This window comes from Priestia sp. JV24 (assembly GCF_025910025.1).
In the GTDB taxonomy this organism is placed as follows: domain Bacteria; phylum Bacillota; class Bacilli; order Bacillales; family Bacillaceae_H; genus Priestia; species Priestia megaterium.
The window spans coordinates 287217-344887 of sequence record NZ_JAPCIN010000015.1 but is presented as its reverse complement, the minus strand read 5'-3'; the positions used below and the strand labels follow the sequence as shown (position 1 = coordinate 344887).

The following is a 57671-nucleotide window of genomic DNA, read 5'->3' as shown; positions in this document are numbered from 1 at the left end:
AGCGCAGAAAGTCCTAATTTGTATACCCTTGTACTCAGCTTAAAGAATGCTGCTGGTTCTATTATTGAAACAGAAAGCTGTAAAGTTGGCTTCCGTACGTTTGAACTAAAAAATGGCCTCATGACAATCAACGGCAAGCGTATTGTACTTCGAGGAGTGAATCGCCACGAATTTGATTCAGTAAAGGGCCGGGCAGGCATCACGCGCGAAGACATGATTCACGATATTTTGCTGATGAAGCAGCATAATATTAACGCGGTGCGTACATCCCATTATCCTAACGATTCAGTATGGTATGAACTATGTAATGAATACGGACTCTACGTTATTGATGAAACCAATTTAGAAACGCACGGAACGTGGACTTATTTACAAGAAGGTGAGCAAAAAGCCGTTCCAGGAAGCAAGCCAGAATGGAAAGAAAACGTATTAGATCGCTGTCGTTCCATGTACGAACGTGACAAAAACCACCCTTCTATCATTATTTGGTCGCTTGGAAACGAATCATTTGGCGGAGAAAACTTTCAGCATATGTATACCTTTTTTAAAGAAAAAGATTCCACGAGACTTGTTCATTATGAAGGAATCTTCCATCATCGCGACTATGATGCTTCAGATATAGAAAGCACGATGTACGTTAAGCCAGCAGATGTAGAGCGCTATGCATTAATGAATCCGAAAAAACCTTACATCTTATGTGAATACAGTCATGCAATGGGTAATTCATGCGGAAATCTGTACAAATACTGGGAGCTGTTCGATCAATATCCGATCTTGCAAGGCGGTTTTATATGGGACTGGAAAGATCAAGCTCTTCAAGCAACAGCAGAAGACGGTACTTCTTACTTAGCTTACGGGGGAGATTTTGGTGATACTCCTAACGATGGTAACTTCTGCGGAAACGGTTTAATCTTTGCTGATGGGACCGCTAGCCCCAAAATTGCAGAAGTAAAAAAATGCTATCAGCCCGTAAAGTGGACAGCAGTCGACGCTGCAAAAGGAAAGTTTGCCGTTCAAAACAAACACTTGTTTACAAACTTGAACGCCTATGATTTTGTTTGGACTGTTGAAAAAAATGGTGAACTAGTTGAAAAGCATGCGTCACTTTTAAATGTAGCTCCTGATGGTACAGACGAACTGACGCTTTCTTATCCTCTTTATGAGCAAGAAAATGAAGCTGACGAATTTGTTTTAACTCTTTCTCTCAGATTGTCCAAAGATACAGCCTGGGCTTCAGCTGGATATGAAGTGGCGTACGAACAGTTTGTGCTGCCTGCCAAAGCCGCTATGCCTTCAGTAAAAGCTGCTCATCCTGCTTTAACCGTTAACCAAAATGAACAAACGCTTACGGTTACAGGAACTAACTTCACGGCTATTTTTGATAAGCGAAAAGGCCAGTTTATTTCTTACAACTATGAGCGCACCGAGCTGCTTGCGTCGGGTTTCCGTCCGAATTTCTGGCGTGCAGTAACCGATAATGACCTCGGAAATAAACTGCATGAAAGATGTCAAACGTGGCGTCAAGCAAGTTTAGAACAGCACGTAAAAAAAGTAATCGTTCAGCCGCAAGTTGACTTTGTTATCATTTCGGTTGAACTAGCTTTAGATAACTCTCTTGCTTCTTGCTATGTAACGTATACGCTATATAACGATGGTAAAATGAAGATTGAACAATCTTTAGCACCTTCTGAGACAATGCCTGAAATTCCTGAAATCGGCATGCTGTTTACGATGAATGCGGCTTTTGATTCTTTAACGTGGTACGGAAGAGGACCTCATGAAAATTATTGGGACCGTAAAACTGGCGCTAAGCTGGCCCTTCATAAAGGCAGTGTAAAAGAGCAAGTTACACCGTATTTACGCCCTCAAGAATGCGGAAATAAAACGGACGTTCGATGGGCCACTATTACAAACGATCAAGGGCGCGGCTTTTTGATAAAAGGTTTGCCAACAGTCGAGCTGAACGCTTTACCTTACTCACCTTTTGAACTGGAGGCTTACGATCATTTTTACAAATTGCCGGCAAGCGATTCAGTAACCGTGCGGGTTAACTACAAGCAAATGGGCGTTGGCGGAGACGATAGCTGGCAAGCTAAAACACATCCTGATTACACACTATATGCTAACCGCTCGTATACAAACACGTTTACGCTAAAACCTCTATAAAAACAAGAAGGACTTTCATTTGAAAGTCCTTTTTACTTATGATGTCACCTCTGGCTTTCGCTGAGAAAGTAAAAATACCGTAGCGATAATAAGAATCGTACCTAACCACTCCGTCCATCCAAAGGTCACATGAAGCCATAGAACAGAGAGCGCCGCTGCTGATAAAGGTTCCGCTGACGCAAGAACAATGGCTTCAGAAGCGCTAATATGCTTCAAGCTTTCCAAATAGCAATAAAATGCAATGAGCGTTCCGAAGATGATTACAAATAACACCGCACACAGCGACAATAGCGACCACTCACCTGCTATATGCCACGGCGGGTGAATAAATGAAAAACTTGCGCCGCCTATCACCATTCCCCAGCCTACTACTTCAATTGAGCTCCATTTCGCAAGAAGACGCTTAGGCTGAAGCGTATAAAAAGCAGACGTCACAGCTGCCCCAATTCCCCAAAACAACGCCCACCCTGTAATAGACAGCTCGTTAAAATTCCCGCTTGTTGCAAGAAAAAAGGTCCCTGTTATGACGAGCACAACAGAAATCATTTCTACTTTCACCGGCCACTTTCTTGCTTGCAGGGCTAAATAGCCAATAATAAATATTGGCGACGTATATTGAAGCACTGTAGCTGTAGCAGCGTTTCCTGCTTCAATAGCTGCAAAATACGTATACTGCACGCCGAGCATACCGATTACACCAAACAAAAGCAGCGAAGTCCTCTCTTCTTTTGTTTTCCAAATTGCAAAAATATTGCGCTGCTTAGAGGCTATTGCCAAAAGCAGCAATCCGGATACTAACATACGAACGACGACCAGCCACTCTGCGTTAAAACTTTTATGCTGAAATAAATATTGAGCCACCGTGCCAGATACTCCCCACATTGTGGCACCAATGATTACAAGCAGCAGCCCCCATGCTCTTCTAGATGACGTTTGAACTCCTTCCACTTGCCATTCCTTCTCTCTTTTTCATATATATTTAACTTACCTCGCTCTTCTTTAACGGTCAATAGCAAAAAAAGTCGAAGCAATATGCTTCGACTTTTTTAAATGCTTTTATGAAGTAATTTCTTGAGTAAAGGAAATAGCACATCGGGAAGTTCTTCGATGTTTGGTACTAGAATACTATATTTCCCGTACATATTTTGAATGGTTTTCTTTTGTCCTTCATCAATTTCCCCGTTGGATAAAAAGACGTTGATGACTTCAATTCCGTGCTTGCGTGCTTCTAATACCGCTTCGTGCGTATCTACAATACCATTTTGTTCATATCCCATAGCGGCTGGTTCACCGTCTGAAAACACAAGTAAAAACTTCTGCTGTTCAGAACGCTGAAGCAAGCGGCGTGTCATATGGCGAATGGCAAATCCATCACGGTTGTCTTCTTCAGGCTCAAGCTGCATAATTTCAGGACCGCTTTTACGCTTTAACGATGCTTGAAAGTCCATAACTGTCTGCAGGTAGTTAGGCTGGCTCGTTTCGGTGGCATCATTTGTATCTTCCCAAAATCCTACAATTTGATGAGGCACCATAACAGACTTTAACGCTTCATGAAATAGCGTAATCCCAAGCTTCGTTTCATCCATTTTGTCGTACATTGATGCGGAACAATCAACTAAAAGAGAAAAGACAGCATCAATTTGCGCAGAATCTTCATCTTTTTTATAAAACAAACGAGGATTGTCGTCTGTCCATAGTTTTAGAAGCTTTTTATTTAATCGGCCAAAGTGCAGCTCGCTTCTAGGAAGCGTTTTTTTATGTTCAAGCGTTTTTTCAATCATTTGCTTTAATTTTTTTTGATACGATGCAATAATTTTTTTATTCTCATCATACTGAACAACGTGATCGTCGTTCGGAAGTTTAGAATCTATAAAAACAGCATAGGCATGCTTATTTTCTTTCCCATACTCATAATCCGCTTCCCCATCTTTTTCCGGATGCGTTTGCTCCATGGCTTCGATTTGAGAATAATCGTTCCGCGATGTTTTTTGAGAAGACCCTTGCACCATGCCCATTGCTTGATCTCCATCGTCGCCTTCACGAACACCATCGCCTAGCATGTCTGTTTTTGAGCCTTGATCCATATCAAACTGTAGAAAACTTTGCGTCGCTTCGCTTGTCTCTCGATGCCACATTTCCATTTTCTCTTCGTGAATGTCTTCATCTCCGTCTTTTTCATGTTCTAAAATATCATCGTTCACTAATGAATCTTTGCGCTTTAAATCTTCAAATGTTAACCCTTCTTCTAACTGATCATACTGGAGTTCAGCCAAGAAGAAATAAGTATTAAGCATATCTTTTTCAATAATATCATCAAAAACATCTAAAAGTTCAAGACAGATGCGCGATACATCTTTTGTTGTTTTAGCTTCATATACATTTGTTAGCTGTCTGCGAATAAAAGGCATCGCTAAATTAATCGATTCACTCATTGAAGGAATTTCTTCAAATGGATTTTCGGCCGTCAATAGCAAGTAGATGCCGTTAAAAAGTGCATCCGTATACACGCTTTTTGTTAAATTTGCGCTCATTTGTGTAGCAAAATATTTTCTGTAGAGCTGTCTTCTGACGGCGAAGGCTTTTTTCGTTCCAGGACGTTCGCGTTTGCATACTTCTTCTAAACGAATATCTTCAAACAGCATAAACAGCTGCTTAGCTAAGCCAGGTACCGAGGTTTTATTTATTTTCTTTAAATATGCATTAATTTCTTTGAAGTTTGAATGCTTATAGCTTCCAATACTTCTTAAAAATACATCACTTTTTAAGCCGTACACTTTGTCTTCTTCTGGACGGTTATCCCAAAAGTGACTGAGATAAATAATGCCGTGTACAGGATCATAATAAGAAGAAACGCGATACTCTACTTCAATTTCATCATTTTTTGTTAATGTTTTCGTTAAATCTGCCAGCTCCATATAGAGAAAGGAATCTACATTTTTGTCGTTAAATTTAATAAATCGCATAGCGCCACTCCTTACTCAAATAATGTTTCAGCAATATTTTGAATGGCGGCTTTTTCCCTTTCATCTTCTAGCTTTTCAATAATACCGCGTCTAATCGCGCGAAGAGGCGGCATATAAAGAGCTAAATCACACGTATCGATAAGCGCACGAATAGACGCAGCTTCTTCTGATACATGGCCGCTTTGAACTTGAGTAATTAAATCCGCAGAGAGCGTGACAAATTTATCAATTAATTTTTCGTCTTTTAACTGAGACTGAGACATCAGAACTTGCTTTAAGCTGCCTCCTTGAATATACGGCACTTCAATAACAACAAAACGATTTTTTAACGCTTCGTTTAATGGAACAGTACCAACATACCCCTCATTAATAGCCGCTACTACGCCGAACGTTTGCTGACCGCGTACTACATCTCCAGTGAATGGGTTCGTAATCATTTTTCGGTAATCAAGAACCCCGTTTAAAATAGGAAGTGTTTCAGGTTTAGCCATGTTAATTTCATCAATATATAGTAAATGGCCTTTTTTCATTGCCTGAATAACAGGTCCTTCCACAAACTCAATACCTGTTTTCCCTTCTTGTTCCGCAATTGTTTTAAAACCAAGCAGCGCTTCTGCATCTAAGTCAACCGAGCAGTTAACGCTATGCATCGGCTGAGAAAATAAATGCGACAGCGTTTCAGCAAGCTTTGTTTTACCTGAACCTGTTGGTCCTTTTAAAAGTACGTTTTTCCCTAGTGACAAGGCAATAATGGCATCTTCTAAAATATCTGCTTCTTCTGCTGTATAGCCGCCTTTTCCAATTAATAGCTGATCAGCATCGGACAAGTTTCCATATTTACGATTCGCTAAAAGCGAAAGAACCTCTTGTGGTAATGATAATTGTGATAGTTGAATTGACATAACAAAAATCCTTTCTTTCTGCATACTTTCTATAGTTTACTAAAAAACATTCTTCTTCTCAAAGAATTGCCTTACCTACGCTTTTCTCTAAGGTTTCCGATAGAAAAACCGCAGTCTTTAAACATATATTCAGTAAAAAAAAGTAGGTTATTCACCTACTTTTTTACGATTTTATAGTTTTTATGATTAACGACTGTTTTCATGGATTCGCCCGTTTCAGCATCTTTTCCAAAATCTACGATAACCGAATTGTCTCGCACTACCATAACAATTCCTTTAAATCCTTTATAGTCGCCTTTTTTTGGCTGAATTGTATCGCCAACTTTAGCTGCTTTGACTTTAGGTGCTTGTTCTTCTGTACCTTGTGTATTTTCTACGTCCATCATGACCCCACCTTTTCCAATTTACCGTGTTTTTTATAAGTGAAAACACAATTTAATTTACTTTTTGTTGAAAATACTTAGTTTATTTTCCCACAAACATCCATGGTTAAACACCATGTGTTTGTCCATTTTTATTTTGCAAACAAACGCTGTATTTTTTATTATGTATGTAGCTGTTTTTTGTAAGAGCACATCCTTGTTCTATCATAACATTTTCTGTTTCCTTCGAACACCAATTACCCTTTAGTTTTTTAAAAAAATGACAAATCACACGGAATTATGTCGAATTTCATATGGTTTTCTTTTTAATATGATAAGCTATATATCGTATTTTAAGCATCTTTTATCTATTACATACGATTTTTGATAAAAAAACCGAAACTTTTATCCACAAATTGCGTTGATTAAATGAAAGGGGGAGAAAATGGCACAACAGCATAACTTTGAACACATTTATAAACAGCACATGCATGATTTGCTGCGCTATCTTCTCTCTCTTACTCGCAGAAAAGAATCAGCGGAAGATTTAATGCAGGAGACCTTTTACCGGGCACTTTTACACTTAGAAACATATAAAGGCGAGGAAGTGAAGCCTTGGCTGTTCAAAATTGCTTATCACGCCTTTATTGACTGGTATCGAAAAGAAAAAAAACGCCCTACTGTCGAAATAGAAGAATGGCACTTTACTCCTCAGCCAAGTGCTGAAGAACAAGTGATGATTCAAAGTGAAATCGACGGCTGGCTTTCTGATGTATCTGCTTTGCCTCCAGCTAAGCAGAATATTGTACTGTTACGAGATTATCACGGCTTCACATATGAAGAGATTGCAGAAATGACTGGCTATACTCTGTCAAAAGTGAAAATGGACTTGTATCGTGGTCGTCAACAATTGAAAAAAAGAAAGGAAGAGGACGGATGAGCTGTCAAGATATGAAGCATCAATGGGAAAAATATAAAAACGGCACTTTGACAGACAAAGAAGCAGAAGCACTTGAAGAACATACGGAAAATTGCGAAGCATGCTCAGCTCATTTGGAGCACTTGCTAACCGAAGATGAACCGTTACCGCCAACTTCATCAGCTACTTCACTAAGTGACGATACGATGTTGGATAATAAAAAAGTTAAAAAGTCCATTTATATCGCCAAATGGAAGCAGCGCCTTTCAAATGTGACAACTGTCATTGGCTCTGTCGTTCTGCTATGGATAATCGGCAGCTTTTTATCTATTGTATATTATCATCAATCAAAAACCGAATACATAAACAGCGTGAATCAAGCGGCTATCGAATCTGCTTTTCCGAACGTTCATATACGTGAAACCACTTCTGATACACAGTCCTTTTTCCGCATGCAGTCGCAAATGGAAGCTTATAAGCAAATTGGACGTGAAGAGCAGGCCATTGGGACGTTTACATTTCATCAGCTGTTTGATAAAACAAGCGGTGTAGAAAAAGAATTCTCCGGCGGCAAATACGACCTTAACCTTTCTTTTGTCTATCCTGATCCCAAAAAACTAAAGCTACATGCAAAAGAGTATAAGCAATGGACAAACGAAACATGGAAAGCGTTAGAAAATCTACCAAAAGGAACGGTGAGCGAAGTGGCTATTTCTTTTGATGATACGTATTCGCTAAAAGAAGTTCAGCAAAAAATGAACGTCATCGACAGCCGTGATTTTTCTACCTCTTGGTACGCGCTTAATACAGGGCACGAACAAAAAACAAGCACAAAAGATGAGCCATTAATTGACTTAACATCAACCTTTGGCTTTCCAGAGTTTTTAGACTTACCTTACGATCACAAAGGAAATCAAACCCACTCTACTAGCAAGTCGAACGTTTTAAATATGATGAAACTATTAGCCGATAATGAAGAAACGGTCCAAAAAGTTCGTCAGCTAGACCATTCTGATCTGTTGCTAAAGCAGCGATATTCTTATGTAAAAAAACATGGCGTCGGCGTGTACGGCGTTGTGATTACAGGGCCTACAAAAAAGCTTCTGAAATTAAAAAATGATCCGTCGATCACATATGCGTCACTTGGAGATGTAGAACTATGGAATTGGTTCAGTCGTCCCTCATCAGGTACCTTAATGAATCAGTAGAAGCTGAGACAAAAGTATAGCAGTGGAAGAAAAATCCGAACGATGAATCAAGACTCTTGATAGAGAATCAAATTCGTTCGGATTTTTTTTATGGATAGAGTGAACGTAGGTTTCATATATGCAGTGATGTCGTTACGTCTCGGCCTCTTTTTTATTCATTCGTTAATTGTTCAAACCTTTTCACCGCTTCGCTTTTATCAAATGAACTAAACCATCGATAGTCTTGGTCATCTAAAATGCGATAGTGCTGACTAATCATATTTTGCTGCAGACGAAAAGAGCCTTCTTTTTGAATTTCTTTCCACCATACTCTTCCTCCGAGCGTTTTATCTTTTGGAGAAGATACGCCGTTATGAGCAATGATTTCTACTACTTCTAAAGGAACGTCTCCCAAAACCGATTGAAGGATTTCACTGTCACCAAACAAACCGCATACTGCAACAGTGGTCGTCCACCCTGCTTCCGTGCGCCCTTTTTCAATTTGAACCAATGTTTTTTTGGAAATACCAATGACTTCAGCCATTCTGTCTTGTGAATAGTTTCTTTCTAAACGAATTAATCGTATTTTATCCGATACTGATTTAATTACTTCTTGTTTATTCATTTTCACAGCCCTTTCTTTCTATACACGTACATTTCTTTAGTGTAATATTACACCTAATTAAAGAAGAGTTTCAAGCGTTTCCCTTCGTCACAAGACGGGGAAATATACTGAAATGGTTTTTGTACACTAAAACAATTAAAAGGAGTTGAGAATATGTATATCATTGTATGGGCTATGCTTGTACTATACGCCTGGCTGCTAGCTCCGGGAGCAAGCGCCGGTAATGATTTGCTGTTTAAAAATCTTATCACCGAAAATTTTCAACTGGTAGATCCGCTCGTGGTTATGGTATTCTCTTTTTTAGGACTTTTCCCAGTATTGTTTATGGTAATAATCTGTAAAAAAGATACATACAACTGCCTGGATGGCCATTTTCTCTTCTATCATTTGCGCTTGGAGCTTTTTCTCTTTTGTTCTATTATCATTGGAAAGGACAAAAAGTTCGAACACGTTCGCGTATTCCTTCACGTTTCATTGCTATCATTTCTTCTCATCTATGGATTGGACTATGCTTAGTGCTCACGATTGCAGGTTACGTATACGGACTATCCGTAGGTTCAATAAAAGCTTATGGAGATGCTTTTATGCAGTCACAGCTTGTTAGCGTGATGACCGCTGATTTTTTTGTTTTAACGTGGCTTTCTTACTCCGTTATGACAAAAGAAAGGATAGCATCCCGGCCTTACCTTCTTTTATGTTTCATTCCAGTTGCGGGCCCTTTTCTTATTTTGTTACTGCTTCCCCGCCAAGATGTTAGAGAAGAAAAACTTTAAATAAAAGTCTTGCGTTCCATTCATTATTCCGTTATAATCATTTCTTGTACGATGAAAGTTGATTAATTAGAAAACATTTATATATCGGCATCTTATTTACATTTGTTATACATACCTGCGCTGTGCGTATACTCATGTTGTCTTAAACCTTTGAGTGTTAAAAGGGAGCTCAAAATTTAGCTGCAGATAGCACGCCCTTCTTGGGACGCTAAACCCGGCTATGAGGGCACCCACCTAGTAGATCTGGGTATTTAAGACACTTAGGGTTACGGCAGTGCGGGCTTATTTTTTAGTTAGCTGTAGCTAGCTTTTTTTATTTTTCATTTTACTAGTTTACATAATTATTTTATTGTTAACTTATATTTTTTTAGACATGTATGTTTTATTTATCTTCGTTTGAGGAACATAAAAAGTAATAAAGGAGATGGATAAAATGAATGAACAAAAAATTGCTAAAAAAGTAAACGAAGTATTAGAAGGAAATCGTGTAGGAACATTAGCCACAGTTGTAAACAACAAACCCCACTCTCGCTATATGACATTCTTTAGCGATGAAGATGGTATCGCTCTTTACACACCAACAAATATCAATACACATAAGGCAGAAGAAATCGAAGCCAATCCGAACGTGCACGTACTATTGGGCTACAGCGGCGAAGGATATGGCGATCAATACTTAGAATTATCTGGTACAGCTGTTCTTCGTACTGGTGATCAATTAAAAGGGCGTATATGGAACGATCACATGAAAGAATGGTTTGACGGTCCAAATGACCCTGAGTATGTTGTTCTTGAAATTACGCCGAACGAAATTCGCTTTATGAATGAAGGCGAAGAAACTCCCCAAACTGTTCAGCTATAATAAAAAAGCGCACACTGTGCGCTTTTTTATTTTCCTACCGCTTCTTTCAATTGAGCTGCTTTTTCTTTTGGAGACGCTGCTAAGCTAATCGCGGTAATAATAGAAACGCCATCTGCACCTGCCTCTACTACTTGTTTGGCATTTTCAGGCGTGATGCCACCGATTCCTACAATTGGAAAGTCAATATTCTGGTTTCGCACTTCTTCAATTAACTTTGTACCTTGCACTGCTTTTGCGTCTTTTTTTGTAGAAGTAGGAAAAACAGGTCCCATTCCTACATAATCTGCCCCGTCTTTTATCGCTTGCTGCAGCTCTTGTACATTATGAACAGAGACGCCTACAATTCCTTTTCCTATTTTCTCTCGAACAATATGAGCTTTTTCATCTTCCTGTCCAATATGAACGCCATCTGCTTGTAAGCGGATGGCTAAGTCAAGATCATCATTCACAACAAAAGGAACGCTGTGCTGCTGACAAATTTGCTGAAGTTCCTTCGCAAGCTGATACTTCGCTTCTCCTGTTAGGGCACCCTCGCCTTTTTCACGAAATTGAAACACGGTAACTCCGCCTTCAATTGCTTCTTTCAACACTTCTTTCGGATCTTTTGTACAGTTATTGCTGCCCATTATAAAATAAACTTGCAGCAGCTTTTTGATTTCTTCGTTTGTCATTTTCCGGCTCCTTTTAACGTTGATGTACTCTTGCATATGATTCAATATCCTGCCCAGATAAAAGATGAAGCTGATTTAACAGCTCAATTTGAAAGCTTCCCGGTCCTTCTTCACCTTTTTTCGCTGCGGCGATTTGACCTGCCACTCCGTAAAAACTTAAAGCAGCAACGCTTGCCTCGACATATTCTTTTTCTACAGCAGCGAAAGCTCCTATAATTGATGTCAGCAGACACCCAGTCCCCGTCACTTTCGTAAATAACGGGTGACCGTTGTCTACTGTATACGTTGTGTTTCCATCTGTGATTACATCTTGTTTACCCGTGATAACAATCACTGTATCTAATTTGTTCGCTGCTTTCTCAGCAAGTTCAATGACGTCTCCTTGCCCTTCTAATGAATCAACGCCTTTAATGAGCCATGACTCGCCTACTACATTCGCAACTTCAGCAGCGTTACCACGAATAACTGCAATATTTAATTCTTCTACAAGCTGACGTGCTACTTCTGTACGAAACGGTGTCGCTCCGGCTCCTACAGGATCGAAAATAACCGGCACGCCATTTTCATTTGCAGATTTTCCTGCTATTCTCATCGCTTCTACTTCTTGAGCCGTCAGTGTACCCATATTTAAGACAAGCGCTCCGGCGATTCGTGCCATGTCAGCCACTTCTTCCTTCGCATAAGCCATAACAGGTGAAGCTCCTAGTGCAAGCAGGCCATTTGCTGTAAAATTGGTTACCACAACATTCGTAATATTATGAACAAGCGGACTTGTATCTCTTACTTTTTCTAATTGAGCTGAAATTTTACTAATATCCATATTCTCTCACTCTTTTCATTTAGTTTTAACACTGCAAAAAAAGACAAAAAAGCACCTTGCATGCGCAAAGTGCTTTGGTATGTACTCACATTCCCTGCGCTGGCATTATCCAACAGGTTCAAATGGTCAACAGGCGTCCCTGTACTCTCAGCCTGCCCCGCACAAGCTCCCATACTATTCTTGTTACGTATAAAGTTTACTATTAACCTTTTTTATTTGCAACCATTTCACTATTTTGCCGATAAAATAAAGCTTCTCTATAGGCTGAGTACCATTGTAAACCTTACACCTTTACTAAAAGAATAATCAAAAGACCTCCAGTAAGCTACTCGAGGTCTTCAATTCCCTAGGAATTCTATCATTTTTTCCTTATGGTTATTTCTCTTGAACCGCTTGATTTCTCACAGCTGTTTTTCTGTCCTTCCCTGTTCTTAAAGATAAAAGAAAACAAAGCAGCAGTACAAGTGCAGCTGATACGTACGGATAATTAATGTTTATATCAAAGAGAAAGCCTGCTACAACTGGTCCAATAATATTCCCGAGACTTGTATAAGCAGAATTTAGTCCGGCTACATACCCTTGGTCGTCTTGTGCCATCATCGACATTTGCGTGCTGATTGCCGGACGTAAAATATCTGTTGCTAAAAAGACGATGAATGTCACAACAATAATAAGCCAGTACGTGTGCACAAACAGCGTAAGTAAAATAAAAAGTCCCGTCATCATCAAGCAAAACGAAATCACTCTTTTTTCACCAAACTTATTTAAAATCCAGCCAAAAATCGTAACCTGCACTACAGCCCCCGCAATAGAGCCAAACGTAATAACAAACGCAATATCTTTTGGGGTAAAGCTAAATTTATGATCAACAAATAGTGAAAAAATCGTTTCATAATTGGATAATCCAAACGATGTCACAAAAACAATAATTAAACTTAGAAAATAAGGTTCTTTATAGGAATTCATAAGCTGCAGTAGCAGCCGATCTTCTTTTGGATTCTCATTGTTTGAAACAGCATGATTTTGTACAGGACGAGACTCTGGCAAAACAAAAAGCGTAATCACTGCAGCCAAGCCTCCTGCTACTGCGGCCATATAAAATGGTACACGCATGCCGTATTCAGCTAAAAAGCCTCCAATACCGGGCCCAATAATAAATCCTGTTGTAATCGCCGCCGTCACATAGCCCATTCCTTTAGCGCGTTCTTTAGCAGACGTGACGTCCGCTGTATAGGCCATAACAGCAGGCATAATAAGCGCGGCCCCGACCCCGCCTAACATTCTCGATACAAATAATAAAAGAGGTGTACTCACTGAACCAAAGAACCATTCAGACAAAGCAAAAACAATCATTCCCGCTACAATAATTTTCTTTCTCCCTAACGAATCTGATAACCGGCCCGCTAAAGGTGAAAACAGAAATTGAGTTAGTGAAAACACCGCTACTAAAAGCCCCATCACGCTGCCGTTGATATGAAGCTCCGTCATATATGTTGGCATAATTGGAATAACGAGACCGATTCCTGTAAAAATAATAAAAATGTTTAGCATGAGCAGCAAAATCGCCGCTCGATTTCTTAACAATAATGACATATAAACCTCCTGATTACAAAAATACTGAACGTTCGGTCTATAAAAATACAAAATAATGAGGGATTGCTCATTACCGCAATAAGCATCCCCGATTATTTAAGAAGACCTTGCTATAATTCCGTTTAAAAATACATCGATTGCTGAATGATAAAGCTGCAGGGCATTTTCCGTGTTCATTTTTCGAGACATGCGGCTCATTCCAACAAACAGCCCTTCTAAAATCACTGCAAGCTGTTCTGCATTTTTAGGAGAAAACTCTCCTTCATCAATGCCTTTTTGCAAAAGTTCCCGGTTAAATTCCACGTGTCGTTTCACCATCTCATCAATTCGCTCTTCGATGTCGCTGCCCTTTTCCTCGTTGTTAAAAAACTCATCGGCGGCTTTCGTAAGAGGATGATTCAAATCATCTAAAATGATTTGCTCCGCAATTCCAAAAAGCTTATCTCTTGTTGTTTTGTAAAGAGACTCTCTTTCTTTCCAGTTTCGTTCCCACTCGAGATCCCATTCGTCTATTAAATAGAGAAAAAGCCCTTCTTTACTTTTAAAGTGATAATAAATATTCCCTTTACTGCTTCCCGTAGCTTCTACAATTTCCTCAATAGATGTAGCTTTATAACCTTTTTGAGAAAACAATGCTTTAGCGGCATCTGCCACTTTTCTTTTGGTTTGTTCACTTTGAAGCTTTTTTTTATTCAAGCTATTTCCACCGCCCCGCACATTTATTATTTATACTGAACATTCGTTTTGTATTATCTGACACCTATACTACATAGGAAAAACCTTTTTGTCTAGTGAAAAAACCTAGTTTATACCTTTTTATATGAATTATGACAAAACAAAAAATAAATAGGTGGAGACATAACTAAATCAACCGCTTGAAGCAACTACATATACGAAACCTACGTTCACCATCACCATGACAAATCCGAACGAGTTGGATTCTTCATCAAGAATCTTGATTCCTCGTTCGGATGTTCCTTCAACTAAAATACTTTTGTCCCATCCTCTTTTAATCATTCAATTTCTTTGTCATAAATACACTGTATGGATCTTCTTTGTAAGTAGAAAACGGTTCGCACTCGTAAAATCCAAAACTGGCGTACAGCTTTCTAGCCGGTTCAAAAGCAGACGCGGATCCTGTTTCTAAGCTTAAGCGTCGGTACCCTCGTTTTTGTGCTTCATTTATTATGTATTGCAGCAGCTTCCTAGCAATTCCTTTTCGCAAATGAGCCGCGGCTGTTCGCATCGATTTAATTTCTCCGTGGTGCTCATCTAACTCTTTTATAGCCCCGCATCCTGCTAGCTGGCTGTCTTCCCACACGCTCCAAAACGTAATATCACGGTGTTTTAAGCTTTCAATATTTAGAGCATGAATACTTTCAGGGGGTGAATGTAAGTTCATTCCTTGAAGGTGAGAACTTACTAGTTCAATAACTTCATTGTTCGTTAAGTGGTCTCTTTTTATTTTAATCATTTTCTCTTCCTTCCTGCTACTAAGGGGTGGTCAACTACAAACCGACTTATGAATAAATTCACTGCCGACCTTTAAAAATCCTTTTATACACTCCCTTCTTTTTCTCCAGTTATTAAAACCGACTTTGCCAAGCAGATATTTCATACATTGTTAAACGGAGGTGAAATTCGTTGAAGAAGGTTTTATTTTGTCTTGTCCCTCTTTTGTTTTTATTATCCGCCTGCTTTAGTGATCCTGTTCAAGATGATTTAATCGACTATAACAACCAAGATTTAAAAAAAGCCGCTCAGCTTGAAAAAGAAGCGATTGACGCATACGATTCTGTTACAGGCGCTAACTACACAAGTGACGCGGTGATGTATGATACGATGACGAGTGAAGTCATTCCTACCTATCGTAAATTTGTTGACGAACTAGAAAACATCGATGTAGAAACCGACGATCTTCGAAAGGTTCATGAAGGCTATATAAAGGCTGCCAATACCCAGTATAATGCTTTCATTAAAATTGTCAGCGCTTTAGAAAAGCAGGACCGCAATCTTATTGCTGAGGCAAACGCTATGCTTGATGAGGCACGAAAAGGCATACGCGATTACAATGCAGCTATTAAAAAGCTGGCTAAAGAACATGATGTAAAAATTGAAGAACCAAAAACACAGCGAGAAAACAGCCTATAGTTTTGATGCAAAAAGAAGGTCTCTAAAAATAGTAAGAGACCTTTTTTCGTATGCTGTTTCAATTTCTCCACGTTCGTTCGATAAATGAAGAAGAGTATTAGGAAATATTGCTTAACGATGCATAATAAGAGGCAATAATTTCTTCATCTGAATGCGGAATTTCGTTGCCTTTTACAAGCTGAGCGCCGTTAATACAGCCGCTTGTGAGTAAAATAATATCATTCGGCTTTCCTAAAGAAAGCGACTTTAATACTCCTTCTGTTCGAGTAGGGGCACGGTGAATATTACTTGCGCTTGGATTTGAAAAACCCGTCATTACTTGATCTACAATTACGTTCGGATCATGATGACCTGGATGATCAACAGTTACGACAATTTCATCAGCATTTCCTTCAATGACACGCGCCATTTTAGGCATTTTATTAAAATCTCGAATGCCAATCCCTGCAATCATGACAATTAGCTGGTTATACTCCATCTTTTTTACTTCTTCTACTAAACGCGTAAGGGCAACAGGCGTATGAGCATAGTCTAAAATCACTTTTTGGTTATTAGGACCTTCCATCACTTGAAAGCGCCCTTCTGGACTTTCCAATTGAGGAAGCACGCTAATAATATCCTCAATGTGGTATTCAAAGTGAAGAGCTGTACCAATGGCCGCTAGCACGTTAGCAATGTTGTAATCGCCATATACAGGCACTGCTACTTTGTATGACTGTCCTTTATACAGTAAATCAAAGAAAGAGCCCCCTTCTTTGACAGTAATATTTTTTGCTTGCAGAGTGGCCTCCGCATTATTTAATAAGCTATACGTAACTTTAGGTCCTTCAAATAGCCTGCTTAAGTCTTTACCCATGTCCTGATCATCTATATTAATAACGGCATGTTTTGCCTGCTGAAATAATTTCATCTTGCACTTTTTATAGTGTTCAAACGTTTTATGATACTCTAGATGCTCTTCTGAAAGATTTGTGTGAATGGCTACATCAAAATAAATATTTTCTACTCGCTGCTGATCAATCGCAATTGAAGATACTTCCATCACTGCCGCTTCGTCGCCTCTTGTATACAAATCATAAAAAATTTTATGCAAGTCTACCGATTCAGGTGTTGTAGGCGTACTTTTTTTATAAACTAACTTCTTCTTTGATGACCAAATGCCGGTCGTGCCAATCGATCCTGTCGGCAATTTTAAAAGGGTTAAAAGCGACCTTACGTAAGCTGCTACGGTTGTTTTACCATTTGTACCTGTAACGCCAATTGTCTCAATTTTTTCATCCGTATAATCAAAATACATTTTAGAAAAAGATGCCATTACTTTGCGAACGTCGTCAACTGCTAAAAACGTACAGTGAGAATACTGAGTGCCCAAAAGACGCAGCTCCTCAATGCTTGTCCCAAAGACTGCTACGGCTCCTCTGGCTATAGCTTCTTTAATATATTGATGTCCATCTTCATTTTCACCTTTTATACTAAAAAATACTGATCCGTCGTGAACCTGCTTTGAGTGATATGTCAGATAGTTGATCGTTTGAGAGGCAGGCCCAAAAATATGTTTAATTGATAAGTTCATTAATGTATCAAAGTGGATGTTCATAGCTATTCCTCACAGTGTATAAATTTTATTTTTAATATGTTCTAAAATCCCTTAAATACTCTTTGAAGGATATTTTTTCTTTATTTCCATTTATAAAGAACTTTCTACAATTCAATCTTTTTATTTTGCTTTCATGTGTAGAACGAAAATAAAGAAAAGACGGATCACTATTTTTTAAAACTAAAAGTATGTAAAATATGGATGAACTGTGTATATCATACCCGCAGCAAAAGCGAAGTATTGTAGTAAAATATTCCCCCTATACGTGCAAAACGAAACCACTCTTTCAAATAAAATAATTTCATAGAGTAAGTTGAATCATGATAAATACTTGAACGTGGGGTAAGAAAGATTACTGTATTAATCAGTGCCTTCCTTTGCAAAATAACAAAGAAAACATCATAATAAAAGATGCGCATAACAGCGTGAATGACTCTGTTTTGAAAGGATGGACTACAGCAAATGACGCGTTCTCTTTTAGCGATTGAACCACTTCCTCTTTTATTTTATCAACAGCCTACACTTGAATTAGCTCAGTCGCTGTTAGGATGTCTTCTTGTTCACGAAACGGCGGAAGGAACTGCATCTGGTTTCATTGTAGAAACTGAGGCTTATAAAGGGCCTTTCGACCGAGCAGCTCATAGCTTTAATAACCGGCGCACAAAAAGAACGGAGGTAATGTTCGGTCCTTCTGGTCATGCCTATACGCATACAATGCATACACATTGTTTACTCAATGTTGTAAGCAGCGACATCGATTGTCCAGAAGGCGTCCTCATTCGAGCTATTGAGCCATTTAGCGGAAAAAATTTGATGAAACATAGACGTCGAGGGATGGAAAATGAAATAAATTGGACAAACGGCCCTGGGAAACTAACAAAAGCACTAGGGGTTTCAATGGATTTGTACGGTCATGATTTAACCAGTCCTCCTCTTTATATTGCTCGTGGCTTCACTCCTTCAGAGATTTCCGCCGGACCTCGCGTTGGCATTGATAATTCTGGTGAAGCGAAGGATTACCCTTGGCGTTTTTGGGTTACCAATCACCCGTTTGTATCGAAATTCAGGTGAACAAAAGGCGAATTGATTTATTAACGAAAATAAAAGAAGCACCTCTTTTTAGAGATGCTTCTTTTTGCTTACGCCCACCACATTTGTGAGGGAGTTTCTTCAATTAATACACTTTGTAAGTTTGTAACCGCGCGTTTAAATCCTTCTTCAATCGACATGATTGGATCTTCGTGCTCAATGCTGACTACATAATCGTATCCGTATGTGCGAAGTGCACTCATCATATCAGACCACTCTTTTACATCATGTCCGCATCCTACGGATCTAAACGTCCATGCACGCGTTTGGACTTCTCCGTATGGCTGCATATCTGTTAGGCCATACATGTTAATATTATCTTGGTCCAAGTACGTATCCTTTGCGTGGAAATGATGAATTGCATTTTCTTTTGCTAAAATTTTAATAGCTCCTACCGGATCAATTCCTTGCCACCATAAATGACTTGGATCAAGGTTAGCGCCAATCGCTGGACTTGTTTTTTCGCGAAGCTTTAGGAGCGTATACGGAGTATGAACTAAAAATCCGCCGTGAAGTTCTAAACCAATTTTTACATTTTGCTCCTCCGCTAGTTCTCCAATTTCTTTCCAATAAGGAACAAGCTTATTTTCCCACTGCCAATTCAATACGTCTCCATACTCGTTAGGCCAGGGAGTAACAGGCCAGTTTGGGTACTTCGCTTCTTCGTGATCTCCAGCTGTTCCAGAGAAGCAGTTAACCACTGGAACATTTACTAATGATGCTAGTTGAATGGTCTTGCGAAGCGTTTCGTCAGATTCTTTTGCAAAACTTGCCTCAGGTGAAATAGGATTGCCGTGGCAGCTAAATGCGCTGATTGTAAGTCCGCGGTCTTTTATCTGCTTCATATATGCTTCTCTTTTTTCTTCATCTTCAAGCAGCTCATCTAGCGGACAATGGCTGTTTCCCGGATAGCCGCCCGTTCCGATTTCAACAGCATGAAGACCTGCTGCTTTTACTTTATCTAACATCTCTTCAAAAGAAAGATCCGCAAATAAGACCGTAAATACTCCAAGTTTCATTTTAATTTCCTCCTGTGCGATATATTTCGTCAATAATAGCTGAGACTTGAAGCGCTTCTTGTGGCTTTACCACTAATTCAGCATTTCCTTTACACGCTTCAACGAAATTTTTAGCCTGACTCAGGCTGTAATCATCTTCTCCATCTATCCACGGTGACGTACTGTTCATGAGCATACCGTTTTTAGACGTGTATAGTTCAAATGGAAACACGCTTAAACCGCCCTCTACCCCTGATATGCTTACGTGCTCTTCATCATCTTGGATATTAGCAGCCCAAGAAGTTTCTAAAAGAAGCGACGCTCCATTTTCAAATTTAATATAGGCCGTTACATGATCATCTACGCTGAATGTTTCATGATCAAATGCTCCCCATTGATTTAATTGGTTAGGCGTTTTACTCAGGTCATTATATGTACTTCCCAGCACTTCAGTATGCTTTGGGTTTCCCATCAGCCAAAGCGTTAAATCAAGCAAATGGCAGCCGTAATCAATTAAGCTGCCTCCTCCTTGAAGATCTTTGTTCGTAAATACTCCCCAACCGGGAACCTTTCGGCGACGCATTGCTCTGACACGTGCAACTAATGGGCGCCCTACCTCTGTCATCATTTTTTTCGCAGCCTGCGCTTCTTTCATGAATCGGTAATGATACGCAATCGCTAACTGCTTACCCGATTCTCTAGCAGCAGCAAGCATTTTTTCACCTTGCTCTTTAGACATCGCCATTGGCTTTTCACATAGGACGTGAACGCCTGCTTTTAGCGCTTCTACTGCAAACTCGGCGTGAAATTTATTCGGTGTACAAATACATACAGCATCCACTTCTTTAAACATATCTTTGTAATCAACAAATACGTGAGGGATATTATGCTCATTGGCTACCTCTGTGGCTCTTTCACTATTAATATCGCTAAGCCCCCAAATCACACATTCATCACCCAGTTGCTTGAATGCCGGGATATGCCTGCTTACAGCAATCCCTCCTGCTCCGATTATGCCAATTCTCACGTTTTTCACCTCTTACACGCGCGTAATTTGTTTCGTTTGACTTGATTTTAAAGCTGCTAAAATAACAGCAAGTGATTTTAATCCTTCTTCACCAGGAACAGGAGATTCTTTATCTTCCGCCACTGCATCTACAAATTGTTCAATGACGTGAGAATTACTTTGTCCGCCTTCATCATTCGACTGGATTTTTCCTAATTCATAGTTCACCACTTCACCCGTTGCATATTGTGCAACTAATGAATACGTCGGATCGTCCTCCAAACGAAGAATCCCTTTCTCTCCGTAAACGATCGTGGAGTTATCTTCTTTTCCATTGTAAGCCCAGCTTGCCGCAAGCGTCCCGATAATCCCGCTTTCCGTTTTTAATACGCACACAGCATTGTCATCTACATTTGCAAAGTCTTTTGCATTGCTTTCTACAAATGCACCGACTTCTACAATTTCTTCATTCAATATGTAGCGGAGCATATCAGTTTTGTGAACGCCTAAATCCCCCATAGCTCCAATAAACGCTTCGTCTTTTTTGAAGAACCAGCTGTCTTTTCCGTCCACGCTCCAACCTTCCGGACCACCGTGGCCAAAAGCCGTACGGAAACTGTAAATTTTACCGATTTCCCCTTTTTCAATAAGTTCACGAGCTTTTTGATGAGAAGCTACAAAGCGCTGATTATGTCCGATCATTAGTTTTTTACCGTTTGTTTTTGCTGCTTCAATCATTGCTTTCGCTTCTTCTTCTGATGTTGCCATCGGCTTTTCACACAGGACATGAACTCCGCTGTTTAACGCTGCAACCGAAATAGGCGCATGAAGATAATTGGGCGTACATACGCTCACTGCTTCCACTGTACCGCTTGCTAAAAGTTCTTCGTAGTTTGTGTAAGCTTTTACACCGTACTGCTGTGCTACGCTGTTTGCACGTTCTGTGTTTATATCGCAAACGGCTACTAATTCTACTTGTTCATTCATCTTATATTCTGGTAAGTGACGGTGTTGCGCAATGCTTCCGCACCCAATAACGCCAATTTTTACTTTTGCCATCTTTCCTATCCCCTTTGCTTAAGCATTATTAATTAGTTTTTAACAGCGATTGATTCAAGCGGTTGCGCATTGCCGTAAACAGGACGTTTTCTCTCCGCTGGCTTCGCCCATTTAATAGCATTCATAATGACACGCTGAATGTCTTTGTTATGGTATGTTGGATATGTTTCATGTCCAGGTCTGAAATAAAATACTTTTCCGTTTCCGCGTTTGTACGTGCAGCCGCTTCTGAAAATTTCTCCGCCTTCAAACCAGCTCGTGAAAATCAGTTCATCAGGTGCTGGAATATCAAAGTGCTCTCCATACATTTCTTCGCGCTCAAGCTCGATAAATTCACCAATACCTTCCACAATCGGATGGCTCGGTTCTACTACCCACAAGCGCTCTTTTTCATCTGCTTCACGCCATTTTAAGTCGCAGCTTGTGCCCATTAACGTTTTAAAAATTTTAGAAAAGTGACCTGAGTGTAAGACAATAAGCCCCATACCGTCTAGCACGCGCTGCTTTACTTTCTCAACGATGTCATCTTTCACTTCGTCATGTGCTAAATGACCCCACCATACTAAAACATCCGTTTGATTTAATACTTCTTCAGTCAACCCGTGTTCTACTTCGTCTAATGTTGCGGTGTGTGTACGAAACCCTCCTTCTTCTAAAAAAGAAGCGATGGCACCGTGAATGCCTTCAGGGTAAATTTCTCTTACAACCGGATTTTTCTGTTCATGACGATTTTCATTCCATACTGTAACATTAATCATTTTCATATCCCCTTTTTTTGTGAATGCTAACTTATATCCCCTTTTTTTATAAAGGCTAAACTTTGGTTAACCGGTTAACTTACTGCGGTTCACCCGCGCTTAGCAGTTGAATCTCGAATAATAAGTTCAACCGATAATTTCACATGCTGCAGCGTGCTGAAACGGTGTTCAATTGCTTGAATAACCGACGTCGCGGCGACGACTCCTTTATTAAATACATCTTGACGAATGGTTGTTAGACTGGGAGATGCATAGCTACTAAACGTTATGTCATCAAACCCTACGATTGAGTAGTCCTGCGGAATTTTTTTCCCCTTTTCTTGCAGTGCTTTCATAATTCCAAGCGCCAGCGTATCAGAGGATGCAAAAACCGCCCGAATATCCTTGTGATCTTTCAGCAGCTTGTTCCCTAAATTGTAACCGTTATCAAACGAACTTTCGTTCACTTCAAAAACAAACGTCTTTGATGGTGTAATGCCCGCTTCTTTTAATGCTTTCTCGTAGCCTATATACCTCTTTTTATCCACTGGACTATTGACGAGGTGATGAGCAACAAAGGCAATTTCTTTGTGCCCCAAATTCACTAAATGGGTTGTAGCTAGATATCCTCCATACTCATCGTCTACAGAAATATGATGATAATCACGTTCGTACCTTTCATATGTATCTACTAGCACAATCGGATTCGATAACGCTTTCATTTTCTCATACAATCGATGCGGGAAGGCTCCTAAAAACAGAAGACCATCAATATTTCTCGTTCGAATCCATTTTAGGCAATCAGCCGGGCTACTCGCTCCAGATATGACTAGATCATAACCATGCTTACGGATTACATATTCAATTCCACTAATCATTTCACTGTAATAATGGTTATCTTTAAATATAGTAGAAAGTGAATCATCTGTAAGCGGGAACATAACGCCAATCATATTTGACTTTTGTTTCGAAAGACTAACGGCGGTTAAATTTGGTTCGTAGTTTAATTCTTTTACCGCTGTTAAAATTCGCTCTTTTGTTTCATCGGATACTTTGTTAATTCCGTTTAAGACGTAAGATACTGAAGCTGCAGACACTCCTGCATGCTTCGCTACATCACGAATCGTTATCTTTTCTCCCATAAAATCTCTCCAGTTAAACGGTTAACTATTTACTCGTTCATTATAATTCACTCCTTTATTATCAGTCAACGTATTTTTCAAATTATCTGTTAACTATTATAATTTCTTCCTAGATTGGTATGTTTTAAGCAGTGACAAGATGTATTGACACCTGTTAACCTTTGAAACGTACATATAAAGTTCGGTGCACAGCACGCACCGATCCGTGATAAAAGGGGCGTTCAAAAGGATTTCAGGAGGTACTTACTTTATGTTTAAGAAACTAGCAATTATTGGAGCACTAGCAGTTCCTATGTTCGGCATGAGTCACGTGGCAAATGCCGCTGAAACAACCCATCGCGTAAAAGCTGGAGAGACTCTTTACAAGATTGGCGCTGAATACGGAGTTACGGTTGAACAGTTAAAAGAAGCGAATCACAAATCTACCGACTCTATTAATGCAAATGAAACACTAACAATCCCTAACTCTATTAGCGAAAGTGATAAAGAATTGTTAGCTCGCCTTGTACAAGCTGAAGCAAAAGGCGAACCTTACGCTGGCAAAGTGGCTGTAGCAACAGTTGTCTTAAACCGCGTGGATAGCGATTCTTTCCCAAATTCTATTCATGATGTGATTTATCAAGGTAGACAGTTTACACCCGTACAAAACGGTGAAATCAATAAAGCAGCGGATGCTGAAGCAAAAAAAGCTGTGAATGAAGCACTAGCTTTTAGAGGCCAAGGAAAAGGTTCGTTATTCTTCTTTAATCCAGATAAAACAAGTGACCAATGGCTTCGTCAAAAACAGGTTACGATTACAATCGGAAATCACGTTTTTGCAAAATAAACAAAAAAAGCACTCAGATGAGTGCTTTTTTTAATATGCAACAAGTAAGCTTAATAGAACAGCTATAATAATAATAGGCAATACGTATTTAACTAGAAAGAACCATGCGTTGAATAATTTAGCGCCTTTTGTACTTCCTGAAATAAACTCTTCATACACGGCTTCTTTTTTCATTTTAAATGTCACAAAAATCGCAATGGCTAAACTTCCCAGAGGCAGCATTAAGTTGCTCACAAAAAAGTCAGCTACGTCAAATATACTTCTGCCAAAAAGTGAGACATGTTTTAGTACACCAAACGAAAGCGCTGATGGGATACCTACCACAAACACAATAATCCCTGATAAAGAAGCGTAGCGAGTTCGTTTTGTCTGATCGTCTTTGGTTAAAGCAGCTACGATAATTTCCAGCAGTGAAAAAGCAGACGTAAGCGTAGCAAATAGAAATAAAATTAAAAACAGTGCTAAAAAGACGGTACCAAACGGCATTTTCTCAAATACTGTTGGCAAGACCACAAACAAAAGTCCAGGTCCTTCAGTTGGCTTTAATCCAAATGAAAAAACGGCTGGAAAAATAGCCAAGCCCGCCAGCAGCGAAACAAACAAGTTCAAAAGAGCAATAGTACCAGCTGAACGTGTCAAGCTTACTTTTTTCCCTAAATAAGAGCTATATGTCACCATGCAGGATAATCCCACGCAAAGCGAGAAAAACGACTGACCGAGCGCATAGAGAACAGATGCCCCTGTAATGGCTGAAAAATCCGGTTTCAAAAAGAACTTTACTCCGTCCATTGCTCCGTCTAATGTTAAAGAACGCACCACGATAATGATAAAACAGATAAATAACAGCGGCATCATGTATTTATTAGCACGCTCTATTCCTTTTTGTACGCCTTTTGAAATAACAAACACTGTAATTAATAAAAACAGCGCCTGTGCACCTAATACTACATAAGGTTGGCTAATGACGGCATTGAACAACGGGCCGTACTCTTTTCCGCTTAGCATACCGGTTACGCTCATAATCGTATATAAAATCACCCAGCCGCCAACGACGCTGTAAAAGGAAAGCAAAATGACACAGCTTAGTACTCCCAGCCTGCCAATCCATACCCAAGCGGATTTTGGAGCAATTGCCTTATAAGCACTAATCGCTTCTTTCCCCGTATGTCTTCCAATGATAAATTCTGCCAACAGAAGCGGCAATCCAATAAAAATCGTAAATAAAATAAACAACGCAAAAAACGCTCCACCGCCACTGGTTCCCGTTACGTATGGAAACTTCCATATCGCTCCTAGACCAATTGCTGCCCCAGCAGATGCTAAAATAAAACCGAGGCGTGAAGACCACTGATTTCCTTTACTCATATAATGTTACTCTCTCCTCTTCTAAACTCAAAACTCACCTGATTAGTACTGTACCATAAATGCAGAAGAAAATCATTCCCGTTTTACTTTTTTCTATAAAACGATATCTATATAGAATAGAAAAAATGAAGAAGCAGCTGCTTCTTCATTTTAAGTTTGATGTTTCTATTCAAAAATCATTCTCTGTACGATGATTCGTCTCCGCGATAGGCTTCTTGATTTGATATTTCTTCAATATGCATATGCCCTTCTCTCTCTAAACGAAGAACCGTACGCTCTGCATCTTCATAGCTCTCGCATGTCACTTGTTTATATTCCATATCATCTTTATCTGTGTAAGCAACTAAATATGTTTCCATTTTAACTCCTCCTATATAACCTATATGTAACGTATTTTGCCTTTTTCGTTTATTTCTAAACATATAGGCTCCAAACATAAAGCCTAGCATACTATAGTAGCGGAACTTCAATTTAAAAAAGTTGAATTTTTCATTATGCACCGATGCAATATGGAGGTTACACTTATGACATTTATTTTATCATTCGTACCAATTGTTGTTCCTTTTGGTATTTTAATTAGCTTAATTGCTTTTACAGCTGCTTTTTTACAATCAAAAGAGCATCATAAAAAGCTCTAGCTTACAAAAGCTAGAGCTTCTTTTTAAAAACGTCTATAGCGTTTAATCAATCCCACAATAATGGCAATTGCTAATAAAACAACTAAAATGATGACAGTAATGACAATTGGCTGATTTCCACTTTGCTTCACTGCAATGGCAATATAAGCCCAAATAAAAACAAGCGGATAAACAGCGTCTCGGTTTTTTAATGTAAACATAATGCCCAGCACAGCTCCTACCAGCAGCATAATAATCGTCCATGTTAACTCGTTTAAGCCAATCAAGTGCTGTATTCCATTTGCTTGAAATACGACAAACACATTGACAATAGTCGCAACAGAAATCCATCCAAGATAAAGCGAAATCGGCAGACGCATAAACCATGTCGTCATTCGAGAATGCTGAATAGTGGAATACACAATCATTAATGTGCCTAGAATAAAGAGCATAACTAAAAGAGATAACTTATAGTAATCGTTTTGGAAAATAAAGATCCACGCACTATTTAACAAACAGTTTAGAAAAAACCAAATGCCGATACGTGCATATATTTCCTTTTGATCTTCTCTTGCAAAAAATTGGCGTATAACCCAAATGGTTAATAATAAATAAATAACGCCCCAGATAGCAAAGGCATAACCCGCTGGTGTAAACAACGTAGGAACTTGCGCAGAAGCTTCTCCCGTTGTTTTGCCTCCTATTGGAATGGCATTTGCTAAATAATTCACAAGTAGTGTAATAGCCAAGCCTACTGTATTTAATACAGCATACAAACGAAATTTCGCCATTTTGTTCTCTCCTTTCTTCTATTTATATGGGAGTGTTTCGGAGACGAAAACGGCTCTTCCCTTCATTAATACCTCTTCTTCCCTAAAAATATGCATTTTTAACCAAAAATGATTAAAAACAGCTTTAAGAAATTTCCTCTTTAAGAAAGAAAAGTTGTTAGCACACAATTCCCCATAACGCTTTCTATTTTTCAGAATATATGGTAAGTTAAACGTAGATTAATAGGAAGTCCACTAGGGGTGCCACCGGCTGAGACAAGTTTTCTTGATCCCTTTGAACCTGATCTGGCTCATACCAGCGTAGGAAAGTGGCAATGTTCAGTTTTTTACTGTCCTTTGCCACTCCGTTTATAAACGGAGTGTTTTTTATTTCCTTTATGTGCTTGTTTGTGACTTCCTCATATTAAAGGAGGATTTTGATGTCATTTTCATCTCAATTAAGACAAGAAGCAAACTATATTTACGAAGCCATTTTTAACCATCCTTTTATTAAAGGAATTGCTGAAGGAAACGTGCCAAAAGAAGCGCTTATTCACTACGTTTCTCAAGATTACGAATACTTAACAGCATTTGTTCGCATTTACGGCGCTGCTTTAACAAAATGCCGCACGCGTACCGAAATGGAAGCCTTTAATGCCGGCATTTCTACGGTATTACATAGTGAAGTACACCCTCACAATAATTTTTGTGAAGTAGCAGGCGTACGTTATGAAGACCTTCACACTGAGACGCTTTCACCGACGGCCAGCCACTACATTAACCATATGACAAGTGTTGCGCATACAGGCAGCTTAGCAGAAATCATTGCAGTGCTTCTTCCATGTCCATGGACGTACGTTGAAATTGGCCAGCGCATTACAGAACAAGTAAATCCATCTCCTTCTCATCCTTTTTATGAATGGATTCAGTTTTATAATAATGAAGAAATGAATGGCACAACACAATGGTTTTGTAACAAGCTTGATGAACTCGCCGAACAAGCGACTGAAGAAGAACGTAACCGTATGAAAGATCACTTCATCAAAAGCTGTGAACTGGAGTATTTATTTTGGGAAATGGCATATACCCAAGAAAAATGGCCGCTTTCTCAGCTTTTACTTTCAAAATAACGAAAAAGCCTCCTATCAGGAGGCTCTTTTATTTCAATAGTTTTTTGATCATTTTCAAGCTTTGTTTTTCCGAAGGATAGCGGAATGACAAATCAAACTTGGTTGTTTGAGACAGCATGCTTTTAAAATGAGTGAATGTCTGAAAGCTGTCTTTTCCATGATATTGACCCGTGCCGCTTTCTCCCACTCCGCCAAACGGCAAATATGGCGTAGCGATATGCATAAGCGTATCGTTTATACAGCCTCCTCCAAATGAAAGGCGCTCCGTTATCACGTTTTGCACATCTTCACTTTCTGTAAATAAGTAAAGAGCTAACGGCTTAGCTTTTTCTTGAACTTTATGAATGACTTCGTCTAGTGTTTCATATTCAATCATAGGAAGAATAGGCCCAAAGATTTCTTCTTGCATAACATCTGATGTCCAGCTTACTTCACTTAACACCGTAGGTTCTATTGTTAGCGTGTTTTTATTGTACCTGCCTCCAACTATAGCATTTCCGTCTTTTAAAAACTCAACTAGCCGAGTAAAATGACGCTCACTGACAATACGGCCGTAGCGGTTGCTTTCAAGTGGATTACTACCGTAAAATTGAGAAATTGCTTCGCGAAGTTTCTCTACAAGCTGCGCTTTCACTTTTTTATGCACGAGCAAATAATCAGGAGCAACGCACGTTTGGCCTGCATTCATCCCTTTACCAAACATAATTCGCTTCGCTGCAAGATCTAGGTTTGCGTCTTCATGTACAATGCACGGACTTTTTCCGCCTAGCTCAAGCGTGACTGGAATAAGCTGCTTCCCTGCTTCTTGCATAATAATTTTCCCTACATTTACACTTCCCGTAAAGAAAATATAATCAAGCGCCTGTTTTAAAAGCAGGCTTGTCGTTTCTACAGCGCCTTCAATCACCGTCACAAATGCTGGGTCAAAAGCTTCAGCCAGTAATTCTTGTATAACGCGAGATACGCTAGGCGTTAATTCAGAAGGTTTTATAATCGCCGTGTTTCCAGCAGCAATCGCTCCTACTAAAGGAGACAGTGCTAATTGAAACGGATAGTTCCACGGAGCAATAATTAACGCGACTCCATACGGTTCAGGAACAATTTTCCCTTTAGAGCCCACATGTGTTAAAGCAGTTTTTACTTTTTTAGGCTTCATCCATTTTGCTAAATGCTTAAGCGTAAATCGAATCTCCTCTAGTAAAATCCCAATTTCCGACGTGTAAGCCTCTACTTCAGATTTATTTAAATCTTGTTTTAAAGCATCCATAATTCTCTGCTCGTTTTGTTTGACTGCGTCTCTTAGCTTATTCAGCGCTTGAATGCGGCTGCTGATACTCTTTGTCTTTTGCGCATAGAAATACTGCTTTTGTGTAGAAACAATATGTTCAATGACTGTTTCATCTGTGATATAGAATCGCTCGTGGTTCATTCCTTTCATCTCCCTATAAACATTCGGCTTCAACTGTAGCAAGCAAGTTTTTTAATAGCTCAACTGCCTCATTCAAAGCTAATGAATAATATCTCTGCGTTCCTTTTTGCTCAATTTGCACAAGCTTTTGATCGCGTAGAATTTTTAAATGATGAGAAATCGCCGGTCGTGATAGAGTAGACTCGTTTGCAATTTCATTAACGGTTAAAGGCTCTTTTTCGGCGAGCAGCAAAATAATATCTTGTCTTGCTGAATCACTTAGAGCCTGAAAAATGGGAATGCTGGCACGAAATAACTCGACTGCTTTTTCACTCATATAGATTCTCCTTTATTTAATTTCTTGTGTTCTGCGGACAACGGATGTAAGCCACTTTCTTGGCACGAAGCGCGGGATGAACGTAGCAAGACGAAACTGTACTCCTGGTACGATAACCGTCTGCCCTTTCATAAATTTTTTATAGCCAACTTTCGTTACTGTTTCTACATCCATTGCACCGCTTTGAAAAAGTTTGGAGTTGCTTAGCTGGGCTCGGTCGCTAAAACCCGTTTTAGTTGGACCCGGGCATAGAGCACTTACCGTTACATTGGTACCTCTTAATTCATTTTCAAGGGCCTCTGTGAAAGATAATACGTACGCTTTCGTTGCGTAATATACCGTCATAAGTGGACCTGGCATAAATGCAGCAACAGATGCAATATTTAAAATTTTCCCACGATTTCTTTTGATCATATCCGGTAAAAATAATTTTGTTAAATGAGTTAATGCTCGAATATTTAAATCAATCATGTTTAACTCTTCATCTAAAGCTGTTTCAATAAATTTGCCGTATAGTCCAAAACCAGCATTGTTCACTAAATAATCAACGTGCATTTTTTTATTTTTAAGTTCTTCATATAATGACTGTATCTCTTCTTCTCTTGATAAATCCTTAACAACCGTTATGACTTCAATATTATAAGTAGATTTTAAATTCTCTCCAATAGCCGCTAGTTTATCAGCGCTTCTGGCAACTAAAATTACAGGATGCCCATCCTTTGCGAATTGATAAGCTAACTCTTTACCTATTCCTCCCGACGCACCGGTGATGAGCGCATAATGCTGTGACATAGTGTTCACTCCTTATGTTTAAATGTTCAAGAACTTAAACATTTAAACTTATCTTATAGGATTCATTTTTTCCCGTCAACTGTTTTCTATACTCTTCTTTTCTTTTGTATTTTCCATTTTTGCCATTTACGCATTTATGTACATTTTTTTACAAAATATGCGTTTTCTTTACATAGAAGGCTAATGTCGTCTAGTTTTGACAACCTTTGTCACCTAGCAGGAAAACAAGTGAAGATATGGTGAATACAACATACAACAAATAATCCATTACATAGTTGGATGAAAATAGATAAGGGAGGAAATGAAAAATGATGGAGACATATACAATTAAAAAAGTAAGTGATCAATTAGAGGTAGAAAAGAAAACGCTAAAACAATGGGAAAAATTATTGGGCAGCTATTTAACAATTGAACGAGTAGATGGTGCCCGTGTCTATACAGAGGAACAAATTGAATTATTTAATGATATTAAACAGCTGTTTGATGAACAATGTACGTTAGATGAAGTCAAAGAATACGTTCAGCTGCTGATAAAAGAACAAGAAGAACAGGAGCATTTAGTGATGGAATCTGAGGCAGCGGTTTCAAAAGAAGAAGAACCGGCACAGTTGAAAACTGCTAAAAAAGAAAACGTCATTGATTTTCAAGAACATTCCAATAAACAAATGAAGCAAGAAAAGAAAAAAGCTGCTGAAAAGCAGGAAAGCATTTCAGAAAATAAGCAAGAGAAGACCCCTCCTATACCTGAAGCACGATTGGCTACTGAAGAAGAAAAGCAGGCTATTTCTGCTTCTATTGAAGAGCCAAAACCAAACGACCTTGTTGTGAATGAAAAAGAACTGCTTCAAGGGGAATTAGTAGAAGCTGTTCGCCGCTATGAAGATGTGTTTGAAGTGCTTGATACATTTAAAGCTGATTTGTTAAAAGAAATGCGAGAAGGTATGCGAAATGAAGTTCGCGAAGAAATTGTCGGAGAAGTAAAAAGAGAGCTTGAAAAAAGCGCTACCCAAACTGTAGAAATGGTGGAGTCGGTTGGGGCATATATCTCTGAGTCTTCAGAACGCAGCGCAAGAGATGTAGAAAATATGTCTAAAAAAATTATCCGTTCTAACGAAAAATCGTTTGATGAAGTCACTTCTTTGATTGAAGATTATTCAACAATCGCTGAAGAGAAAACCGAGGATATGCGCCTTTTCATGAAAGATGTCATGGAGAATGCGGATGAATCCTCTAAAGAAATGCAGTATTTATTAGATCGATTCTCCAGTAATTCCACCGTTGCGATGAATCAAGTAAAATTTATGGTTGAAAAATTAAACAATTCTTCAACCAATACGACAGAAGAGCTTCGTGATTTAATTGATTCAATGAACGAGGAACGAGTCTATTATTTAAAAGAAATGGAGAAAGAGCGTAAGCTCCATCGTCAAAGCGTAGCTGAACGCGAAGAGATGTTTAGTGATTTTGTCCAAACCTTTAGACAAACCGCCGCTGCTGATATGAAGCGAAAACGGAAGTGGTGGAAGCTGTTCCTCTCCTGAAAACACCGGCCCTATGGTAATAGGGCCGGTGTTTTTTTAATAGTATGAACAATAGTAGTTTGTATGTAAGAAATGTTAAGGTAACGTATGGCGATGAGACGTTATACTTTGAAACACATGATAGCCGCTTACCGATACGCCTATAGTTCCCGCTCCCGGAAACACTGTATCTCCGCATAACCACAGTCCTTGTAAGCCAGATCGATGCGAAATGCTGTTGAACAAGGCATGATCTAACGTTTGCGGAAAGCCTCCCACTCCCCCGTTTGGGCGAGAGGTGAACCTTTCCCATGCTTTAGGAGCTCCCGAAATTTGATGCTCTGCTTTTTCAATGCCAGGAATAATGGTTTTAATGCCTGCTACCATTTTTTTCTCAAGAACTTGTTTTTGAAGGTCATAGGCTTCTTTGTTACTCCACTTGCTAAGATCAATGTGAGTAGACGCTGTAATTGTACGCTTGCCTTCAGGCGCTCGAAAACGATCATCAGGATGAGAGACTGAGAGAAATAAATGATTTCCTTCCGTCATTTCCCCTTGTTCGGATTGAAGTACTTGATGAAACAACTCTACCTTTTGCGGCAGATCTCTTTCATCAATCGCAAAATACATCGAAAACGTTCCCCACTGCGAAAGCTCGCTTTTTTCTTTTGCTCGCTTATGAATATGTTGGTAATCTTCATCATGCAGCAAAGACTTTAAGCTTTGAACCGGCGCGTTGCATACAATGTCTGATGCCCAGTAACGATTACCTCTATGATCATGCACGATCCACCCGTCATTATCACGCTCTATCTTTACTACTTTCCTTCCTAGAATCGTTTTTCCTCCGTTGACTTTAATCGATTTTTGCAGCGCTTCTGCGACTTTGTATAAGCCACCTTTTACATAAAAAGCACCTTCGTGATAAATATCTAACGCTAAACATCCAATAAGCATTGAACAGTTCTCACTCGTTGTCTGCATGCTGTCTATTAATTGACCATCAGCAAAATGAAGAAAGTCCGCTTCGTCTAACAAGCTGTGTTTTTTTAGTAAATAACTAAACGATTGATGAAAATAAGGCAACAGCTTCACAGAACCAACATTCAACGAACTTACCAGCCTGCTCCACTCACCGACTGTTAGAGGAGGAAGAACCGGCAGAGACTGCATAAGCTTGCGAATTTCTTTTGCAATTCTAAAAACATTTTCATAAAAACTCCTAATATTTTTTGCTTTATGAGGAAATTGTTTTTGGAGATAGGAAATATGCTGATACCGGTCTTGATAATAAATCAGTGTACGATGAGGAAGATGAACTTTCATGATTTTCTCAAGAGAAACCTTTTCAATTTCTAGGCCAAGGTACGTGCCGATTCGCTCATGTATCCCTCCGTGCTCAAATCCCATTCCAAGCGTCGCCCCAACAGGAAACGTATACAAATGACGCTGAAATTTCCCTGCACAGCCTCCCCATTCTCGAGAAGCTTCTAAAACCGTCACTTCATAGTCATGTTTAGCTAAAAGCGCTCCCGCTGTTAACCCACCTATTCCTCCGCCTATTACGACAACTTGCTTATGCATGTTTTCACCTTCTTTAGCTCTTTCTTCTATTGTGCAAAAAAAAGAAGCTCACCGCAATTTAGAAGCGGCTCGTTACTGAAATAAAAAAGCCGTGAATGATCTCACAGCTTTTTGGCTTATTTTATAATCACTCCACAAACAATCCGATCTCCTGAGTTTCCTGAAGGATCCGTTGTGTAGTCGTCGACTTTATCATGTATCACTAATGCCGATCCATCCATATCCAAAAGAGAATTCGGCTTTCCTTCTTGCAGCGTGACAAGAGAAGCAAAAATTTCTGTATCTACTTTGCCATTTGGAGCAACTTCTAGATTGGGCAAATCACCTGCATGCGGGCCTTTTGTATTTTTAAGGCCGTGTTCACGTTTAAAAGGATTAAAATGGGCACCCGCTGTTTTAAAATCCGGCACCTCACATTTTCCTATTTCATGAATATGAAATCCATGTCTCCCCGGTGAAAGACCTTGAGCAGTTAATTTAATGTGCACGCCGTTCTTTGCTTCTGACAGGGTAGCCTCTCCTACTTTTTTGCCCGATGTATTTGTTAAATCCACTTTAACAGGTTCTACTGATACTTCGCTTGTTTCTTTCGCTTCCTCTATTTTCAGGTGGTTTTCATGAGCGTTATTTTGCTCTTTTACCATGCTGCATGCTCCTAACAATAACAGCACAAAGACTACGCATCCGTTCATTATCAACTTTTGCATCCGTGATTCCTCCTTTTTCTTATTTATCACCATCCTTTCACTATTTTCCTTTTTTTAGACATCAAAAATAAGATTGAGACATACGTTCACCTTGCCAATGAAAAAATCCGAACGAGTTGGATTCTTAATGAAGAACCTCGATTCATCGTTCGGATTTTCCTTCAACTAAAATACTTTGCTTTAACGTCTTACTTCTGTTTAAAGTTGTATTCTTTTTCCGTTCCGTTTGAAAAACGAACTTCTAATTCAAACGACTGAAAATCTTTTTTTAGACCAAACGCATCGATTACTTCCTTTTTTACATCTTCATCGGGCGTGCGCTGATCAAAATTTAACTTTTTAAATTTTGAAGATAATTTATTAAAAGCTTTATCTCCGTTCAAGTGCTCATCGTTAATATTATCATCCACTTTGGCTTCTATCTCATCATTTTCATTTTCGTAGTCGGCTTCATAATCATTGTTGAGCCCCTTATAGTCTACTTCTAAATCAAATTTTGAAAAGTTAAAAGATGTGTTTTCGCTTTGATTATCATAGCTCATCGGCGTTCCGCCATTCGTCACGCCTTGTTTATTTTGAGCTTCTTTTGCTGGTGCTGCATCATCATTGTGGCATGCTGAAAGTACGCTAATACTTATAAGGGAAAAGAATATGAAAAAGGGTCGTTTCTTCACTGTATTTCCTCCTTTGACTTCACTCTTCCTTCCCTTTATGTCCACAAATTTGATTTTTATACGCCTTCACTAGAAAACCCCGCTCTCTAAAAAGAAAGGGGGGTTTTTCGTCTTGTTTATTTTACATTCGAATAAGAAATACTGTACATGCTGTTAAAATACGTATTGTAAAGAGCTTGAACGGCACGGTCTAAAGCATCTGCTTTCACACCAAACATCATGCTCACCTCAGAAGAACCTTGGTTGATCATTTCAAGATTCACTTCAGCACGAGCAAAAGCTTCTGTAGCTTTTGCAGCAATTCCTACTGTGCTATTCATTCCTTCTCCTACTACCATAACCATAGCAAGATCACGTTCAATAAAGATTTCATCTACCTCAAGTTCTTTTTCAATTCGAGCAAATACGCGTTTTTCAACATCTGGCGTAAGCTGATGCTCGCGCATGATGACAGAGATATTATCAATTCCTGAAGGGGTATGTTCGTATGAAATACCTTCATCCTCTAAAATTTCAAGCAATCTTCTGCCAAAACCAATTTCACGGTTTAATAAGTATTTGCTCACGTGGATATTGCAAAAACCTTTGTCCCCAGCGATTCCGACCACCGGCGTATCTCCGTGAGGACGCTCAGCTACAATGAATGTCCCCTTTGCTTCAGGATTATTTGTATTCTTTACACATACAGGAATGCCTAGTTTATAAACCGGCTCCAGCGCTTCATCATGGAAGACAGAAAAACCTGCATAGGATAGTTCACGCATTTCTCTGTATGTTACTTCTTTCATTTCATGAGGCTTTTCCACAAGTCTTGGATCTACGCTATAAATAGCATCTACGTCGGTAAAGTTTTCATACAAATCAGCTTTTACTCCCGCTGCTACAATTGAGCCTGTGATATCTGATCCACCGCGCGAGAACGTAACCATGTTCCCTTCTTCAGAATAGCCAAAGAATCCTGGAATCACCAAAATGCCCGAACGCTCTCTTAGCTGCGGTAATTTTTCATAAGACAGTGGAAGCACTCTTGCTCTTCCGGGTTCATCAGAAACAAAAATACCTGCTTCTTTTGGATTTACATAATGAGCTTCGAAACCTAAATGGTTTAAATAAGAAGCCATTACCTTTGCGTTATTATCTTCTCCACTTGCTTTTAGGCAGTCTAATAAGCGAAATGGATCGTTTTTATGTAAATCAATAAGTGATTGTAAATTCGTAATAATGTCAGTAATAATCGTTTCTGGCATAGACAAGTCCACAACGATTTCACGATAGCGATCAATTACTTGCCCAAACTCGTCTACGTAATCTTCTCCAAGCTGTATTTTGGCAGAAAGTGCGATTAGCAAATCTGTCATTTTTGTATCTTCTCCGTATCGCTTACCCGGAGCTGATACGACTACCAGCTTTCTCTCTTTATCAGACGTTACAATATGCGCAACCTGTTTAAATTTCTCTGCGCTTGCAACTGAACTCCCGCCAAACTTCGCAACCTTCATGTGTGAGACACTTCCTTACTTTGTTTTTAATATTCGATTATTGTACCATATTTTATCAAGTAGAAAAGCTCATCTATCTAACTTTTCTAAAAATTAAAGGAATACTACCGTAATTGTACTCTCATAGAGAACAAATGTCTACCAGAAAAACACAAAAAGACTGATTTTACATCATGTAAAATCAGTCTTTATTTGTTATTCTGCTTTTGGCTTTTTTAATACCCCTACAAGAACCGCCGTTACAATTGCACCAATTAAGATTGCTAGTGCATATAAAAGAGGATTTCCTTGTACAATTCCGATAACGAATACACCGCCGTGTGGTGCTGGTAAACCGATGTGGAACATCATTGTTAAAGCACCTGCTACTGCAGCACCGATAACCGATGCGGGAATAACACGGCCTGGGTCAGCTGCTGCGAATGGAATCGCGCCTTCTGTAATAAATGACAGACCCATTACATAACACGTTTTACCTGTTTCGCGCTCTTGGCGAGTAAATTTGTTTTTGAACAAAGTTGTCGCAATAGCCATACCTAATGGTGGAACCATACCGCCTGCCATAATCGCTGCGTGTGGTGCATAGTTTCCAGCATCAATCATTGCAATACCAAATGTAAAGGCTGCTTTATTAATAGGGCCACCCATATCAATTGCCATCATACCGCCTAAGATAATACCTAATAATACTAAGTTACCTGTACCAAATCCACTTAACCAGTGCGTTAATCCTTTGTTAATTGCACTAACTGGCTCGTTTACAACATAAAGCATAATCAATCCTGAGATAAAAATCCCAAATAGCGGATAAAGAAGAACTGGCTTAATTCCATCAAGCGCTTGCGGTAAACCGCTGAATAATTTCTTTAATCCCACTACTACATAACCCGCTAAGAAACCAGCGATTAAACCACCTAAGAAACCGCCTCCACCAGAAGCTGCTAAAAGACCTGCAACCATACCAGGAGCTAAACCAGGACGATCAGCAATACTCATTGCAATGAACCCTGCTAGTACCGGTACTAGTAAAAAGAATGCATTATCTCCGCCAATTGTTTTTAGCGCCGCTGCAAATGCATTGTACGTCGGATCTTTCGGTTCTGCTGAGTGAATGCCAAACATGAATGAAATAGCAATTAAGATCCCGCCCCCTACAACAAACGGAAGCATTGCTGATACACCGCTCATTAGGTGTTTGTAAAACCCTGTACGCTCTGATCCTTTACTTTCTCCGCCTTCTTTGCTGCCACCGCCGCCGCTGTATATAGGAGCATCTCCTTTTAACGCGCGGTTAATTAATTCTTCAGGCTTGCGAATTCCTTCAGCTACTGGAACTTGAATAACTTTTTTACCTGCAAAACGTTCCATTTCTACTTGCTTGTCCGCTGCAACGATAATAGCGGTAGCGTTTTCAATTTCTTCCTTCGTCAACGCGTTTTTAACCCCGCTGGAACCGTTTGTTTCAACTTTTAGCGTGACATTCATGTCTTTCGCTTTTGCTTTTAGGCTGTCCGCTGCCATATATGTGTGGGCAATTCCTGTTGGACAAGCCGTTACAGCAAGCACTAATTGATCTGAAGCCGTATCCACTTCTTCTTCCGGCGCTTCATTTTCAGTTTCTTTATCATCAATTGCTTTAATAACTTCATCAATCGATAATGCCGTTAGCAACGTTTTTCGGAACGATTCGTCCATTAATAACGTAGACAAACGAGATAGTGTTTCTAAGTGAGCGTTATTTGCGCCTTCACTCGCTGCAATCATAAAGAATAGATGTGCAGGCTGTCCGTCTAATGATTCATAATCGATACCTTCTGTTGAGCGTCCAAATGCAATGGCCGGCGTTTTTACCGAGCTTGTTTTCGCATGCGGAATGGCGATGCCTTCCCCAATTCCCGTTGTACTTTGAGATTCACGGTTTAAAATTGCTTCTTTATAGCCAGCTCGGTCGCTTAAGCGACCAGCTTCGTCTAATTTTCCAACTAACTCATCAATAACATCAGCTTTTGCCGTGCTTTTTAAATCAAGAATGATTGTATCTTTTTTTAATAGTTCTGTAATTCTCATTCTCGGTTCCCCCTACTCTACCTTTGTGATTGACACTTGTTCACGAAGCGTCTGTACATCTTCTGCTGTACATAATTCAAGTGAGAATGCTGTGGCACTTCCTGAAGCAACTCCTGTTTGAAAGGCTTCTAATAAATCCCCTTGCTTTACATAAGAAGCAATAAATCCAGCTACAAGTGAATCGCCAGCTCCAACAGAATTTTTCACTGTTCCTTTAGGGACTGTGGCACTGTAGACACCGCTTTCGTTAATAAGAAGTGCTCCATCGCCTGCCATGGATACAACGACGTTTTGCGCTCCTTGTTCCACAAGTTTTTTACCATATACTAGCGCATCTTCTGCACTGTTTACTTCTACATCAAACAATTCTGCAAGTTCATGATGATTCGGTTTGATAAAAAACGGCTTGTGAGACACGACGTCTAGCAAGGTTTTTCCACTTGCATCTACTACAACTTTTACTCCGTTCGCTGCAGCTAGTTCAGTTAATGTTTCATACACGGAACTTGGAAGCGTTTTCGGTATACTCCCTGCTAATACGAAGATATCGCCTTCAGTCATTTGCTTTACTTGAGTCAATAAAGACTGAAGCGCTTCGTCTGTAATAGCAGGTCCTTGACCGTTAATTTCTGTTTCTTTTTCCGTTTTTAACTTTACGTTAATGCGGGTATCTCCATCAACTCTTGTAAAAGCTGTTTCGATATTCTCCGCTTTTAAGTAGTCTTCAATATAGGTTCCTGTAAAGCCGGCTACAAAACCGAGAGCTTTATTATCAACACCTAATCGCTTTAAAACGCGAGAGACGTTAATGCCTTTTCCTCCTGGAAACTTGGCTTCATTCGTTGTGCGGTTAAGCCCGCCTTCTTCGAATGCTGAAACATGTACTACGTAATCAACGGATGGGTTCAACGTACATGTATAAATCATGATTTCACAACCTTTATGTCTGTTTTGTTTGCATACTGTATAAGTACATCGCTAGGTACGTCATTTGTTATAATTTTTGCTTCATGTAAATCGGCTATTTTCGCAAAACTTGTTTCAAAAAACTTAGTAGAATCTGATAAAATATAAGATTCTCTAGACAGCTTCATTGCCGTTTGCTTGATTAATGCTTCTTCTGGATCGGGAGTTGTATATCCATATTGATGATGAATCCCATTCGCTCCCATAAAGCACTTATCAAAACGATATTGCTCAAGACTTAAAAGAGCTCCATTGCCAATTAAAGCGCCCGTTTTATGTTTAACGGATCCTCCAATTAAATAGAGGGTGATACCTTGTTCTAGCATCGGGTTTAAATGCATTAAACCATTTGTCACGACAACTACATCTTTTTGCTTTAAAAAAGGAATCATTTCATACGTTGTAGTTCCTGCATCTAAAAAAATACAGTCACCTTCATTTATAATGGAAGCCGCATACTCTGCAATGTTTCGTTTATCTTGAACATTTTTAGCAGATTTTTCGATAACGCTCAGTTCAATTCGTTTACTGCGAATAAGCGAAGCGCCACCGTGAACACGTTTGAGCATTTGCTCTTCTTCTAGTTGACTTAAGTCTCTTCTAATTGTGGATTCCGAAGCGCCTGTAACTTCGATAAACTCTTGCACTTTTACAAGTTCTTTCTCTTTTAAAAGTTTTAAGATTAGTTGATGTCTCTCCGGCGTTAACATGTTCTAGCTCCTTTTTCAAAAAAGCGTTTTCATTTATTTCATGTACTTACTTTATCACGGTTTACATTCAAAATCAATCATAAAAAATCAAAAACATTCATTTTTTTAATTACAAAATAAAGTTTTTTGAATGAATAATTAGTTTTGCATTTGTTTTAATGATAGTTTATACAAAAGGAAATAAGCTGGTAATTCAAGAATTTGTCTACTTTTCTCATTATATGTAAAGGTTTTCTTCTACCCAATTAGCTATGACTGTTTTTGACTATTTCTTGACCGATTGAATTTTTCTGACTGAATCACGCATAGCTTGTCCTGATTTCATAAAAGCTTACACACCAAAAAAGTTGTCCACCTTTTTGGACAACTCAAAGTGACCCATCATTTAAATAAAAACAGAAGCATATATAATATGGAAGCAAGGGCAGAAGAAATAGCTAAACTTGAGATAAAACGAACGAGTCTTTTTTTAATGAACTGCGTTAATTCGATTTCTCTTACTTGGGTTTTTTCATTTTGCATACAATAATCCCTTCTTTAATTAAAATTTCCTAGTAGCTAGAAGTTGCTACTCGCAGAATATGCTTTTATGTATTGTATGCATGCGTTAAAAAAAAGATACAAAACGAACAAAAAAGCTACTCTTAGCTAGAGTAGCTTTCATCTTTCCATACATCTGCTTCAATTACTGCATCCGCTCGAATCGAATATGTATAACAAGGGCCTGTAACCATCAGCGTATTCGACTGCAGCGAGACTTTATCAATCGTCACTCGTTCATACCTTTGAATATGTCCTGCTTCATAGACGTGAAGTGTTACTGGATGATGCTCCGAGTAACTGTTCATAATGACATTTTCAATATGCTCAATCTTTTCTTTTCTCAACCCTAAAGGCTGCTTATGCGCATCGGGACTGTACATTTTCTTCATTTTCTCTAAATGCTCGGGCATTACTAACTTCGCATACTGTTTTAATTCATCTTGATACACGTTCATTCTCCCCCTTGACTCTTGCTTCTATTTTACCGAACGAACATTCTCATTGCAAAACTTTTTAATCAAAATAAAAGCAAACAATTCATTCTTTCATACTCCATAAAAACTGTCAAAAGATTTTATGTTAATAGCAGAAACTGATTTTAAAAAAATAATGATATCCCATCTTTAATTCGGTCTCTAGAGTTGGTATAATACATTGTCATGACTGTGTTTTCGGAGCTTTTGATGATTGGAGGTAACGTTCATGATTAATAAAATAAAAGAAATTATCCTCATTATTCTAGGGAGCCTCATTTTCGCACTGGCCATTAATTACTTTGCTATTCCAAATGAATTAGCAGAAGGCGGCGTAACCGGTGTAACAATGATTACCTATTATGTATTAGGCTGGTCTCCGGGTATCACAAACTTTATATTAAACGGTTTGCTGGTACTGATCGGATACAAATTGCTTCACAAACGTGTGATTGCTTACACAATTATATGTATTATTTTTACGTCTCTATTCCTACATATAACTGAAGGACTGGGAAATCCTCTTGACGATACGCTACTGGGGGCTATTTTTGCTGGTATTTTAGCTGGTGTAGGACTCGGACTTGTGTTTAGAGGTGGCGGAACTTCCGGAGGCTCTGCAGTTATTGCCCGCTTAGCTAATCAATATCTAGACTGGAATATTAGCAAAACGATGCTGGCAATTGATTTATTAGTTGTAGCAAGCGCTTATTTTGTCATCGGTGGAGAAAAGACGATGTATACGGTTATTTCTCTTTACATCGGAACGAAGGTGCTTGATTATATCATTGAAGGACTCAACCCTCGCAAAGCAATCACTATTATTTCACACCGTTCAGCTGAAGTAGCCGAACAAGTCAATAAAAAGATGCAACGCGGCGTCACTGTCTTTTCTGCTCATGGAAGCTATACAAAAGAAGCAAAAGACGTATTGTACGTAGTTGTGAACAAACAAGAACTGCTAGAATTAAAGCGTATTATTCATAAAGTCGACGAACAAGCTTTTGTGGTCGTACACGATGTGCGCGACGTCTTTGGAGTAGGTTTTACCATTCCAAAAGCCGGCTGAAAACCCGCTATAAAAAAGCGGGTTTTTTCTATTATATATGTTTGCGCTGAAAATACAGTAAACCTGCTGCTCCAAAAAGCAGAAAGCTGCTTATAACAACTGCTAGGAAGTTCTGTGTAGTCAGCATCAACCCCCATGATGCTTTTCCCGTTACACCTAACATTCCATACATTGGCTGAGTCCATGGGTACCAGGGACCAAATCGTTCAGAATTAGCAACGAATAAATTCGGTAGTGTTAAAATGACATTGACTGTTAAAGATGCTCCAAAGCTAGAAAGTGCCATTGACACAGCTAGCATAAACGCTAGAATTGGCAACACTGCAACCCAGCCGCCTAGCATATTTCCAGCTATCATTTTTAGTGGAATAGCATTCGGATAGCCTTTCAACATGCCAACTCCTAATAAAACAACAAATACAAGCACTTGAAGAATTCCCATGAAAGCTGCTGATGTGATCAATTTTGCTCCGTATACGGATGTTCTTGTCACAGGAAGAGATAGTAATTGCTTCCACCCTCCGGCTTCGTGTTCATACCGACAGATGAACGATGTTACTAACCCGCCAATTAACGGATAAAACAGTAAGCCGTGAACATTGGCAATCAAAGCATCTGCCATTAACCATTTCATCCTCCCGTTTGGCATTGCCTGATCACCTACAAAAAGGATAGCAGCAATAAGAATGGGACTAACAAAAAGGTAAGTCCAGGCTTTTGTTTTAAACAATTTAAACCATTCTATCTTGCATAATTGCCACAACATTTAGGCCACATCCTTTTTGATAAAGTGAAGAGCACCTGCAGCATATAAAAAAACGCCGATAATTATACCTGTTATCATATACGTATTCCGATAATCGGAAAACACTAGCATTGGCCATTGCCAGAAAAACCAGCTCGGCAATTCTCTCATACCACTCATTGTCACACTCATCACAATACCTAGTGCCAGAGAACGGCTTTGATTTTTAAAAAGCATAGATAGCCATAATTGAATAGCCACAAACGGAATAGCCGAAAAAAACGGATAAAAGGTATAAACAAAAAGAGTTTTCCAAGAAGGAGGCAGACCAAATCCTAACCACCACCCTAGCCCAATTATACCGATTAATAGAACAGCAGAAGCGATAAGTAGCATAAACATAACTACTACAAATTTTGCTGTATAAACACTCAGTCTGCTCACAGGTAAGCTCAGCAACTGCTTCCATGAGCTTCTATGATATTCAATATGTGCTACATTTGAAGCAAGAATCGTTCCTCCCAGTAAAAAAGCTATTGGAAGCGTGATGTTTAGTTCATGCAAAAGACCTTCCCACACGTTCGGGTTTTGCTGAATTAAATATTCATATCGAACGCTATAATCAACTAGCGTTAAGCCAATTACACCCGCTGGACCTAAAAATAGTAAAAACCGGAGCCATTTTCTTTTTAACTTTACACACTCAGCCTGCAGTATTTTTGTGAACATATCCATTCTCCTCACTCGTCAGCTTTAAAAAGATATCTTCTAATGATTTCGATTTTTCTTCAACTCGGTAGATTGAGACATTTTCTTGCACAAGCTGATAAACAAGATGGGCCACTTGCTCATGATCAATATAATCTAAAAGAAGACTGTGTTTATCGATAGTAGGTACAAACCCATTTGCTAATAGTATTGTTTTAGCCTTTTCTATCTCTCCCGTTGTAAATGCCACTTGATGCTTAGCCTTTTTGCGAAGCGATTCAATCGATCCATTAAATAGCATCTTTCCTTTTGTAATAATACCTACTTGAGTCGCTAGATGGTCGATTTCATAGAGTAAATGACTTGAAATCAATACGGTAACTCCGTTTTTCCCTGGCATTTCTTTAATTAATGAACGAATTTCTTGAATTCCTGCAGGATCCAGTCCGTTGGTTGGTTCGTCTAAGATTAATAAACGAGGATTTCCGAGGAGTGCAGAAGCAATGCCAAGCCGCTGTTTCATCCCAAGAGAAAAGCCTTTGACTGGACGATTTGCTTCTTTTGTTAATTTTACAATATTTAGTACTTCATCCACTCTGTTTTTAGATACACCTAGTATTTTGCGAAGTACCTCTAGATTTTCTCTCGCAGTTAAATGCGCATAATAGGAAGGGCTCTCTACAAGTGAACCTATCTTTTTTAAGGCTTGAATATGCTGCCTGTGATTTTTTATTCTTTCTCCAAACAGCTCAATTTCCCCGCTCGTTGGCTTCATTAGCCCGAGCAGCATTCGGATCGTTGTCGTCTTCCCTGCTCCATTGGGTCCTAAAAACCCGTAGATTTCTCCTTCTTTAATGGATAAATTCACTTCATTTACAGCTTCTGCTCCTTTAAATACTTTTATCAGCTGAATCGTTTTAACAATTTCCACTTTTATCACCTCTCCTTTACTATAAACAGCTAAAGTTAAGAGGAAGGAAAAGAAAGGTTAAAATTCGTTTAAAAAAGCGTGTGAATTAATCACTCGCTTTGTACACAATTTGAATATCCGTTCCATGCTTTGTAGAATGAATTGACCACGTTAACCCCATTTCTTTAATCATCGCATCCACAATCGCTAGACCTACACCGTTTTGCTTCGTATGGCTATTCTTGTTAAAGCCTGACCCTTTATCAGAAATGGTGAGAGAAGATAAATCATGCTCTTGAACAAGGCGAAAGCCAATAAAGTTACCTTCTTTGGCATGACGAATGACATTTTGACATAAATTATCTATTATTCTTTCTAACCACTGAACATCTCCGCGCCAATATATAGACTGAGAAGGCAGTTGAATATCCACTTCCATATTCTCTTCTTCAAATAGTGGATACCATTGTGCAATGCTTTTTCTAAGAAATCGAGCCATATCAACTTCCTCTTCCCGATATGGATATTTTCTATTTAACAGCAGCGTATAGGAAAATAAATTATCTATTAAATCACTAACAAATTCTACTTTCGTATCAATTACCTCAAGAGATTGTTGAACGTTCAAGGCCATTTCTTCGTTTTTCATCTGATAAATATGAGTTCGAACAGTCGTGAGCGGTGTTCGTAAGTCATGCGATAGACTCATAATTAAGTCTTGTCGCAGCTGTTCTTCTTGCTGCTCTCGGTCCCGGCTTTCATGAAGCTGTTTAACCATTTGATTAAACGATTGTTCTAGCTGGCCAATTTCATCCGTGGACTCAGATACAACAGGTAAAGGAATTCCTTGCTCGTCTTTGTTGTTCATAGCAGCTTGTAACGCTCGCAGCCTTTTTCGAATTCGAAGAAAAAAGAATAGAGAAAGTACAATAAAAGAAAGCACAATGATAAAAACAAATCCTAAATAAATATTATAGTAGGCTGGGTCTAGCCTTTGAATAGGAGGCTCAACGGCTTTTTCCGGCACTTCAATGACCATAAAACCTTGCTTTTTATCTGTTCCAATAAAGGTAATAACCGTATACGGATCGTTTCCGTATCGTTTTTTGATAAATTCAGCCGTATAAGAAGATGACCATTGCTTCGGAAGGGATTCATGGTAAGGAAGCGGAAGCTGTGTTTGTCCAGCTTCGTTTACCCAGAACATTGAAGCTTCAGGGTATTTTTCTTTTAATAATTTTAGCTTTTGATTAATTGTTTTCTCATTTGCTCCTTCTAGCTTTTTGGCTTCTTGATTCCATATTTGTTCGTAGTAGCTTTTTCCTTTATACTCTTCATTTAATAATCCTTGAATATGCATAAAAGGAACGGTGATCAGCCATGAGCCTGCAAAAAATGATACAGGTATAATTAGTACAGCTGCAATCATAATTAAGATATATTTCGTGATAAGAGACTGTGTAACATTCATTGCTTCACCCTGTACCCAATCCCTCGTATTGTTTCAATAATTTCAGGCTTAGCTGCATTTTTCTCCAATTTTTCTCGCAAATAGCGAATATGTACCATTAATGTTTTATCTCCTTCTATATAACGCTCTTTCCATACCCCTTCATAAATTTGTTCTTTTGTTAAAATTTGATTTAAATGCTGAAGGAAATAAGTAAAAATATGAAATTGCTTACCTGTTAAACTAATTTCTTCACTTGTCTCTCTGTTCATCACGCGATAGTCTCTCATCGAAATATGCAAATGTTTTAAAATAAGCTCTTCTTTCTTTCTTGAAAATCTTCTTAACAATACTTCAAGCCTTGCAAGTAGCTCTTCTGGATGAAACGGCTTTGTGACATAGTCATCGGCAAACTCTAGTCCCATGATCTTATCTTCTAGAGCTGTACGAGCTGAAAGCATTAAAATTGGGACATCAGGTGCTAGTTTTTTAAGCTTTTTTCCCACTGTAAATCCATCTAACCCAGGAAGCATTACATCTAAAATGACAATATCCGCTTGTTTAATAAACCGACTGGCGATATCTCCTGATTGTAACCAAGTAACTTCATAGTTTTGCTTTTTAAGCTCATTTTGAATCATTAATCCAATTTCTTCATTGTCTTCAATGTATAAAACGTGATTCATATGCACACCCCCTTTACTTCTTTTTCCATTTTATCGAATTCTTCTTAGCAGTAAAAGACAAAAAAGCTAAAAGGCATCGCCTTTTAGCTTTTTTCTTTACACGTCCATTTAATTAACAGACCGCAGTGCGTTAATCCTCCTCCAAACCCATAAAGAATAAGGAGGTCATTACCCTGTACTTTTCCTGTCATTATTCCTTCGTTTAAAGCAAGCGGAATAGAAGCTGAAGATGTATTTCCGCAGTATTGCACACTCGTTAACGTTTTATCCATTGAAACACCTGTTTTAGCACAAATAGCTTCAATCATTCGAAGGTTTGCACTATGCGGAATAAACCAATTTACATCAGAAAGAGAAATGGAAGTATTCTTTAATAATGCTTCTACTCCTTTTGGAATCGTTCGGACAGCAAAGCGGTATACTTCACGCCCGTTTTGAACTAAATTCCCGCTCGAATTAATTTCTTTTCCTGAAAGAGTATTAGATAAGTTAGAACGATATAAATTCACCCCTCCGCTTCCGTCCGTTCCGTAGTGACATCCTAAGAAACTCGGATTATGCTCATCGTACTCTACAAGCATAGCTCCCGCTCCGTCACCAAACAGCACGCATGTGGCCCGGTCCGTATAATCTGTAATTTTCGACATGACTTCAGCACCAATAACTAAAATCTTTTTATGCAATCCCGACGTCACTAAGCCGTTCGCCACATGAAGGCCATATGTAAAACCGGCGCATGCGGCACCTAGATCAAATGCAGCAGCTTGATCAATATGAAAGTAATCTTGAATCTGACATGCTACGCTAGGAAAAAAGTGATCTGGCGTTGTTGTCGAAACAATAATTGCATCTACATCTTCTATTTCTACAGCATATCGGTTAAGCAAATTTTCAACGGCTCGAATGGCAAGCGTAGACGTGTATTCGCCTTCACCAGCAATTCGTCGTTCTTTCATTCCGGTACGCTGTACAATCCATTCGTCACTTGTATCAACCATTTCTTTTAAATGGTCGTTCGTTAATTTTTGCTTTGGTGTATATATCCCCATTCCTGTGATTCTAGCTTTTGATTGCATCATTTCTCCACCTCAAATCAGTTGATACTTAATTATAACACCTACTTTTAATATCTGGTACTAATTTATTGTTAGATAAAAAGCGCAAAGGCATACCCTTTACGCTTTTTATTAAATAGAATAATCTTCTGGAATAAATACTTTTAGCTGCTTAGGCTTTACATACACCTTCTCTCCCACTTGAAGACTGAGGACTTTATAGTGCTCTTTGCTCAATTCAGCTTCTAAAAATTCTTCTGCATCTTCTCTTTTTAATTCAACTTGCACGATAGCCCCTATCACATGAATATGGCTAACGGTTGCAGAAACAGCATCTGCGCTTGTTTTTACCTTTTCAAGGTGAATATCATGAGGTCGTACATACCCAACAGCTGCTTCTTCATTCCTTCCGTTAAATTCTGGAACATCCATTTCAAAGCTTCCTTGTTTTAGTCTGCCTTTATGAATGCGGCCCTTGAATAAATTGACGTTTCCTAAAAAATCGTACACAAATGGACTGTTAGGATGATCATATACTTCTTCAGGACTTCCAATCTGCTCAATTTTCCCGTTGTTCATCACAACAATACGATCAGCTACATCCAAGGCTTCTTCTTGATCATGCGTAACGAAAATACTCGTAATATGAAAATCATTATGCAATTTACGCAGCCATCTGCGCAAATCCTTGCGAACTTTTGCATCCAGAGCGCCAAAAGGTTCATCTAATAGCAGTACTTTCGGTTCTACTGCTAACGCTCGAGCAAGCGCTACTCGCTGGCGCTGTCCGCCCGATAATTGAGAGGGATAGCGATTTGCAAGCAGCTCTAGTTTAACAAGCTGCAGCAGCTCGGTTACTTTCTTGGTAATGTCTGTTTTAGAAGGCCTTGTTTTTTTAGGTCGTACTTTTAAACCATACGCAATGTTATCAAACACAGTCATATGCCTGAACAAAGCATAGTGTTGAAAAACAAACCCTACATTCCGCTCTTTTGGATTTATGCCCGTAATTTCCTTTCCATCAAATAAAACAGCTCCTTGATCAAGATGTTCAAGACCGGCAATGATACGAAGCAAAGATGTTTTTCCAGAACCGGACGGACCGAGTAAAGCTACTAATTCACCCGTTTGAATATCAATGTTAATAGAATCCAGCGCTTTAAAATCACCAAAGTTCTTTGATACGTGCTTAATATGGATACTCATTTCATAAGCTCCTTCCTTTTTAAATATGTTTGACTTTCCACTCAATAATATTTTTTATAATTAATGTAAAAATAGCTAAAATTGACATTAAAGATGCTACCGCAAACGCTGCTGCAAATTGATATTCATTGTAGAGAATTTCAATATGAAGAGGCATCGTATTTGTCATTCCTCGAATGTGCCCAGACACAACGGAAACAGCTCCAAACTCCCCAATCGCCCGCGCATTACATAAAATAATGCCATATAATAAGCCCCATTTAATATTAGGTAACGTCACTAGAAAAAAAGTTTTGAAACCGCTGGCTCCTAACGTTAACGATGCTTCTTCTTCGGCTGACCCTTGAGCTTGCATGAGTGGAATCAATTCTTTGGCAACAAACGGAAGCGTTACAAAAAGCGTAGCTAATATAATACCGGGAATAGCAAATACAATTTTGATGTCGTGATTAAACAACCATTCTCCGAATAACCCTTGTGCACCAAATAATAAAATAAAAACCAATCCAGCAATAATAGGTGAAACAGCAAACGGCAAATCAATAAGCGTAATTAAAATATTCTTTCCTTTAAAATCAAACTTTGTAATTAACCATGCGGCTACCACGCCGAAAACGGCATTTAAAGGAACAGTAATAAGCACCACAATTAGCGTTAGTTTAATAGCAGCCAAAGCATCCGGATTTGTAATCGCAGCGAGATACGTTTCCAACCCTTTTTGAAAAGCTGTCATAAAAATGGTGATGAGCGGGAGCACTAAGAATAGAGCTAAAAAAGCCAGTGCAATAAATGTAAGCAGCCACTGGACGACTTTGGGCTCTTTTAAACTAGAATGATTAAGTTTAACAGTCGTTTTTGCATGCTGCATTGGAACATGTCCTGCCAATGTCATCCCTCCTTAACTATGTACAAATTTACGATTTGTCCACCATTGAATAATATTAATAAGTAATAACAGAAAAAATGATACAACGAGCATGACTGATGCAATAGCAGTAGCGCCCGCATAATCGTACTGCTCGAGTTTTGTCATAATAATAAGCGGCGTAATTTCAGTTTTCATCGGCATATTTCCAGCAATAAAAACAACTGACCCGTATTCTCCAAGCGCTCTTGCGAATGAAAGAGAAAAGCCTGTTAAAATAGCAGGCACCAGCTCTGGAAAAATAACTTTTCTGAATGTTTGCATTCGGCTGGCTCCTAAACTAGCCGATGCTTCTTCGATCTCTGCATTAAAGTTTTGCAATACTGGCTGCACCATTCGGACAACAAACGGCAGACCAATAAACGTCAGAGCGATAATAATTCCGATAGGCGTAAATGCGATTTTAAACGTAAATAATTGACCAATCCATCCTTTCGGAACGTAAAGAGTGGTCAAGGCAATGCCGGCAACAGCAGTTGGTAAAGCAAACGGCAAATCTACAAGTCCATCAATAAACCTCTTTCCGGGAAAATGATATCTCACTAATACCCATGCAATAATAGTTCCAAAAATAACATTAATAATCCCTGCTGCAAATGCTGCTCCAAAACTTAATTTATATGATGCTACTACTCTAGAGTCTGTAACAGTTTTAATAAAGTCGCTCCATCCCATAGATGCCGTATTTAGAAAAATCATCGCTAACGGAAAAAGCACAAGGATACTTGCATAAAACATCGTAAAACCTAAAGAAAGCCCAAATCCAGGTAAGATACTTTCCTTTTTCTTCTGTCGTTGTAACACGCTCACGTCTTACACCTCTCTCTGCTTTCAAGATACATGTACACAGAAGATACGAATTACCATTCGTATCTTCCTCATTTACTTTTTTTAATGCATCATATTACTTTGGCTGATAAATCTGATCGAATGTTCCTCCATCGTTAAAATGAGTTTCTTGAGCTTTTTTCCAGCCGCCAAAATCTTTAATGGTGACTAGGTTAAGAGAAGGAAATTGATCTTTGTGTTTCTCTAATACTTTTTCATTTCGAGGACGATAGTAATTTTCCGCTGCGATTTCCTGACCTTTTTCTGTATATAGATATTTCAAGTATGCTTTTGCTACCTTTGTTGTGCCTTTCTTTTCAGCTACTTTATCTACTACAGCAACAGGCGGTTCTGCTAAAATACTCAATGACGGTGTTACAATTTCAAATTTATCTTTTCCTAGCTCATTTAACGATAAGTAAGCTTCATTTTCCCATGCAATTAACACGTCTCCAATGCCCCGTTCTACAAACGTAGTTGTCGCTCCGCGTGCGCCTGAGTCTAACACTTCGACATTTCCATAAAGTTTACTCATGAAGTCTTCAACCTTTTTGTTATCTCCGTTATATTTATTCTTCGCGTATGCCCAAGCCGCTAAATAATTCCAGCGTGCGCCTCCAGACGTTTTTGGATTTGGTGTAATAACGGATGTACCTTTTTTCGTTAAATCATCCCAATCTTTAATTCCCTTTGGATTTCCTTTACGAACTAAAAAAACAATTGTTGATGTGTATGGTGTAGAATTATGAGCCAATTCTTTTTCCCAGTCTTTATTTAATAATTGGCGAGTTTGAGCAATTTCATCAATATCGTATGCAAGCGCAAGCGTTACGACATCCGCTTCTAAACCGTCAATAACTGCCCGGCCTTGCTTACCAGAGCCACCGTGTGATTGCTTGATAGTAACGTCTTGCCCTGTTTTATCTTTCCAATAAGATGCAAAGCTCTTATTGAACTCCTGATAAAGCTCACGTGTAGGATCATATGAAACGTTTAAAAGCTCTACTGGTTTTTTTGAATCGTTTTTACTCGCAGAACTATCTTTCCCTGCTGTTTCAGTAGATTTCCCATTGCCGCAACCTGCTAGCACGACCAGCAGTGCCGTTAGCACCATTAAAAACTGAACTGCTTTTTTCTTCATTTTTTACTCCCCTTTTTATAAAAAAATACAAAAAGGCCGCTATCTCTTTGAAAAGAGAAGCAGCCTTCAGTTAGTCTGATCAGCGTATATGCTCTTAAATTATTCTTATTAAATTTATTCGTAAGAATAAAAAGAAGATACTTTCTGAAAAGACAATTTATTCTTGTTTTTATAATAAACACACTTTACCTATTAGTCAACTGGGTTTTTAATCTTTTTTACACTTATTTTAGTTCTTTTTACGTACTTTCCTTACTTACTGCGTGCCAGATACTCTTTTTCTAAGTCAGAGAGTGTAAGTTCAAAAAGATGATGGTTTTCTTTTTTGTAAATCCCTTTTTTCAGTAACTCTTCAATGAGGTATTGTTTTCTTTGCCGCACCGCTGCTCGTAATAAATTTTCCATCTTTTCTCCTCCTATTATATTAATTTAAGAATAAAAAAAGACTCCTAACACAGGTCAGAAGCCTTCGGTAATCCGGTCAGCACAGGAATGAAACTGTCAGATTTTCATAATTTTAAAAAGTATAAAGCTGCTGCTTTAGAAGCTTTATACTTCTCATCGTCATACTCATACAACCTATAACTCAATTTTAATTCGAAAAATTCTAAATACTCTGCCGGAAAGAAAGTCAATTTTAATACGAATACGCACGTTTTCTATATTTAGTACAGTACTTGCTTGCCCCGCCGTCAAGCATTCGCTAGCTAGGCTGGCCCTTCAGTTTCTCTAAATACGTATTTAATTAGGCTTATTTGTGGCTTGCTACTTTGCTTTTAGCTAAAAAGCGGTTTTTTTCCGTGCTGTCCACTTGAGTAATTTGTCCATCGTGAAGAGTAATTAGTACAGATCCATAGTTGATTTCAGTTAGTAATTTAACAATATAATCTAATTTTTCTTGTGTAATTGAAGCCATTTTATCATTCTCCTATTCATAGATAAATTTATATTTTAGTTGCAGTTGAATAAACAAAGCGAACAACATCTATAAGTACTTGTATAATGTGCAGAAGATAAATACATGGTAATCCTCCCCATATGTTCAGTTGAAGATTGAGATTTTAATGACCACAACCAATGTACAGAAAAGGCCCACACTAGTAGCGAACAAGTATGAGCCTTCGGTTGACCGATCAGCTTCTTTAGCATCCCAATTTTTTCAAAAGATTTATACTATCTATATTATTTACACTTTACCTATATGTCAAGTAGGGATTAAAAAAATAAATAGATATTATTAATTTTTTTTATATCTTTGACCTAATAAAAAAGACTCATCTGCATGAACTTACACAGACGAGTCTTTTTTAGCCCTATTTTTTTGGATAGGCAAGGTTACCGTAAAAATGCTTCCTTGTTCTTTTTTGCTTTCAACACGTATTGCGCCCTCATGCAGCCGAACAATTTTTTTTGTAATGGCTAGACCGAGGCCGCTTCCTTTTAACGTTCTCGATTTATCTACTTTATAAAAGCTTTCAAAAATATATTTTTGATCTTCTTCGGCAATACCAATTCCATTATCCTTTATTTTCACGTCTATTTCCTCGTTTTTTTGATGAATAGATATTTTCACAAATCCATTTTCAGGCGTATATTTAATAGCATTTGTTACTAAATTCAGCCAAACTTGCTCTAACAAATCTTTATCTGCTTCTATTTGAACATTGGATAAATCAAGGTCAATTTCTATGTTCTTTTTTGTCCACTGAGGTTCTAAAGCCATGACCACATGCCTGATTTGTTCATCTAACCGGTATTGCTGCAGCATTAGCGTTTGATGTTCAGAGTCTAGAGAAGCAAGCTTTAGCAAATTGGAACTAAGCTGAGAAAGTCTTGTACTTTCTTTTTCAATAATGGTTAAATATTGTATCTTTTTATCTTCACTGACGATATCATCTTTAAGTGCCGCTGAAAAACCGCGAATAGAGGTCAGCGGTGATTGAATCTCATGCGAAACGCTAGCAATAAACTCTTGCCTCATTGTTTCTATTTTGTTTAATTCTTTAGTCATTTGATTAAAATTTTTAGTTAACAGACCGATTTCATCATTCGCTGCGTGCTCGACTTGCACATTGTATTCGCCTTGTCCAACAACTTTCATCGCTGTACTGAGACGCTTAATCGGTTTAATAATAATCATTGAAACATATGCAAATAATACAATACCTACTAATAAAATCGTAATAAGCTGGATATTTTGAACATCTTGAATAACTGAAAATTGCCGCTGTGGATGAGACTGAATAAATAGAGCATACGACCGTCCATTTTCTTTAAAAGGAAGACCCACTACGTTTGGCTGTGGACGATCATCTTTTTCCTCGTTTAAATTAGAATAACGCTTCCCGTCTAATACTTGATCTACTTCTTTCGGTGTAATTGGAATAGGTGGTCCTGGCTGTCCTAATACTTTTTCTTCATGCTGATCATCAATAATAATAAACGAAAAATGAATGAATGATGAATTAGATAAAAACCTTGCAGCTTTGTCCGAGTCTTCTGCTCCGTACAAATCGATAAAATCTTCTCCCATCTTCACCATATCCTGACCTAATCGCATTTCGAGCTTCTGCTTGCTAAGAACTGTCGTGACGACAACGGTAATCACAACGCTCAATAAAATTGTAATGATGAATGACAGAACCAGCTTTACATAAATTGATTTCACGTTAACACCCTTCTGCTCTATAGCCTAGTCCGCGAATTGTTTTGATTTCCATACCGACGTTTTTCATATGATTAAGTCTCTCTCGCAGACGTTTTATGTGAACGTCTACCGTGCGCTCATCGCCTTCATAATCATATCCCCAAATTAATTGAATAAGCTGATCACGAGTAAAAATCTTTCCTGGAGAACTAACTAACGTGAACAGTAGTTCAAACTCTTTTAACGGCAGCTGTTCGCTTGCTTCTCCTGCACTCATCTCTAATTTGGTACGGTCTAGTTTTATATTCCCCATATAGATTACATTGTTAGCTTCTACTTGGTACCTGCGTAAAAGAGCCTTTACACGAGCAACCATTTCCTGAGGATCAAAAGGCTTCACGACATAGTCGTCTGTTCCGATATCAAATCCTTTTAGCTTATCATGCGATTCGCCTCTAGCTGTTACCATTAAAACTGGTATATCAAAATACTCCTTAATTTCCTTTGTTAGTTCCCATCCGTCTTTAAATGGCATCATGATATCAACGACCGCTAGATCAATTCGAAACTCTTCCATTTTCGCCCACGCTTCTTCACCATCTGCTGCTTTTATAATTTTGAATCCTTGATTTTCTAAATATAATGATATCAGCTCTCGAATATGTTGATCATCATCTGCAACTAATATTTGAATCATACATGTCTCTCCCTATTCCTAAGTTTGTCCAGCTTTTACGCACAGTAAGCTCTCTGTTTATAGTAAACAGAGAGCCGCATAAGATCATACAATGATTTTAGACTTCAAATATGAACTGAATATGAACAAACTGATTAACTCTTATTAGCTGAAGTTGTTTGCTCGTTCTTTTTCTACAATTCCCTCCAAATACGATAAAAACGTTTGACGTAAATCTCTGCGCTTTAACGCAACTTCTACCATCGCTTTCATATAGCCTACCTTATCTCCAATATCAAAGCGCTGTCCTTCCAGTTCAAGAGCAAACAATCGCTCTTTTTCACATACCACACCCAGTGCATCTGTTAATTGTAATTCATTTCCTACCCCTCTTTCAATCGTTTTTAGATAAGAAAAAATAGAAGGATTTAAAATATAGCGGCCCATAACGGCAATAGTTGACGGAGCTTGTTCTATCGATGGTTTTTCAATCAAGTCATTCACTTCATGAAGGCTGCCAGATTTATTTTTCGGCTGAATGATTCCGTATTTTGATACCTCTTCAACATCCACTTTTTGAACTCCGATAACTGATTGATTAGTCGTTTCATACGTTTGGATCATCTGCTTGAGCGCAGGTTCTTCAGAAGTCATAATATCGTCTCCAAGAAGAACGGCAAACGGCTCATCTCCAATGAACTGTTCGGCACAAAGAATAGCATGACCAAGTCCTAACGGCTCTTTTTGACGAATATAGTGAATGCTGGCCATTGATGAGATCGTTTGTACTTCTTTTAGCATTTGGAACTTGTGTTTTTCTTCAAGCATTTGCTCTAACTCAATTGATTTATCAAAATGGTCTTCAATTGATTTTTTGTTTCGTCCTGTAATAAATATAATACTTTCAATACCTGATTTCACAGCTTCTTCTACAATATATTGTACAGCAGGCTTATCGACAATTGGCAGCATTTCTTTGGGCTGCGCTTTTGTCGCTGGCAAAAATCGAGTTCCTAAACCGCCTACTGGAATAACTGCTTTTTTTATCGTCATATATGAATCCCTCTTTTTTTTTTAGTAGTAAATACAAATAATTTAGTACCAATAAAGTTGATACCGACACTTACGATTGTAATTAAAAGTTTACTAAGTAGCAGCGCTACCCCCCATTTATTATATAGAACAGTCAACAGAAATGATGTTAGAGATAAAGTGATCAAATTTACGATCACAAATGAAATCACTTCACGCTTACTGCTTTTTTCTTTTCTCTCAAACGTCCATTTGCGATTCATGACATAACTGTTTAAAATGCCCGCACTGTATGAAATCCACTGCGCTAGTATATAGTTAACACCAATTGTTGTTAAAAGTGCGTACACTACAAAATCAATCAGTGTATTTAAAACTCCTACTAACGCAAATTTAATAAAAGATATCCATTTGTTAGTCACGAAGTGATACTTCCTTGCGTGGTTCAAGCTGATACTTTTCCCGGACGATATAGAGTGGACGATTTTTTGTTTCATCGTAGATGCGGCCAATATATTCTCCAATCATACCAAGAATAATTAAAATGATGCCGCTAAAGAATAGCTGAATGACAATTAATGACGACCACCCTGTGATGGTGCTGTCTGTAAATAACTTCAAATACAGCACCACTAAAAGATAAATAAAACCGATACCAGATAGCGTTACACCAGCATAGCTAGCTAGCTTCAGCGGTTTATAAGAGAAAGACGTAATGCCATCCATTGAAAGCTTCAGCATCTTTTTCAAAGGATATTTCGACTCACCCGCCAAACGCTCGTCTCGCTCATATTCTACTGCTATTTGCTTAAAGCCCACCCAGCTTACTAATCCGCGAACAAAGCGATTTTTTTCTTGAATGCTATTCATTTGATTGCACACTTTGCGATCTAGCAAACGGAAATCCCCTGTATCAAGCGGAATATCAATATCGGTCATCGCACGTAAGAAGCGATAAAACATAGCAGCCGTTTGTTTTTTAA

60 protein-coding genes, 1 other RNA gene and 2 riboswitches (2 of these 63 cut by a window edge) are annotated in these 57671 nt (G+C 38.7%); of the genes, 12 read left to right on the top strand and 49 right to left on the bottom strand.

Annotated features, from left to right (window positions below):
* Nucleotides 1–2166, top strand: the 3' portion of a protein-coding gene (locus OK414_RS11085; RefSeq protein ID WP_263045593.1) for a glycoside hydrolase family 2 TIM barrel-domain containing protein. 939 nt of this gene lie to the left of the window's left edge; the window shows 2166 of its 3105 coding nt (coding positions 940–3105); its start codon lies off the left edge, out of view; it ends in the stop codon at nucleotides 2164–2166.
* A 36-nt stretch (nucleotides 2167–2202) separates the two neighbouring features.
* On the opposite strand, the gene OK414_RS11080 is transcribed toward OK414_RS11085, so the two are convergent.
* The 4 genes from OK414_RS11080 to OK414_RS11065 form a co-directional block, all read right to left on the bottom strand.
* Nucleotides 2203–3114 carry an EamA family transporter gene (locus OK414_RS11080; protein WP_016763961.1) on the bottom strand — a complete coding sequence of 304 codons (912 nt, stop codon included), beginning with the start codon at nucleotides 3112–3114 and terminating at the stop codon, nucleotides 2203–2205.
* A gap of 98 nt (nucleotides 3115–3212) precedes the next feature.
* Nucleotides 3213–5129, bottom strand: coding sequence for a vWA domain-containing protein (locus OK414_RS11075; protein WP_034652515.1), 1917 nt, complete (start codon nucleotides 5127–5129; stop codon nucleotides 3213–3215).
* 11 nt (nucleotides 5130–5140) lie between these two features.
* Nucleotides 5141–6055, bottom strand: coding sequence for an AAA family ATPase (locus tag OK414_RS11070; protein ID WP_016763959.1), 915 nt, complete (start codon nucleotides 6053–6055; stop codon nucleotides 5141–5143).
* A gap of 131 nt (nucleotides 6056–6186) precedes the next feature.
* A complete protein-coding gene (locus OK414_RS11065) occupies nucleotides 6187–6417 on the bottom strand; it encodes a YkvS family protein (protein WP_013056869.1) in 231 nt (76 codons plus the stop codon).
* A gap of 421 nt (nucleotides 6418–6838) precedes the next feature.
* Between OK414_RS11065 and OK414_RS11060 the strand changes: the two genes are divergently transcribed.
* Nucleotides 6839–7333, top strand: a complete 495-nt coding sequence (locus OK414_RS11060) for an RNA polymerase sigma factor (protein WP_016763958.1) — start codon at nucleotides 6839–6841, stop codon at nucleotides 7331–7333.
* Nucleotides 7330–8520 (top strand): anti-sigma factor, encoded by a 1191-nt coding sequence (locus tag OK414_RS11055; protein WP_034652518.1) that lies wholly within the window; start codon nucleotides 7330–7332, stop codon nucleotides 8518–8520. The genes OK414_RS11060 and OK414_RS11055 overlap by 4 nt, the downstream gene beginning before the upstream one ends.
* Before the next feature lie 151 nt (nucleotides 8521–8671).
* Here the strand turns inward: OK414_RS11055 and OK414_RS11050 are convergent, their stop codons facing one another.
* Nucleotides 8672–9124, bottom strand: coding sequence for a helix-turn-helix transcriptional regulator (locus OK414_RS11050; RefSeq protein ID WP_028408681.1), 453 nt, complete (start codon nucleotides 9122–9124; stop codon nucleotides 8672–8674).
* 410 nt (nucleotides 9125–9534) lie between these two features.
* On the opposite strand from OK414_RS11050, the gene OK414_RS11045 reads away from it, so the two are divergent.
* The 3 genes from OK414_RS11045 to OK414_RS11035 all read left to right on the top strand — a co-directional run bounded on the left by OK414_RS11045 (nucleotide 9535) and on the right by OK414_RS11035 (nucleotide 10759).
* Nucleotides 9535–9897: a hypothetical protein gene (locus OK414_RS11045; protein WP_230586565.1), complete on the top strand. Its 363-nt coding sequence runs from the start codon at nucleotides 9535–9537 to the stop codon at nucleotides 9895–9897.
* A gap of 109 nt (nucleotides 9898–10006) precedes the next feature.
* A non-coding RNA gene (gene ssrS / locus OK414_RS11040) (6S RNA) lies at nucleotides 10007–10184 on the top strand.
* Nucleotides 10185–10330: 146 nt separating this feature from the next.
* Nucleotides 10331–10759: a pyridoxamine 5'-phosphate oxidase family protein gene (locus OK414_RS11035; RefSeq protein ID WP_013082985.1), complete on the top strand. Its 429-nt coding sequence runs from the start codon at nucleotides 10331–10333 to the stop codon at nucleotides 10757–10759.
* 26 nt (nucleotides 10760–10785) lie between these two features.
* Here OK414_RS11035 and thiE read toward each other — a convergent pair whose 3' ends face one another.
* The 6 genes from thiE to OK414_RS11005 form a co-directional block, all read right to left on the bottom strand.
* Nucleotides 10786–11430, bottom strand: coding sequence for a thiamine phosphate synthase (gene thiE, locus OK414_RS11030; protein ID WP_013082984.1), 645 nt, complete (start codon nucleotides 11428–11430; stop codon nucleotides 10786–10788).
* A 13-nt stretch (nucleotides 11431–11443) separates the two neighbouring features.
* A complete protein-coding gene (gene thiM / locus OK414_RS11025; RefSeq protein ID WP_013082983.1) occupies nucleotides 11444–12250 on the bottom strand; it encodes a hydroxyethylthiazole kinase in 807 nt (268 codons plus the stop codon).
* Between the two features lie 74 nt (nucleotides 12251–12324).
* Nucleotides 12325–12433: riboswitch (TPP riboswitch) on the bottom strand.
* A gap of 192 nt (nucleotides 12434–12625) precedes the next feature.
* Nucleotides 12626–13843 carry an MFS transporter gene (locus OK414_RS11020; RefSeq protein ID WP_034652520.1) on the bottom strand — a complete coding sequence of 406 codons (1218 nt, stop codon included), beginning with the start codon at nucleotides 13841–13843 and terminating at the stop codon, nucleotides 12626–12628.
* Nucleotides 13844–13939: 96 nt separating this feature from the next.
* Nucleotides 13940–14539 carry a TetR/AcrR family transcriptional regulator gene (locus OK414_RS11015; RefSeq protein ID WP_034652522.1) on the bottom strand — a complete coding sequence of 200 codons (600 nt, stop codon included), beginning with the start codon at nucleotides 14537–14539 and terminating at the stop codon, nucleotides 13940–13942.
* A 171-nt stretch (nucleotides 14540–14710) separates the two neighbouring features.
* A complete protein-coding gene (locus OK414_RS11010; protein WP_155276306.1) occupies nucleotides 14711–14860 on the bottom strand; it encodes a hypothetical protein in 150 nt (49 codons plus the stop codon).
* A complete protein-coding gene (locus OK414_RS11005; RefSeq protein ID WP_013082980.1) occupies nucleotides 14853–15317 on the bottom strand; it encodes a GNAT family N-acetyltransferase in 465 nt (154 codons plus the stop codon). Before OK414_RS11005 ends, OK414_RS11010 begins: the two co-directional genes overlap by 8 nt.
* A 170-nt stretch (nucleotides 15318–15487) precedes the next feature.
* Here OK414_RS11005 and OK414_RS11000 point away from each other — a divergent pair, with 170 nt between their 5' ends.
* On the top strand, nucleotides 15488–15994 hold the full coding sequence (locus OK414_RS11000; RefSeq protein WP_013082979.1) for a hypothetical protein: 507 nt from the start codon (nucleotides 15488–15490) through the stop codon (nucleotides 15992–15994).
* A gap of 97 nt (nucleotides 15995–16091) precedes the next feature.
* On the opposite strand, the gene OK414_RS10995 is transcribed toward OK414_RS11000, so the two are convergent.
* Nucleotides 16092–17591 (bottom strand): UDP-N-acetylmuramoyl-L-alanyl-D-glutamate--2,6-diaminopimelate ligase, encoded by a 1500-nt coding sequence (locus OK414_RS10995; protein WP_263045592.1) that lies wholly within the window; start codon nucleotides 17589–17591, stop codon nucleotides 16092–16094.
* 462 nt (nucleotides 17592–18053) lie between these two features.
* Here OK414_RS10995 and OK414_RS10990 point away from each other — a divergent pair, with 462 nt between their 5' ends.
* Complete coding sequence (locus OK414_RS10990; protein WP_216875138.1) at nucleotides 18054–18662, top strand: DNA-3-methyladenine glycosylase; 609 nt, start codon at nucleotides 18054–18056, stop codon at nucleotides 18660–18662.
* Nucleotides 18663–18730: 68 nt separating this feature from the next.
* Here the strand turns inward: OK414_RS10990 and OK414_RS10985 are convergent, their stop codons facing one another.
* From OK414_RS10985 to OK414_RS10965, 5 genes are all read right to left on the bottom strand, one after another.
* A complete protein-coding gene (locus OK414_RS10985) occupies nucleotides 18731–19699 on the bottom strand; it encodes a sugar phosphate isomerase/epimerase family protein (RefSeq protein WP_047931639.1) in 969 nt (322 codons plus the stop codon).
* Between the two features lies 1 nt (nucleotide 19700).
* Nucleotides 19701–20705, bottom strand: coding sequence for a Gfo/Idh/MocA family protein (locus OK414_RS10980; RefSeq protein WP_034652538.1), 1005 nt, complete (start codon nucleotides 20703–20705; stop codon nucleotides 19701–19703).
* Between the two features lie 12 nt (nucleotides 20706–20717).
* The gene (locus OK414_RS10975) at nucleotides 20718–21743 is read right to left on the bottom strand and encodes a Gfo/Idh/MocA family protein (protein WP_016763946.1); all 1026 of its coding nucleotides are present in this window, start codon (nucleotides 21741–21743) and stop codon (nucleotides 20718–20720) included.
* A gap of 32 nt (nucleotides 21744–21775) precedes the next feature.
* Entirely contained in the window at nucleotides 21776–22501 is a 726-nt protein-coding gene (locus OK414_RS10970; RefSeq protein WP_013056851.1) for a ThuA domain-containing protein, read from the bottom strand.
* An 89-nt stretch (nucleotides 22502–22590) separates the two neighbouring features.
* Nucleotides 22591–23622 (bottom strand): LacI family DNA-binding transcriptional regulator, encoded by a 1032-nt coding sequence (locus tag OK414_RS10965; RefSeq protein WP_016763945.1) that lies wholly within the window; start codon nucleotides 23620–23622, stop codon nucleotides 22591–22593.
* A 250-nt stretch (nucleotides 23623–23872) separates the two neighbouring features.
* On the opposite strand from OK414_RS10965, the gene OK414_RS10960 reads away from it, so the two are divergent.
* On the top strand, nucleotides 23873–24448 hold the full coding sequence (locus OK414_RS10960) for a cell wall hydrolase (RefSeq protein ID WP_016763944.1): 576 nt from the start codon (nucleotides 23873–23875) through the stop codon (nucleotides 24446–24448).
* Between the two features lie 30 nt (nucleotides 24449–24478).
* Here OK414_RS10960 and OK414_RS10955 read toward each other — a convergent pair whose 3' ends face one another.
* The 3 genes from OK414_RS10955 to OK414_RS10945 form a co-directional block, all read right to left on the bottom strand.
* Nucleotides 24479–25813 carry a sodium-dependent transporter gene (locus tag OK414_RS10955; protein ID WP_034652542.1) on the bottom strand — a complete coding sequence of 445 codons (1335 nt, stop codon included), beginning with the start codon at nucleotides 25811–25813 and terminating at the stop codon, nucleotides 24479–24481.
* A gap of 176 nt (nucleotides 25814–25989) precedes the next feature.
* Nucleotides 25990–26172, bottom strand: a complete 183-nt coding sequence (locus OK414_RS10950; RefSeq protein WP_013056847.1) for a hypothetical protein — start codon at nucleotides 26170–26172, stop codon at nucleotides 25990–25992.
* A 302-nt stretch (nucleotides 26173–26474) separates the two neighbouring features.
* Complete coding sequence (locus OK414_RS10945; RefSeq protein WP_034652544.1) at nucleotides 26475–27221, bottom strand: TspO/MBR family protein; 747 nt, start codon at nucleotides 27219–27221, stop codon at nucleotides 26475–26477.
* Between the two features lie 226 nt (nucleotides 27222–27447).
* Nucleotides 27448–27545, top strand: a riboswitch (TPP riboswitch).
* 95 nt (nucleotides 27546–27640) lie between these two features.
* Here OK414_RS10945 and tenA point away from each other — a divergent pair.
* Nucleotides 27641–28330: a thiaminase II gene (tenA, locus tag OK414_RS10940; protein WP_016763941.1), complete on the top strand. Its 690-nt coding sequence runs from the start codon at nucleotides 27641–27643 to the stop codon at nucleotides 28328–28330.
* Nucleotides 28331–28358: 28 nt separating this feature from the next.
* Here the strand turns inward: tenA and OK414_RS10935 are convergent, their stop codons facing one another.
* From OK414_RS10935 to OK414_RS10925, 3 genes are read right to left on the bottom strand one after another with little or no spacing between them, the layout of a single operon-like run.
* Nucleotides 28359–29759 (bottom strand): aldehyde dehydrogenase, encoded by a 1401-nt coding sequence (locus OK414_RS10935; RefSeq protein ID WP_263045591.1) that lies wholly within the window; start codon nucleotides 29757–29759, stop codon nucleotides 28359–28361.
* 13 nt (nucleotides 29760–29772) lie between these two features.
* Nucleotides 29773–30075 (bottom strand): ArsR/SmtB family transcription factor, encoded by a 303-nt coding sequence (locus OK414_RS10930; protein ID WP_016763939.1) that lies wholly within the window; start codon nucleotides 30073–30075, stop codon nucleotides 29773–29775.
* A 12-nt stretch (nucleotides 30076–30087) separates the two neighbouring features.
* Nucleotides 30088–30867: an SDR family NAD(P)-dependent oxidoreductase gene (locus OK414_RS10925; protein ID WP_034652547.1), complete on the bottom strand. Its 780-nt coding sequence runs from the start codon at nucleotides 30865–30867 to the stop codon at nucleotides 30088–30090.
* Between the two features lie 308 nt (nucleotides 30868–31175).
* On the opposite strand from OK414_RS10925, the gene OK414_RS10920 reads away from it, so the two are divergent.
* On the top strand, nucleotides 31176–32408 hold the full coding sequence (locus OK414_RS10920) for a helix-turn-helix domain-containing protein (RefSeq protein ID WP_025752150.1): 1233 nt from the start codon (nucleotides 31176–31178) through the stop codon (nucleotides 32406–32408).
* Between the two features lie 75 nt (nucleotides 32409–32483).
* Here the strand turns inward: OK414_RS10920 and OK414_RS10915 are convergent, their stop codons facing one another.
* From OK414_RS10915 to OK414_RS10875, 9 genes are all read right to left on the bottom strand, one after another.
* Nucleotides 32484–33971: an FAD-dependent oxidoreductase gene (locus OK414_RS10915; protein WP_034652551.1), complete on the bottom strand. Its 1488-nt coding sequence runs from the start codon at nucleotides 33969–33971 to the stop codon at nucleotides 32484–32486.
* Nucleotides 33972–34087: 116 nt separating this feature from the next.
* Nucleotides 34088–34678: a superoxide dismutase family protein gene (locus OK414_RS10910; protein ID WP_034652553.1), complete on the bottom strand. Its 591-nt coding sequence runs from the start codon at nucleotides 34676–34678 to the stop codon at nucleotides 34088–34090.
* 188 nt (nucleotides 34679–34866) lie between these two features.
* A complete protein-coding gene (locus tag OK414_RS10905) occupies nucleotides 34867–35352 on the bottom strand; it encodes a YusW family protein (RefSeq protein WP_016763933.1) in 486 nt (161 codons plus the stop codon).
* Nucleotides 35353–35468: 116 nt separating this feature from the next.
* Nucleotides 35469–36851: an aspartate kinase gene (locus OK414_RS10900; RefSeq protein ID WP_016763932.1), complete on the bottom strand. Its 1383-nt coding sequence runs from the start codon at nucleotides 36849–36851 to the stop codon at nucleotides 35469–35471.
* 195 nt (nucleotides 36852–37046) lie between these two features.
* Nucleotides 37047–38918, bottom strand: a complete 1872-nt coding sequence (locus OK414_RS10895) for a fructose-specific PTS transporter subunit EIIC (RefSeq protein WP_263045590.1) — start codon at nucleotides 38916–38918, stop codon at nucleotides 37047–37049.
* A 12-nt stretch (nucleotides 38919–38930) separates the two neighbouring features.
* Entirely contained in the window at nucleotides 38931–39845 is a 915-nt protein-coding gene (gene pfkB / locus OK414_RS10890) for a 1-phosphofructokinase (RefSeq protein WP_095379590.1), read from the bottom strand.
* Complete coding sequence (locus tag OK414_RS10885; RefSeq protein ID WP_013056834.1) at nucleotides 39842–40594, bottom strand: DeoR/GlpR family DNA-binding transcription regulator; 753 nt, start codon at nucleotides 40592–40594, stop codon at nucleotides 39842–39844. Before OK414_RS10885 ends, pfkB begins: the two co-directional genes overlap by 4 nt.
* 381 nt (nucleotides 40595–40975) lie before the next feature.
* Nucleotides 40976–41116, bottom strand: a complete 141-nt coding sequence (locus tag OK414_RS10880) for a hypothetical protein (RefSeq protein WP_013056833.1) — start codon at nucleotides 41114–41116, stop codon at nucleotides 40976–40978.
* Between the two features lie 122 nt (nucleotides 41117–41238).
* Nucleotides 41239–41592, bottom strand: coding sequence for a YolD-like family protein (locus tag OK414_RS10875; protein WP_034652559.1), 354 nt, complete (start codon nucleotides 41590–41592; stop codon nucleotides 41239–41241).
* Nucleotides 41593–41839: 247 nt separating this feature from the next.
* Here OK414_RS10875 and OK414_RS10870 point away from each other — a divergent pair, with 247 nt between their 5' ends.
* The gene (locus OK414_RS10870) at nucleotides 41840–42679 is read left to right on the top strand and encodes a YitT family protein (RefSeq protein ID WP_034652562.1); all 840 of its coding nucleotides are present in this window, start codon (nucleotides 41840–41842) and stop codon (nucleotides 42677–42679) included.
* A gap of 31 nt (nucleotides 42680–42710) precedes the next feature.
* Here OK414_RS10870 and OK414_RS10865 read toward each other — a convergent pair whose 3' ends face one another.
* The 17 genes from OK414_RS10865 to OK414_RS10785 all read right to left on the bottom strand — a co-directional run.
* The gene (locus OK414_RS10865) at nucleotides 42711–43445 is read right to left on the bottom strand and encodes an ABC transporter permease (protein WP_034652565.1); all 735 of its coding nucleotides are present in this window, start codon (nucleotides 43443–43445) and stop codon (nucleotides 42711–42713) included.
* Nucleotides 43446–44153, bottom strand: coding sequence for an ABC transporter permease (locus tag OK414_RS10860; RefSeq protein ID WP_263045589.1), 708 nt, complete (start codon nucleotides 44151–44153; stop codon nucleotides 43446–43448).
* Nucleotides 44128–45063 carry an ATP-binding cassette domain-containing protein gene (locus OK414_RS10855; protein ID WP_016763926.1) on the bottom strand — a complete coding sequence of 312 codons (936 nt, stop codon included), beginning with the start codon at nucleotides 45061–45063 and terminating at the stop codon, nucleotides 44128–44130. The genes OK414_RS10860 and OK414_RS10855 overlap by 26 nt, the downstream gene beginning before the upstream one ends.
* A gap of 85 nt (nucleotides 45064–45148) precedes the next feature.
* Nucleotides 45149–46513 (bottom strand): sensor histidine kinase, encoded by a 1365-nt coding sequence (locus OK414_RS10850; protein ID WP_034652569.1) that lies wholly within the window; start codon nucleotides 46511–46513, stop codon nucleotides 45149–45151.
* Nucleotides 46510–47178: a response regulator transcription factor gene (locus OK414_RS10845; protein ID WP_016763924.1), complete on the bottom strand. Its 669-nt coding sequence runs from the start codon at nucleotides 47176–47178 to the stop codon at nucleotides 46510–46512. Before OK414_RS10845 ends, OK414_RS10850 begins: the two co-directional genes overlap by 4 nt.
* An 83-nt stretch (nucleotides 47179–47261) precedes the next feature.
* Entirely contained in the window at nucleotides 47262–48257 is a 996-nt protein-coding gene (locus OK414_RS10840) for a ketoacyl-ACP synthase III (protein WP_034652572.1), read from the bottom strand.
* Between the two features lie 108 nt (nucleotides 48258–48365).
* Nucleotides 48366–49439, bottom strand: coding sequence for a sulfate/molybdate ABC transporter ATP-binding protein (locus OK414_RS10835; protein WP_216875133.1), 1074 nt, complete (start codon nucleotides 49437–49439; stop codon nucleotides 48366–48368).
* Between the two features lie 19 nt (nucleotides 49440–49458).
* A complete protein-coding gene (gene cysW, locus OK414_RS10830; protein ID WP_034652577.1) occupies nucleotides 49459–50325 on the bottom strand; it encodes a sulfate ABC transporter permease subunit CysW in 867 nt (288 codons plus the stop codon).
* 12 nt (nucleotides 50326–50337) lie between these two features.
* Nucleotides 50338–51174: a sulfate ABC transporter permease subunit CysT gene (gene cysT, locus OK414_RS10825; protein WP_216875131.1), complete on the bottom strand. Its 837-nt coding sequence runs from the start codon at nucleotides 51172–51174 to the stop codon at nucleotides 50338–50340.
* Between the two features lie 94 nt (nucleotides 51175–51268).
* Entirely contained in the window at nucleotides 51269–52333 is a 1065-nt protein-coding gene (locus tag OK414_RS10820; RefSeq protein ID WP_216875129.1) for a sulfate ABC transporter substrate-binding protein, read from the bottom strand.
* Nucleotides 52334–52585: 252 nt separating this feature from the next.
* Nucleotides 52586–52738, bottom strand: coding sequence for a Fur-regulated basic protein FbpA (locus OK414_RS10815; protein WP_034652581.1), 153 nt, complete (start codon nucleotides 52736–52738; stop codon nucleotides 52586–52588).
* Between the two features lie 346 nt (nucleotides 52739–53084).
* Nucleotides 53085–53249 (bottom strand): YezD family protein, encoded by a 165-nt coding sequence (locus OK414_RS10810; protein ID WP_013056824.1) that lies wholly within the window; start codon nucleotides 53247–53249, stop codon nucleotides 53085–53087.
* A 372-nt stretch (nucleotides 53250–53621) separates the two neighbouring features.
* Nucleotides 53622–55001, bottom strand: coding sequence for a sensor histidine kinase (locus tag OK414_RS10805; RefSeq protein WP_216875127.1), 1380 nt, complete (start codon nucleotides 54999–55001; stop codon nucleotides 53622–53624).
* Nucleotide 55002: 1 nt separating this feature from the next.
* A complete protein-coding gene (locus OK414_RS10800) occupies nucleotides 55003–55677 on the bottom strand; it encodes a response regulator transcription factor (protein ID WP_216875125.1) in 675 nt (224 codons plus the stop codon).
* Between the two features lie 144 nt (nucleotides 55678–55821).
* Nucleotides 55822–56709, bottom strand: coding sequence for a UTP--glucose-1-phosphate uridylyltransferase GalU (gene galU / locus OK414_RS10795; protein ID WP_263045588.1), 888 nt, complete (start codon nucleotides 56707–56709; stop codon nucleotides 55822–55824).
* Nucleotides 56706–57110 (bottom strand): GtrA family protein, encoded by a 405-nt coding sequence (locus OK414_RS10790; protein WP_095379580.1) that lies wholly within the window; start codon nucleotides 57108–57110, stop codon nucleotides 56706–56708. The genes galU and OK414_RS10790 overlap by 4 nt, the downstream gene beginning before the upstream one ends.
* A protein-coding gene (locus tag OK414_RS10785) for a glycosyltransferase family 2 protein (RefSeq protein ID WP_095379579.1) crosses the window boundary here: on the bottom strand, nucleotides 57103–57671 show its 3' portion. Its footprint extends 397 nt past the window's final position; only the last 569 of its 966 coding nucleotides appear in the window; its start codon lies off the right edge, out of view — the gene reads right to left on this strand; its stop codon occupies nucleotides 57103–57105. The genes OK414_RS10790 and OK414_RS10785 overlap by 8 nt, the downstream gene beginning before the upstream one ends.

Bases quoted from the DNA above. Each gene is read 5' to 3' on its own strand.
- OK414_RS11075 (WP_034652515.1), bottom strand. From the start codon at position 5,129: ATGCGATTTATTAAATTTAACGACAAAAATGTAGATTCCTTTCTCTAT.
- OK414_RS11070 (WP_016763959.1), bottom strand. From the start codon at position 6,055: ATGCAGAAAGAAAGGATTTTTGTTATGTCAATTCAACTATCACAATTA.
- OK414_RS11065 (WP_013056869.1), bottom strand. From the start codon at position 6,417: ATGATGGACGTAGAAAATACACAAGGTACAGAAGAACAAGCACCTAAA.
- OK414_RS11060 (WP_016763958.1), top strand. From the start codon at position 6,839: ATGGCACAACAGCATAACTTTGAACACATTTATAAACAGCACATGCAT.
- OK414_RS11055 (WP_034652518.1), top strand. From the start codon at position 7,330: ATGAGCTGTCAAGATATGAAGCATCAATGGGAAAAATATAAAAACGGC.
- OK414_RS11050 (WP_028408681.1), bottom strand. From the start codon at position 9,124: ATGAATAAACAAGAAGTAATTAAATCAGTATCGGATAAAATACGATTA.
- OK414_RS11035 (WP_013082985.1), top strand. From the start codon at position 10,331: ATGAATGAACAAAAAATTGCTAAAAAAGTAAACGAAGTATTAGAAGGA.
- thiE (WP_013082984.1), bottom strand. From the start codon at position 11,430: ATGACAAACGAAGAAATCAAAAAGCTGCTGCAAGTTTATTTTATAATG.
- thiM (WP_013082983.1), bottom strand. From the start codon at position 12,250: ATGGATATTAGTAAAATTTCAGCTCAATTAGAAAAAGTAAGAGATACA.
- OK414_RS11020 (WP_034652520.1), bottom strand. From the start codon at position 13,843: ATGTCATTATTGTTAAGAAATCGAGCGGCGATTTTGCTGCTCATGCTA.
- OK414_RS11010 (WP_155276306.1), bottom strand. From the start codon at position 14,860: ATGATTAAAAGAGGATGGGACAAAAGTATTTTAGTTGAAGGAACATCC.
- OK414_RS11005 (WP_013082980.1), bottom strand. From the start codon at position 15,317: ATGATTAAAATAAAAAGAGACCACTTAACGAACAATGAAGTTATTGAA.
- OK414_RS10995 (WP_263045592.1), bottom strand. From the start codon at position 17,591: ATGAACATCCACTTTGATACATTAATGAACTTATCAATTAAACATATT.
- OK414_RS10990 (WP_216875138.1), top strand. From the start codon at position 18,054: ATGACGCGTTCTCTTTTAGCGATTGAACCACTTCCTCTTTTATTTTAT.
- OK414_RS10985 (WP_047931639.1), bottom strand. From the start codon at position 19,699: ATGAAACTTGGAGTATTTACGGTCTTATTTGCGGATCTTTCTTTTGAA.
- OK414_RS10975 (WP_016763946.1), bottom strand. From the start codon at position 21,743: ATGGCAAAAGTAAAAATTGGCGTTATTGGGTGCGGAAGCATTGCGCAA.
- OK414_RS10970 (WP_013056851.1), bottom strand. From the start codon at position 22,501: ATGATTAATGTTACAGTATGGAATGAAAATCGTCATGAACAGAAAAAT.
- OK414_RS10965 (WP_016763945.1), bottom strand. From the start codon at position 23,622: ATGGGAGAAAAGATAACGATTCGTGATGTAGCGAAGCATGCAGGAGTG.
- OK414_RS10960 (WP_016763944.1), top strand. From the start codon at position 23,873: ATGTTTAAGAAACTAGCAATTATTGGAGCACTAGCAGTTCCTATGTTC.
- OK414_RS10955 (WP_034652542.1), bottom strand. From the start codon at position 25,813: ATGAGTAAAGGAAATCAGTGGTCTTCACGCCTCGGTTTTATTTTAGCA.
- OK414_RS10950 (WP_013056847.1), bottom strand. From the start codon at position 26,172: ATGGAAACATATTTAGTTGCTTACACAGATAAAGATGATATGGAATAT.
- OK414_RS10945 (WP_034652544.1), bottom strand. From the start codon at position 27,221: ATGGCGAAATTTCGTTTGTATGCTGTATTAAATACAGTAGGCTTGGCT.
- tenA (WP_016763941.1), top strand. From the start codon at position 27,641: ATGTCATTTTCATCTCAATTAAGACAAGAAGCAAACTATATTTACGAA.
- OK414_RS10935 (WP_263045591.1), bottom strand. From the start codon at position 29,759: ATGAACCACGAGCGATTCTATATCACAGATGAAACAGTCATTGAACAT.
- OK414_RS10930 (WP_016763939.1), bottom strand. From the start codon at position 30,075: ATGAGTGAAAAAGCAGTCGAGTTATTTCGTGCCAGCATTCCCATTTTT.
- OK414_RS10925 (WP_034652547.1), bottom strand. From the start codon at position 30,867: ATGTCACAGCATTATGCGCTCATCACCGGTGCGTCGGGAGGAATAGGT.
- OK414_RS10920 (WP_025752150.1), top strand. From the start codon at position 31,176: ATGATGGAGACATATACAATTAAAAAAGTAAGTGATCAATTAGAGGTA.
- OK414_RS10915 (WP_034652551.1), bottom strand. From the start codon at position 33,971: ATGCATAAGCAAGTTGTCGTAATAGGCGGAGGAATAGGTGGGTTAACA.
- OK414_RS10910 (WP_034652553.1), bottom strand. From the start codon at position 34,678: ATGCAAAAGTTGATAATGAACGGATGCGTAGTCTTTGTGCTGTTATTG.
- OK414_RS10900 (WP_016763932.1), bottom strand. From the start codon at position 36,851: ATGAAGGTTGCGAAGTTTGGCGGGAGTTCAGTTGCAAGCGCAGAGAAA.
- OK414_RS10895 (WP_263045590.1), bottom strand. From the start codon at position 38,918: ATGAGAATTACAGAACTATTAAAAAAAGATACAATCATTCTTGATTTA.
- pfkB (WP_095379590.1), bottom strand. From the start codon at position 39,845: ATGATTTATACATGTACGTTGAACCCATCCGTTGATTACGTAGTACAT.
- OK414_RS10885 (WP_013056834.1), bottom strand. From the start codon at position 40,594: ATGTTAACGCCGGAGAGACATCAACTAATCTTAAAACTTTTAAAAGAG.
- OK414_RS10880 (WP_013056833.1), bottom strand. From the start codon at position 41,116: ATGCAAAATGAAAAAACCCAAGTAAGAGAAATCGAATTAACGCAGTTC.
- OK414_RS10875 (WP_034652559.1), bottom strand. From the start codon at position 41,592: ATGAACGTGTATCAAGATGAATTAAAACAGTATGCGAAGTTAGTAATG.
- OK414_RS10870 (WP_034652562.1), top strand. From the start codon at position 41,840: ATGATTAATAAAATAAAAGAAATTATCCTCATTATTCTAGGGAGCCTC.
- OK414_RS10865 (WP_034652565.1), bottom strand. From the start codon at position 43,445: ATGTTGTGGCAATTATGCAAGATAGAATGGTTTAAATTGTTTAAAACA.
- OK414_RS10860 (WP_263045589.1), bottom strand. From the start codon at position 44,153: ATGTTCACAAAAATACTGCAGGCTGAGTGTGTAAAGTTAAAAAGAAAA.
- OK414_RS10850 (WP_034652569.1), bottom strand. From the start codon at position 46,513: ATGAATGTTACACAGTCTCTTATCACGAAATATATCTTAATTATGATT.
- OK414_RS10845 (WP_016763924.1), bottom strand. From the start codon at position 47,178: ATGAATCACGTTTTATACATTGAAGACAATGAAGAAATTGGATTAATG.
- OK414_RS10840 (WP_034652572.1), bottom strand. From the start codon at position 48,257: ATGATGCAATCAAAAGCTAGAATCACAGGAATGGGGATATATACACCA.
- OK414_RS10835 (WP_216875133.1), bottom strand. From the start codon at position 49,439: ATGAGTATCCATATTAAGCACGTATCAAAGAACTTTGGTGATTTTAAA.
- OK414_RS10820 (WP_216875129.1), bottom strand. From the start codon at position 52,333: ATGAAGAAAAAAGCAGTTCAGTTTTTAATGGTGCTAACGGCACTGCTG.
- OK414_RS10815 (WP_034652581.1), bottom strand. From the start codon at position 52,738: ATGGAAAATTTATTACGAGCAGCGGTGCGGCAAAGAAAACAATACCTC.
- OK414_RS10810 (WP_013056824.1), bottom strand. From the start codon at position 53,249: ATGGCTTCAATTACACAAGAAAAATTAGATTATATTGTTAAATTACTA.
- OK414_RS10800 (WP_216875125.1), bottom strand. From the start codon at position 55,677: ATGATTCAAATATTAGTTGCAGATGATGATCAACATATTCGAGAGCTG.
- galU (WP_263045588.1), bottom strand. From the start codon at position 56,709: ATGACGATAAAAAAAGCAGTTATTCCAGTAGGCGGTTTAGGAACTCGA.